A 57,671-nucleotide genomic window follows, 5' to 3' on the forward strand; every position below is an offset into this window, starting at 1 on the left:
TGCACAGTTGCAACGGCAAGATACAGTTTCAAAATGTCAGTTTCTCCTATCCACTCAGTGAGAAACCCAGCCTGCTCTACTGCTCTTTTACGGTAGAGCCCGGCAGCACTGTCGGTCTGATCGGATCTGTTGGTTCTGGAAAATCAACGGTTGGTCGCCTGATCAACGGTCTGCGATACCCAAGCGAGGGTGCCGTTCTTATCGATGGTATTGATACCCGCCAGTTCGACCCAACAGACTTACGCAGGTTCGCAGGCTACATGTCTCAGGACAATATGCTGTTCCAGGGGAGCTTGCGAGATAATCTGTGCCTTGGCCTTCCGCACCTTTCAGACAAAGATATCGAAGAGGTCTGTATCGTGACGGGTCTTGACCGTCTGATCAACCGACACCCGTCAGGCTATAACCTGATTGTGGGCGAGAATGGCAATGCCTTATCAGGAGGTCAGCGACAGTGCATTGCATTGGCTCGCATATTACTGCGCAAGCCAAAAATCCTGTTCCTTGACGAGCCCTCCAGTCATCTCGACCTGTCTTCTGAACGGCGGTTATTGGAGGGGTTGCAGCACTATAACAACGGGGCACTAACACTCATCATCAGCACGCACCGCCCTTCCCTCCTAAAACTAACAGATCGCCTTATCGCGCTGGACCAAGGACGCATCGTGGCGGACGGTCCACGAGATGACGTAAAAGAGCTGACGCAAAAAACGCGCCTGCGCCAAGTTCAAACCCCTAAGACAGTTCCCATCGAGGAGAGGCTGAGAGCATGAGCCGCGCAAAGCCTTCATCCACCCACTTGCATCTGCCCAGATTTCACAGCCCCAAACAAGCCCGCGGTCTGATTGCCACCTGTGCAGTGGTCTTCTCGCTGATGTTTATCTGGGCAGCCATTGCACAGGTCGATGAAGTTACACGCGGAGAAGGGCGCATCATCCCTTCCCGACAAATGCAAATTGTGCAGGCTCCTGAACGGGGGATCGTCTCCGCGCTGTATTATTATGAAGGCGAGATCGTGGAACAGGGCGCTGTTTTGGTAAAACTGGACAATACTGGCTTTAGCACTCAGCTGGGAGAGCTGAAGCAGAAGAAATACGCCTTGCAAGCACGTTTGGCGCGCTTAACAGCTGAATCCACACAGGCCCGCATACAGCTGGACCAAACAGGTGTTCCGCCTGACATCTCGGTCTTTTTTGAGCGTGAGCTTGAAGTGTACGAAGCGCAGAAAAACCAACTGAGCGCCGAGGTTGCGGTGCTTAACAGCCAGTACGCCCAGAAGGAGCAAGCGCACAAACAACTGGAGGCAGAAGCAATTATGCTGTCTTCCAACCTTTCCATTGTATCGCGGGAGCTGGAAATCAATCAGAAACTGTTTGAACGCGGGGTCCTGCCAGAAATCGAGTTATTGCGCCTCAAACGTCAGTACACGACTCTCAACGGAGAGCGCCAAATGCTCTCTGCGTCCCTTGCCAGTGCGATCTCTGCCAAGAACGAGGCCATACAGCGCATTATCTCTACACAAACAGCCTTTACCTCAAAAGCCCAGTCTGATCTGGCTGCAACCAAGGCTGAACTTGCCGTGATTGAAGAACGGCTGCGTGGTGCTGCTGATCGCGTTGACCGCAGTGCTCTGGTGGCACCGATGCGTGGTGTCATCAACAAACTCAGTGTCAGCACCATTGGGGCCGTCGTTCAAGCAGGCGAACCGCTCGTTGAAATTGTTCCTTTGGAGGACACATTACTGGTCTCAGCCCAAATCCAGCCTCAGCATGTTGCGTTTCTTCACCCTGGCCAAAATGTAAGTGTGAAAGTGACGGCCTATGACTATTCCATTTACGGAGGACTGGAGGGCGTGCTTGAGCGCATAAGCCCTGACACACGTGAGGATGAGCGTGGCAAAGTGTTTTTCAAGGTGATTGTGAGAACAAAGCGCAACTATCTGGGGCCCGTGCACAACCCGCTTCCAATTACGCCGGGCATGACCGCAAGCATAGACATTTTGACAGGCAAAAAAAGCGTTCTTAGTTACATTGCCAAACCGCTTATCAAGGTCAAAGCAGAGGCCTTCAGGGAGCGATAGTCTGCATTTTAGCTCAGCACTAATCCGCTGCGCTCATGATTACGCCGAAAGGAACGAGACTGATTTGTAGTCATTTGCAATCAGCAAAACATTTGACAGATCAGCGCCTTGCAGTCTGGCGACTGGCTGCTCGAGCCCCATTAGTTTTGCTGGGTTGGACAGCGTCATGCGCAGCGCTTCTTCAGTGGGGCGCTCCAGCACGTTCACCACGTGGGCGAGCGAGTCAAACATGGTTGTATGTGCACCAGCCAAGGACCCTTCGCTGTTGACCAACTTACCTGCATCTAAGCGGATATTCTGGCCGTAAAGATCAAAGGCGTCTGGTCCGCCGACAGTTGGCATTGCATCACTGATAATAATCATATGATCTTTCACCGGACGCGCGCGCATGGCCAGCAACAACATATCATCGGCCACATGATGCCCATCAACAATGAGTGAGCAATAAGCGGTGGAGTTGATACCCGTTCCGACGGCACCCGGTTCGCGGTTAGCCATCTGAGACATGCCATTGAACAAATGCGTGAAAAGGGTCGCCCCCTCTTCCAATGCCGGTTTGATCTGCGCTGCGCCCACATCTGTGTGACCGATGGACACAACAACACCCATCTCAACCAGTTTGGCAATATCTCCCTTGGCAACACCCTCTGGAGCTACGGTCATCAGCACGGGAATGTTTCGGTCACGCAGGTCGCGGACCAGCTTAAGGCTGTTTGGATTAAGCTGGCAGACCCAACTGGCTTCGTGGGTGCCTTTACGCGCAACGCTGATGTGGGGGCCTTCAATGTGAATGCCCTGAATGCCCTGCTTGCCAAAGGCGTCTTTCATCGCTTCAGCAGCCTCCTCCAGAACATGAGGAGCATCTGTGATCACGGTTGGCAACAAAGCTGTTGTGCCATACTGGCGGTGCGCAGCAGCAATGGTAAAGAGACCTTCTGGCGTCGGTGAGGTGTTGTATAAAACACCACCACCGCCATTGATCTGAATATCGAAGAAACCGGGAGTGAGAAGGCCGGGCACCTTATGGACCAATGCACCGTGCGGAACGGCATCCGTCGCAGACAAGGCGGTAACTTTTCCATTAACACAACAAACAGCAGTGCCGTGCATCAGGTTTTGGCCATCAAATACCTGATCTGGATACAGCCATGTATCACTGTTATCTGTCCGGTTGCCCAAAGCAGTGCTCATAGAGTCTCCTCAAGCTGAGGTGTCTCAACTCTTTCAAAGTAATAAGGGTCTAATGCCTGCTGAATTTGGGCAAGCACAAGCGCCTTCTCTATGCCAAAACCATGCCGCTGCAAAGCCCGTGCACGTTTTACAACACAAGATGCAAACAGTTGAAGTAACAGTGTTTCTGGAATGGTGTGGGTTGCAAGGGAGGCAAAGACTGCCTTCAAGGCAGACTGTACCCTCTCTTGTGGCCAGTAATAGCGCACCCGGTCTGAATAGCTGAAGTGCCTGAGCAGGCGCAATTCCTGATCCGTACCGTGATAATGCGAGCGCCAGTATGTAGGCTGCGCCAGCATTTCAGCTTCCAGCACAGCTGGAATTTTTGGAGCTGTTCGTCGGTCTTCTTCGAGCCAGTCCAGCAGCTGGTCCAATGCGTAGATTGCTTGTCTGTAGGCAAAGGTCAGGGCCGGGCCTACTTTTTGGATCGCAAAGCCCATGGAGGCCAAACGTGGATAAGCGCTGTCGTGCTGGTAGTCCGTGCTGTGTGCTTCAAAAACCACATTCTTGTAAGGGTCCAGTATCGCACGCAATGCTTTGCCCTCACCAGTGGGAAGGTGGTCGACGTGGAAGGGGGAGAACTCAACACCGGGCTGCACGACCAGCGCACAAATGCGCCCTTTTGCGGCTTCAAGGCCCAGCTCATCAAACTTTTGATAATGCATAAGTAAGGTCGCCCGCGCACGTGCGGGAGGTGTGGGTTCAATCGCGTGTGCGTCCTCCTTGCGAGCGCCTCCCGGGGGAGGCACTTCAGTGCCAATGATGTAACTGAGCTTGTCTGGATCGGGAGCATAGGCCTCGCAAACAGCGGCAAGCTCTGCTGCGCGGCTTGCGCTGGTCTCATCATCCACCTGTGCCTCTTCGCCAACACAGCCTTGCGAGCAGTCCAGATGGATTTTGGTAAACCCGGCTTCCACGTATGCCCTCATCAGATCTCTGGATTTTGCCATAGCCTTATCAGCAGGCATTGTCCGCCATGCTTGTGGACCTAGATGATCGCCTCCCAAAAGCAGAGAGGTATCGGGCAAGCCGGCCTCAGCACAAATGCCTTTGACATACCCCACAAAGTCATCGGGTTTCATTCCGGTGTAGCCACCATCCTGGTTGACCTGATTGCTGGTTGCTTCCAACAGCAGAACCTGCCCCTTTTCTGCAGCCAGAAGTGCAGAGGCAAGGATCACACCTGGTTGCGCAGAGCAAATGGACGGCATGGCGATGCCTGTTCCCGCCCGGTTCTCTGCAATCAGCTCCAGCAATGGATTGCTCATAGGCCCTCTCCCAGATGCTCGCAGTCCTGCAAGGCAGCCAGTGCTGCACCGCGTGTGCCGCTGCTGTCCCCAAACTGGGCAACGCAGATCATAGGCGGTTCTGTGTGATTGAGCAGTTTGCCCGGCAATGCCTGCGCAATGGTTCGCTCAATATTCGGTATTTTAGAAAGGCCTCCGCCAAGGACAATGCAATCGGGGTCCAAACTGCATTGCAGGGCAGCAACCAGCTCGGCGGCGAGCTGAGACCACAGGCGCATGACCTCCTGCATTGGCACGTCGCCAGCAGCGGCAGCTTTTGTAATTGTTTGAGCATCTACGGCCTTGCCGGTGACATGGTTGGCCAAGCGGCTGATGCCCGGACCGGCAAGGTAGGTTTCAAAACACCCTGTGCGTCCACACCCGCACTTCAGCGGCTCCAGCCCCAGCTTTGTCATCGCAGCGTATGGAATGCCAAGGTGACCGTATTCACCCGCCGCCCCGTTCAGGCCGGAAACAGTATGACCATTGGAACAACACCCGCCCCCAACCCCAGTACCAAGGATCAAGCCGAAGACGGTGTCGTAACTTCGCCCTGCACCCAGCACAGCTTCAGATAAAGCAAAGCAGTTGCAGTCGTTTTCAAAGGTAACCGCCCTGCCCAACTTGCTGATGATATCGTCATGCAGTGTGCGACCTGATGCTGGGAGGTTGGCAGTTAGAAATTTGCCTGTCCGCTTGGAGTAGAAACCGGGAATTCCAACACCAATGGGCAGGTCTTTGTTACCGGAGACCTCTTCCAGCCAATGGATCATTTCACAAAGAGCATCCACCAAACCCTCATAGGTCTCTTTTGGCGTGGCGATACGTTTGCTCTCAACCACGGCCCAGGCTTCATCAAAGGCCGTTGCTTCGATTTTGGTTCCGCCCAGATCAATTCCGCCCGCTGTTACCATGTCAGACCTCTTCCAGCGCATAGAGTTTGACACCGCTGACAACGCGCGTCAGTGTGCCCTGCCCTTCAAACGGATTGTCGACATTCAACCCAAGTTCCTCGGCCCAAAAAATACCCAGCCACTGAGCCACCAGAACGTTTAGAACCGAGGTCCAGCCATCATCAAGCAGGCATGGAATGCGTATATCCGCGTCATTGGTGTTGCCGATGGTCAGAAGGGTGTCCTTCCCAAACTGAGCTTTGATTTCAGCTGCCAGATCCAGATCGTACTTTCGAGAATGAGGGTTGTTGGAAATAAACAGGAAGACTTTGGTTCCCGCCGTCACAAAAGACTTGGGGCCGTGGCGAAAGCCCAGCGAGCTTTCCCAGATTGCAGGAATTTGCCCCGCTGCCAGCTCCATCACCTTCAACGCACTTTCACGCGCCACAAACATAAGTGGTCCTGAACCGACAAATACGGCGCGTTGCGGTGCTGTCAGTTGCTGCGCCAGATGGTCACTTGCTGCAATCACCATCTCTGCTGCCTGGCCCAGCTCCTCCATATTTTTCGCAATTTTTTCGGGGTTTTCCTGCCCAAACACGCAGAGCGCGGTCAGTACCATGGTTGTGAAACTGGAGGTCATGGCAAAGCCGCTATCGTGGCATTGCTCCGGTAAGATGATCGTCTTTTGAGCCGCTCCAGATGCTGGTTTCCGGGTCGCCAGAGCGCTATCTTTATTGCAGGTGATGTTCAGGCGCGGGGCATTTTGGAACACAGCATCGAGCAGGTCCAAGGTGCCGATACTTTCCGTTGAATTTCCACTACGCCCGAAGGAAACAACGAGAGGGACGACGCCTTTGCGCTGAAAGGCCTGCGGTGCACTGACAAGGTCTGTTGAGGGAACAGAGCGCAATGGCAGGACCGAAGTGGCGTCCAACGCGCGGCTGACCACATCGCCAATATAGGCTGAGGTTCCAGCTCCACAGAACCAAACTTGTGTTGCACCAGATGCCATAACCCACTCACGCAACTCCTCAATGGAGTTTGAGAGGTGATTGCCCCAGTTGGTCCAGATTTCCCGCTGCGCCTGAATTTCACGCGTAGTGGCCCATTTGGTCAGATCGACCATTAAGACATTCCCTTGTATATTTAGATAGTTACAGTCGTTTTAGAAAGAGTTTCAGGCTGGTCGGGGTCTAACCCCATTTGAAGCGCAATTTCTAAAATAACCGGATACATAATTCTTAGCAGCATAGCGGCACTTGCAGCTGGCGTTAGTCCCTGTGCCCCGATATCACCCGGAGTAAGGCGGAACACATTTGCCCCCACCGCTTTAAAACAGGTTTGTGCAACGCTCAGGCTTTCCAGACTCACATCTTCGCCCGTATCCAGAATGATTACGGTCAGCGGTTTGGTTGCCAGTTGCAATGGACCATGAAGCACCTCTGCGGCTGAATAGGCCTCTGCATGGATTACTGCGGTCTCTTTCAGCTTGAGCGCCACCTCATGAGCAGCCCCCAAACCACATCCGCGCCCGATGACATAAACATTCTGGGTTTCCTTCAAGGCTTCAACCAGAAGATCGCCTTGCGTGGATTTTGCATTGGCGCTTGCAAGCATTGCTTTTGCAGCCGTTTCGCATTCCTGCGCATACTCTGGTTTGAGAGCGGCTAGCAAAGCCATACTAGTTGCAACGGTGCACAGGACCGTTTTGGTCGCCGGAACCGCTTGTTCAATTCCGGCATTGATGTTGATGCAAGCATCCGTTTCGTCAGCCAATGGGGAGTTGGCTGTATTGGTGATGGCAATTGTTTTTCCGCCCCCTGCCCTGAACCCGATTGCGGCACGGATTAGATCCTTGCTTGCGCCAGATTGAGAGACAATAAGGGCTGCTACATTCCCCAGCTGCAACCCACTGCCCAAACTGAAAACGGAGGGCGGCAGCGTTGTGACTGGCTTATTTAACTGCGCCATAAACTCATAGGAAATCAGATTGGCGGCGGCATCAGAGCTGCCACGGGCGATGGTGTAAAACGCATCGACGGCAGACAGGTCTACAGCCTGTGCAACTTCTACAAGTGTTTGTCGCAAGCCCGCCGCAAAAGCAGGGATTGCCTGATCAATTTCTGCGCGCATCAACGCGCCCGGGTGTTTTGTTGTCATACCGCTTCCGCCGTGTTTGTTGCCGCTGTACCTCCACGCAGATTGAAACTGTCAAACTTCTCCCAGTATGACGTGAGGTCGACAACTTGTTTGCTCATGCGCGCCTGATCCAGCGCAAGCGCTGCGACGCCTGCTTCCAATGCATCGACAACAGAAACTGGCAGGCTTTTCAATTCACCACGCAAATAAGCACAAAGGTCCTGGCACATCATATCATCTGCGCCGTAGTGAGCGCCGGGACGGTCTATAGATTTGGTGTAGTCCTCATCTACCACTGTGTTGCGACTATGAGCCTGAGTTACTTTTAGGTAGCCGCGTACGTAGTCCCCTTCAGCCATGCCTTTGGTTCCCATCACGCAAAACCGGCGCTGCTCATCGGGCACATTCATGTTGGTATGGAACGCCATGGACGCGCCGCTCTCGTATTCCAAGATTGCCGTCTGGTGGTCGACAATGTCACCATCGGATAAGAACGGGTCCTGCGTTGCCTCCCAGATGGATTCTTTTTGGTGATACACCTGCGTATCGACATCTCTTGCTGGAGCATTGTCTGGTATAAAGGATTTTCGGCCTCCAAAGCTGGCGACGCGGATCGGGCGAGAGCCAGTTACCATGTTGTAGATATCTAGATCGTGACAACATTTTTCCAGCATAAAACCGCCCGAATACTTGGTGTACCGACGCCAGTCGCGCATGAAGAACGCCCCGTGATAGGGCGCGATATGCTCATTGGCCTCTATGGAAACAACCTCTCCGATCAGCCCAGCAGCTTGTGCAGCTCGTAAATCTCTTGCATGTTGTGCGTAGCGTAGCACCAAGCCGACTAATACCTGATCTGCGCCATGCTTGGAGAGCAGCTGCGCCAGTTCCATGGTTTCATCCATGGAGATAACGACAGGCTTTTCTGCAAAGATGCGAATGCCAGCATTCAAGCCAGTGCGGATGTGATCCAGATGCAAGTGGTTAGGAGAGCCGACAAACAGCAGATCAGCTTCCTCATTTGCCAGCATGTCCTCAAGAGTGTCATAGGCTTTGAGAGCCTCGTGATTTTTATGAGTGGTCTTCTGGTAGGGGGTTGGGTCTACATAGGCCACCACTTCCGCCTCCGGCATATGAGCCTGCAGACGTTCTAAAACACTGACAGCACGCAATCCTAAACCAACGGTGACGATCCGCATCGCATTCCTCCTAGGCCAGTTCCAGCACAGTCAAACGCTTTTGTGCTTCACCCTTGCTGTTAAAGACGTAGGCATCCTCCGGCTTTACACTCAGATTAATCGTGGAGTTTTCCTTTATATCTGCCAAGCCCGGCAAACTTGCGCAAAACGTGGTGTTGCTTTGCACTTTTCCGTAGGCAATGGAGGATGCACCAAGGCGCTCCAATACGTCCACTTCCATGCTTATTGGCCCGCTCTCATCCAGCTGCACATGCTCAGGACGGATGCCAACATCGACATTGTCGCCAGCCATAAGGCCCGTGGTCTCAATGGCGATGCTCATGGTGCCACCATCTTTGAGCTGCACATGAAGCATGTGTGCCTCAACGCGGCTGACGATGGCGGGGATGAAGTTCATTTTGGGATGGCCAATAAAACCGGCGACGAATTTGTTGCGTGGGTGCAAGTATAGGTCCATCGGGGTGCCGCACTGCTCAACAACACCGCCGTTCAGCACCACAATGCGATCAGCCATGGTCATGGCTTCTACCTGATCGTGTGTCACGTAGATCATAGTGGTGTCGAGGCTTCTGTGTAGTTTTGAAAGCTCAACGCGCATGTCACCGCGCAAGGCCGCGTCCAGATTAGACAGCGGCTCATCAAACAGGAACACCTTTGGGTTGCGCACAATGGAGCGACCAATGGCGACACGCTGGCGCTGCCCACCTGAAAGCTGGCCAGGTTTGAACTGCAGGCGCTCTTCCAGCTGCAAGATGGATGCGGCTTTGTTCACGCGTTCCTTAATTTCGGCTTCCGGGCGTTTTGCGACACGCAGCGGGAAGGCAATGTTTTCATAGACAGTAAGGTGCGGATAAAGTGCATAGCTCTGAAATACCATGGAAATTCCACGGTCGATTGGATGGGCATACGAGACATCTTCGTCATCAATCAGAATGGAGCCTTGTGTTGCCTCTTCCAGACCAGCCACGATCCGCAACAATGTTGTCTTTCCGCAGCCAGAGGGGCCAACAAATACAACAAATTCCTTATCCTCAATTGCCAGATTGACGTCTTTGAGGACAGTTGTTGGTCCAAATGATTTTACAATATTTTTGAGCTGAAGCGTGGCCATATCTATCTTCTTGTACTGATGAACAGGGAGAGGCTGTCACCAGCCTCTCCGGGTTTCTCTATTTGAACTCTTCAAGTTCTTCAGCAGCGATAGCCACCAGGTTTTCAGCCGTATCGTCATTCAGGAGGATGCCCTGAATCATCGTGTTCATGACAGACTGCATTGCTTTGTAATCAACAAAGAGCGGCTCAGGACCACCGTTTGGAATGGATTCGATAAAGACCGCCCAATATGGGTCATCCATGTAGTATGGCTTTTCAACACCGAGCTCTTCGTATTTCAGGATTGGTGTCAGGCCCCAACCTTCAGGCTTATCAAGAGAGTACTGGCTCTCACCAGTGGTCATCATGCGCGCAAACTCCATCGCCAGATCTTCATGACCGGAGCCTTTGAAGACTGCGAGGGAGTCGGTGATGAGGAGTGTACCACTTACGCCGCTTGGTCCAGCAGGAACTGGCGCAACTTTCGTATTGATGCCTTCCTTGTGCTGACCACGACCCCAAGGTCCGTCAATGTACATGGCAACCTTGTTGTCGTTGAACAGGTCGCGCACCTGTGTACGTTCAAACGCGGTTGGGCCATCCTGAGAAACATCTACCAGTTTGCCGTAGAATTTAAGCGTTTCCAGTGTATTTTTGGAATCCAGCGTAATCTCGTTGGTGGACGGATCAATCACCTGACCACCGTTGGAATACAGGTAGATCAGGAACTGGTGCATGGTGCTGTCGAAGTCTTTGCCAGTGAGGCCAACGCCAGCCTTACCGGTTTTGTCCTTGATGATCTTCGCAGCCGCGTACATGTCATCCCATGTTTTTGGTGCTTCACACGCAAGTCCCGCTTCTTCAAAAACATCGCAGTTCAAGAACAAAGCTTTGGTTGAAAACGCACGCGGGAAGCCCCAGAACTTTTCACGGTAGCTTACGGTGTTCAAAACACCCGGCTGATAGGCTTTTTGCTGTTCTTCAGAGATCTTAGCATCAACGATCAGGTTGTTGTCAGCCAACTGCTTGAGCGTACGTGAACCCATATAGGACACGGAAGGCGGGCTACCCGTAGATGCTAATTTCAGCGATTTGTCCTGACACGTGCCCCATGGAAGGCTTTCCATGTTTACCGTTGTACCGGGATTAGCGGCCTCGAATGCGGCAACAACTTTTCGATCTGCATCCAGACCGTCGTCCCCACAGCGGATGAAATGAAGTTCTGCTGATTGTGCAGAAGATGCGGTAATCAGTGCAGCTGCTCCAGCAGCCATTGCAAATAGCAGTTTAGTTCTCATGGTTTATCCTCCCAGTAACCAATGATATTTCAAAAATCACTCCTTGATTGCACCAGCTGTAAGGCCAGCGACCAGGTAGCGTTGCAAAAACAAGAAAATGACAAGTACGGGCAGTATTCCAACGATGCTTGCTGCCATCATCTCATTCCATTTGACTGACTGATAGCCAATAAACTCAAGGATGCCCGCTGGCAGAGGCATGTAGTCTTTGACGGAGTTGAATGTGATTGCAAACAGGAACTGTTGTGCGTAGGCAGACAGGAACACAGCCACCCCGACCACAATCAGGCCCGGCACGGCTAATGGCAGCACGACGCGGCGCAGGGTGTAAAGGCGGCTTGCGCCATCCATAAACGCTGCTTCTTCCAGTTCACGCGGGATCTTTTCCAGATACGATTTAAGCAGCCAGATCCCCATAGGGACCAGAAAAGCTGCCCCTGGAACAATCATTGCAAAATATGTATTCAGCAGGCCGTAATTTCTCAGCAGCTTGTAGAGCGGAATAAGCAGGACCGCACCGGAAAACATGTTTACAGCCAAAAAGATGCCGAGGCTGATGGACTTGCCTTTAAAATCAAACCGGGCATAGGCGTAGGCTGCGGGAATGATGAAAAGCAAGGCCAGTGCTGTGACCGACAGGGAGATAAACATGCTGTTGGCGATGTAGCGCGGCAGCATGGGAACAGTCTCCCACATCTGGGCATAGGCCCTGAACGAAAAGTCATCTGACCAGAACTGATAGGGCGAGCGGAACAGGTGCTCCAAAGGCCTCAAAGAGGTCATGAACATCTCAAAGAAAGGCAGCAGAATGAAACCAAGGAAGATTGCAACGCAGATGTAGAGAAACACCTTATGTGGCAGTGAGTAGCGATCCATCATCTTAAACTGCCCCAAAGCGTTTTTTGATCTGGTGGAGTGCAAACAGGTAGACCAGTGAGAATACCGAGAGCAGAGACACAACAATCACGGCACGGGCAGCACCCTGCCCGAACTTGAAGTTTGCAATTGCCATCTTGTAGGTGTCGATGATCAGCGTTGTGGTTGCGCTGCGCGGCCCACCCTCGGTCAGAATCCAGATAATCTCGAAGGAATTGAACGTCCAGATGATCGAAAGGATCGACATGGTGATGATCACTGGCAGGATTTGCGGAATAGTGATGCGGCGGAAACGATACCAGCGCGATGCGCCATCCACGTAAGCTGCCTCATACAAATCTCGCGGCACGCCCTGCATCGCGGCCAGCATGAAGATGGTGACCATTGGCAGGCCAACCCATACATCCGTTATAACAGCAGAGTAGAATGCGCTGTTTTTGTAGGCGAGGAACTCAAAGGGTCCATCCAGAATGCCTACATATTGCAGCATACCAGAAATTATGCCGAAGTGGCCGTTATAGAGCCAGAGCCAGCCAAAACAACCAATCGCAATGGGAACAATCCATGGCGGCATCACCAGCATGCGGAAGATTGCGCGCCCTGGGATCGCTGCATTGAGCAAGGTCGCGCCGATTAGACCAAAAATGATCTTGAAAGAGACGGACAGGAACATCCAGTAGAACGTTCTGGAAACTGTCTGGCTGAACTTGCGAGAGCTGAGCAGTTTCTCGTAGTTGGCTGTGCCGATGTAGCTTTCACCGCCGATGTTGGCGTTGGTAAAGGACAAGCGGATTGTTTCTACCAGCGGCCATGCAACGATCATCATCAGATATAAAGCTGCTGGAGCAATCAACATCCATGCGAAGAATGCTTGTGAGCGTAACAGCCCTTTGAGCATCCCTTGTTTTTGTTTTGTGGAACCACCGCTCGCGCCTTCATACGGCAGCAGCTCACCTGACGCAGTCGTCATGCGCTCTCCCCAATTCCTGCAAAGTACAGGTCCCCACCTCGCACTTACGCTTTCATGCACTCACCCCCCGGATTAATGCATGACGTAATTTAACGAGCTCCCAAAAATAATACCAAAACAATTCCATTTGTCCACATACTAACCACTGTCTGTGAAATATTTCTAATTTCAGCGCTCAAGCCGTGCAAATTTGGGTTTATTCCTAGTAAAACAGATGTGCGCTTTACATTGGTATTCAATAGGTATGTTTTTGCATTGGTATCAAAAAGGTATTATAGATATCTGGAATTCGGATAAAGATAAGCAGAATGAGCGCACAAGACGACAATCAGACAGACCTGTTCTCAGCAACATCTTGGCAACAGCGCAGTGGTGGACCTCGGTATTTACAGCTTTACCGCCACCTTGAAGCTGCCATTAAAGATGGCCGTCTGGCAGCTGCAACAACGCTGCCTGCCGAGCGGGAGCTGGCAACGCTTACCGGTTTGTCACGCGTGACTGTGCGAAAAGCGATCTCTCAGCTTGTCATGGATGGATTGGTGGTGCAGCGCCGCGGGTCGGGGTCCTTTGTCGCGCCGCAAATGAAGCGGCTGGAGCAGTCCCTTTCGGCTTTAACCAGCTTTACAGAGGACATGCACCGACGCGGGAAAGCATCTTCTTCTGAGACATTGTCCTGCGGCATTTATTTGCCCTCGCCTGAGGAGATTATTGCTCTTGGGCTCCCCTCTGGCGGGCAGATTTCCCGCATCACGCGATTAAGGCGGGCTGACGGTATTCCCTTGGCTATTGAGACCAGCTCATTGTCCACGGAGTTTATTCCAGACCCATCATGCATTGAGACATCCCTTTACGAAAAACTGTCTGTTGATGGCATCCGTCCCTCCCGCGCTATACAGCGTATTTCCGCCTGCAAACTAACACCGGAACAAGCCCAGTTGCTGGAAGTGAGCGAGGGCGATGCTGCGCTTTATATTGACCGCACTGCATACTTGCCGAGCGGGCGCGTGATTGAGCTGACAACGGGTGTCTATCGCGGCGATATTTATGATTTTGTTGCTGAATTACGCAATGCTTAGCACCCGTCTACAGGTGCAAACCTCAGACATGAACCGAGTCAGTCTCTGACATCCTGACGCCAGCCAATGGCGCCGAAGAGCTTGCTGTAACAAGCTGCTTTTTCCTCAATGCGGGCGGCATCTGGTTTGTTGGAGCGCGTAGCCCAAGTGACCTCCGCGGTACCATCATCGTTTCCATATTTGCATCTTGCAAGACGGCCTCGGACCACAAGCACCCTTGTGCGCCTATGATCGTGCCTTCCAATTCTGGTTCATTTTCCGGCACCGAATCCCAGATCACACTATCTGCCAGAGATTGGACAAGGGCCAATTGATCATTATCCCCCCTGGAGGCTTTTTCGCAGAAGGTGAAAAAGAACCTGAAGCCGGTGGTCAAGGCGCTTAGAGCTTTAGGCCGTACTTATCTCAATATCAGCAGGGTTTCTGTTTGAATCAGAGTTGTTCAAAATACCTCTGTAGCCTTATTATTTCACATCCGAAATTTTTATATATAGCTATTTCTGACTTCAACTTAGACTAAACGGCAAGTAACTAATCGTGCGCATTTGGTTTTTGGCAGATTGAAGCGCGCAATTGGCGAAATCAGGCAAGATCGACCTACTTCAAGTTACTAGAGTAAATCTTATCAGCTTCAGAGCGTAGGAAATATTGCTTCTCTGAGGCATTCCTGTTTATTTTACAAAGAGAAACAGCATGAAACTCATTAGTATTGAAGCCAAATTTCATTTGAATGATGTTGCGAGGGCTCAAAAGATATTTGAGACACAAGCTCTAGACGTGCGCCGATTGGATGGGTGTGAAAGCTATGATTTGTATAGTAGCAATAACGGTGCAATTGTAATTTTACAGCACTGGAAATCGCAGGAGGCGTTTGATGTTTATCGCGGAAGTGAATTTTTTACATTGCTGGGAAAACATCTGAAACCGATGATGATTGAACCTCCAAAAACCACAATTGCAGAGGTTGACCACTCTGAACACTAACGTACCAGCCTATTGTTTTTACCGTGAATTTACACCAACAGAGCCTAAGAGAGTTACGTTTGATCGTGATTATCTTCTCTATGCCATCCACGGTGCTGTTCGGCTGGGAGTAGAGGGGCGGTGCTGGACTCTGCCGCCGTCTTTTGCTGCTTGGATTCCTGCGGGAACGGAGTTGGAAATAGACATACCTTATCGGGTTACATCCTGCTCGGTGTTGCTGGAGCAGGAGTTCACCAAAGCGAGGGGCATATCATTTCCCGATGAGACTGTTGTTTTTACAATGACAGCATTAGCCCGTGAGATGATTGCATATACAGCCCGCGGGGGTCCTGAAGGTACAACTTGGGATCATAAGGCTGAAACTTTTTTCACCGCACTTTTGCAAATCTGCGCTGATCTGGCAGCTTTCCCCAGCGATGTGTGGCGTCCAAAGGTAAAAGATAAGTCTCTTCAAAAAGCGATAAGTTTTACAGAGACTACTTTGGATCAACCGATAACAATCAAAGAGGTGGCGGCTGCCGCCAATGTCTCAGAACGCACTTTGCTGCGGCGGTATGCAGAAGAGCTAGGGATGACATGGTCACAGTCTTTGCGGCGTCTACGCATAATCAAAGCAATCGAAATACTTAGTCAGGACGACAGCCAAGTGATCCAAGTCGCTGGTGCGGTAGGCTACTCTTCCCTTTCGGCGTTTAATAGGGCTTTTCGAGAAATTACGAGATATACGCCAACGGAATTTAGAAAGGCCCACAGCTGCAAACCTCAGACATGAACCGGGTCAGTCTCTGACATCCTGGTGCCAGCCAATGGCGCCGAAGAGCTTGCTGAAACAGGCTGCTTTTTCCTCAATGCGGGCGGCATCTGGTTTGTTGGAGCGTGTAGCCCAAGTAACCTCCGCGATACCAAGAATGCGCGGTACCATCATCGTTTCCATATTCGCATCTTGCAAGACGGCCTCGGACCACAAGCACCCTTGTGCGCCTATGATCGTGCCTTCCAGTTCTGGTTCATTTTCCGGCACCGGGTCCCAGTTCACACTATCTGCTAGAGAGGTGATGCCTGCCCAGTTGGCTCCAATCTCGTTGAGGTTGCCCGATGGCGCGATATCCCAATACGCGTGGGCGGCTGGTGTCATGACCACGCAGTACCCCAAGCGGGCTGCCTCCAAGCCCGGGCCTTGCTGTGTCCATGAAAACAAAATCGCGTCGTTATTTATGCCAGCATTCGCACCTTTAGCAGCCTCCTGCCATGCAGCAGGGCGAACGCCCAGCGAGCGGGTGTAGGCCCCCAGCTTTTCCATCATCCAGCCCTGTACATCATCTTGGGTTTCCAAGTTTTGATCGGCCTTCAGCCTCTCAACAGCTGGTGACTTCCTCCAGGCATCCGGTGGACGTTCATCACAGCCAAGGTGCAAATGCGCAAAGGGAAAAATGCCCGCAACTTCCTTGAGGAGGGTTTCCAGATAGGTCCAGGTTTGTGGAAGCGCCGGGTTGATGGTGTTGTTCTGGTAGCCATGAATTGAGGTTTCGTTGCTTTGGTCGTCGATATCGCGCAGGTCTGGATAGATCTGCAGCACGGCCCACGAGTGCGCAGGCACCTCAACTTCTGGCATGACTTCTATAAACATAGCCTTTGCATGCTCCACCAGGTGTTTTGCAAAGACGAGAGAATAGGTCCCTCCCTGAGGGCCATCGGCTGCGCCATAAATGCCGGGAACCAGACGCCCTTCCCCGCGCATACCGGAGTTTTGCCAAAGCTCAGGGTAGCTCTCAACTTCCAGGCGGAAGGCTTCGTCATCACAAAAATGCCAGTGAAAGCGGTTGAGCTTGAGCAAGGCCATCAGATCAAGCAGGTGCAGCAGTTTATCCGGGTCGTAATAGTGGCGCGCACAATCCAGATGCTGACCTCGCCATTCAAAGCGTGGTGAATCAGAGATATAGCCACACGGGATCACACCATCATACAACAGCTTGAGGTTTAACAGAGAGATGCACCCGTAAAACGTACCGGCGCTTCCGCCAGTGTGCAGTTTAACGCCTCTCTCAGAGATGAGGAGCTCGTAAGCATCGTGTGCCAGCGCCTCCTTGTGTGACAGCTGGAGGGGAACGCCTGCACGAGATACAAACGGACCAATGTTGTTTCTGCCTGCCAGTGCCTCCACTGCATCAGCGCAGTCGATATGATCTGCCTCCTCCCAGGATTTATCAAGCTGAAACCCAGCAGAGACATTGGTATGCCCGCCCACAGGTTTCCAGCTTTCAGGTTCTGGCACAAGCATTAGGCTCTGTGACGTCATGTCTGGATCGCGCTGAGGAAGCTTTGTGGTGTAGGTCTCATCCAGACCACGTGGCGCAATATGAACTGGCAAAATTGTGCCGGTATCTGTGCGCAGGTAAGCTCCTTTAGGTAACCAGCTGCGGTTGGATGGGGTCATATTGCCCCTATATTTGAGCGCAAACCCCAACGCCTGCCCTGTGCCTAACACATCGTTTTCAAAGCGTAGCTCGCTGTATCCCGCAACCGTCTTTACAACGCTAGTACCTGCAACCACCTCACACGGGGCAAGCATGCTGAAGCATAGCGTGTAGTTGGTTAGAGGCACGTCACACTTGGCTGAGAGAATGCAGTGTACGTGCCGATCGACACCTATCCATGTCTCCAGATTGATTTCGACATCGGTATAGTCGGCGGTCTCCACGGGCTCTACTCCTTACCAATTTCGAAGAACTTAAAACTGAATGGTTTGTGCGTCACTCGTACCTAGGAATGAGGTAACTTATTGAATTATCTTATTTCCTGACTTTACGTATGAGCTTCACGATTTGGCGGGCAAGCCCTAAGATAACGTCTGGTTGACTGGAGCTGTCAACACCTTGCCACGCAAATAAGTTTTGAAATGTAGATTGGTACTATCTTCAGGATTACCTCATTCTTGCTTTAAAGCACCCATTGAATGCTTCACATAATGGCTTTGTTGTTCGGTTTTGTCCTGCGCTTTTGATTTTGTAAGTGTCTGGCCGCCAATCTGTTTTTATGCAAACGGCAATGATCGTATCTTCACTCTTTCTCCCTTTGGACAGCAGCTTGCCTTTGCCTTGCTGGTCCACCTTAGACCCAGCAGAGTCTAGGACCACTTATTCATAGGTGTCCTTTAAAGTTGCATCCGTCCTGCTTTCGGGTTTGCGCCTAAGATCATTCGTTTGATTAGGTGTTTTGCATACCTTTTGCGAAAAGGAGCTTTACAAAGGATGGAACGCAAATGCGTGCAGACCCGCGACGGGGTTACCTTATCCTACCTTACAGGCGGACGCGGACCAGCTGTTCTCCTGATGGGTGGATGGTCACAGGCAGCAACACTTTTTGACAGGCAATTTCGTGATTTTGCTCAAACCCACACCGTCTATGCCCTTGATAACAGAGGCCATGGTGACTCTCAAAAACCTTCGGATGGGTACCGGATACAGCGCATGGCCAAGGACCTTCTCGACGTTGTGGAGGCGCTGGGTTTAACGGAGTTTGACATTGTCGCTCATTCGCTTTCCGTCGCGATCGTCTGGGCTTATCTGGACATGTTTGGCACGACCAATCCACCCCGCCGGTTGATCTTTATTGATCAGCCCGCCGCGCTCCTTGCCCGCCCCTCCTGGACACAAAAGCAGATATCACAGGCTGGCGCTGTCATTAGCTCTTTGGAAACACTTGACGACCTACTAACCCGCATTCGTGCCACCGATACCATTGAGGATCATCTTAGCATCATACGCAGCATGTTCACCGCCAAGGTGGGGAACGCCGATCTACAAAAGCTTGCAACTGAGAACCTAAAATTACCCCGAGAATACGCCGCTGCGCTGATCGAAAACAACATTGTGCAAGACTGGCGATCCTTCCTCCCCAATATCAGTCAGACCACACTGGTGTTTGCTGGTGCGGGCAGTATTCATCCACTGGCTTCACAAGAGTTTATCGCCAACTGCATTCCACAGGCTGCGCTTGAAGTGGTGAGCGAAGAAGACGGCGGAAGTCATTTCCTGATGTTTGAAAATCCCGCGTTGTTTAACGAAAAGGCACTTAGGTTTCTCAATCACTGACACAACGCGAGGTTTTGCCAGGTCTGCTGACTTGAAAAGCTCAGTTTGCTTTTAGAGTGCTTTTGGAAATCATATAGGCAGCACCTGCAAGGGCTGTTCCTGCAAATACGTCCATTGCTGCTCCGGAACGTGCAGAAACGGCAAATTTATGAGCTCTGGTCCCAAGGTAGGCGTAGAACAGCAGCGCTGGGTATTCCAAGGCGATGTTAAAGACCGCCAGCGCCATCATTCGCAATGCCACACCATCCCCCTCGCCTGCAAACACCGGCAGCATGGCACCAAACGACAAAACAGACTTTGGATTCGCCCCTTGCATTGCAAAGGACGTAAAAAACAATCTCATTGCCGATGCTTGCTTCTGTTTTTTTGCCTTTCCTAAGGACGAGGTGAACGCTGCTTTGAATGAACCATATGCAAGGTACAATAGATAAGCTACGCCAATCCATTTCACGGTTTCAAACAGAACCGGGAAAGAAAGCAGCAGCGCACTCATGCCTCCAGCAGCGAGAAGCGCATACATCAAGTTTGCTCCAAACACGCCCGCCATACTGGCATGGGTTTTTCCTATACCGTTTGACAGGCTATCTCCAACCACCTTGAGTACCGCAGGACCGGGTGTGAAGTTGAGCGCCATAAATGTGACGATAAACCCGAACACCAAAGTGCTATCAAAAGAGGACCAAAACTCCACGACTTCTCCAATTCAACGCAGGAAACACGCAGGTATCGCAAACCAACGCACACAGCCACGCAAACTGGAAAGGGCTATGAAGGGGAGACGGCTGATGATACCCATCTCCCCTTCCTGTGCGGATCAGAAATTCACTCGCCTTAAGCCAAAGCATAGGCCCCGCCTCTCCTACGTGGCTTTGTGAGTTCCTTTAGCTGCCCCTCTCCGCACATTGTTTGCGCAAAACTTGTCTAACCTAGGTTAGCAAGGGGCGTGCCAAAAATTACAGACAGGTGCAAATATATGTAAGCAAATGGCATTTATAGGTATTTCTATATAACTCAGATTTCAGAGCCTCCTAAAAAGCACCTAGGCACTGCCTATCATTTAGCCAGTTTGCTTTCATCATGATCACGCGGACATAAAAAAACCCGGCTCAAGCTGAAGCCGGGTTTCTTCATTCTTAATGCTCTGATTGATGCTTAGGCTGGTTCCAGCTGCTGCACAGGCTCTGCCATTCGGCAGGTTTCACCGATCAAATTACGCAGCTTTTGCCGTGTTTCATCACAGGTGAGCTGTCCTGCGTCATTCAATCTGGAACCCATATTGCCGACAGCAACGTATCTTGGATGTACCCAACACCCGTGATCGCCAGCAAACGAAGACAGTCGTGGAAGCATCCTGACGCCCCCGAATGGTCCTGGTGCAGCTCCGAGCAAACCAACGACTTTTCCCTCAAGGACTGAAGTGGTCTTTCCTGCTTCCTTTCTGGAGGCCCACGTAAACACATTGTGCAGGTGCGGGCTATGGAAGCCATTGTATTCTGGCGATGAGATAAGGATTACGTCCGCAGCATCAATATGTTGCCTCAACGAGGTGAGCTGCTTCTGGTTTGCCGCGTCCCCTTCGATTTCTGCATGGTACAACGGAAAGGAAGCCAGTTCATCGGGTAGGGTCGTAATTGAATATTTTAAGTTATGCGCCTCTTCGGCAGCAGCTTCCAGCAGGCTTTTATTCAATGAGCCTTTTCTGGTGCTTCCAGAGATAAGAAGGATGTTCATGGGAAACTCCATATGAAAATATTTATGTTTTTATATACAGTTTACTTTCTTTATAATGCAAGCAAAAAAATAACGGCACTGAAACTCAGCGCCGCTTGATTTTAAGAACGATAATCAGCGTTAAGCCTTTGTCCTGCCGCGTGTTCTCTTGCAAGAACACATCATTGCATTAGGAGAAAAAGCGCTCTGTAACCTGTTGCATCACCTGATGACCACCCCAGACACCGAGAATAGCTACGCAACCAGATAGAACTGGCGGAGCGGGAATTGGAAGTTTGATCGCGGTGAAAATTGCGCCAATAACGAATCCTGCAAATGTGGATAGAAGCAGCTCGGTCATATGGTCTCCTGGTGATTTTCTCATTGTTGTTCAGAAAACTCGGTGGTTCTTTAAACTACAGGCTTGCATTGCAGTGTTCGCTCATGACCAATTACTCTTCCCGGGGCATGAACGAATTGTATTATCTGTTCGCTAGCATAGATCCTGTAGAAATAATGAAGGCCGCTAAGTAGGACACCCCTACTGGCCTGTCAATTAACTTAGCGCAATTCAAAGAAAATTTGCAGTGACTTTGTACGAAATGTGCGCAGTTGCCGCACTGTAATTTATAATTTCTCTAATGAATACAGAAGTTTGTCTTATCCGCAGACATGTTACCGCAGGATAGTTTAATGTGTTGCGCTCTATAAGCCTGCGTACGGCCTATCAAGTTCCGTTAAGTTTCAGGGCTTTCATGGGCGAAGCTTAAGACACGATGTAACTTCCAGCTTTCGCCTTCCAGCCGCCAAAGGTGCGTAAATAACGCCTTTGATGTGATTTTGACCGTACCGTTTGTATGGTGAGCCAGGAACACATGGGCACCTCGTTGAATTGCACCGTAAATCTCCCCATCCTGATAGAGAGGATAAACTTCTATGGAGTCTTCAACAAGCTGCCGCTCTGCCCGATAATCCAACGAGCAGATGCCGGTTTTAACAGAGGCTATGAAGGCTTCTTTCGTGTACAAAACACCGCCCTGATCGTGAAAAAACTCAAAATCGTCACTCACCAAACGATCAAAAACGTCGATATCACAAGTATTAAAGCCGATAGAGAACAGCTGGTTATCCTGCTCTTTTAAGTGCTCAGAGAAATCCGTAACCTCGCCAGCTAAAACGGACGCTGCGCTTATAACCAATGCACCCATGCAAAATATCAGTGATCTTGCCACTGCAAACAAAAAAATATGCATTCTATCCCCCAACTCCGGTGGACCGCGGGTCACACCAGCTGCTCGTTTAAAAGTACTTTTTCTTTCTCAACCAAGCAGGTACAACGCGCAATCGCGTCGATGCCTCGTCCTACTGATTTGGAACTGTAACATAGCGCAGATGCCCGGATTTAATCCAGAGTTTGGCCCCTTCGTCACCTGCCCTCAGTTTGAGGTCATATCCATCTGGAACCCGAAGCCAGCCATTTCTTGGCAGCTCTTCTCCAGCTTCTATGATCGTTCCCTCCAACACAAAAATTTCGACGCCCCCTGTTGCCTCAACACTATGGCTCACCTTCGCGTTCCAGCGCTCAATGAACACGCACTCTCTTTCATCTTTAAACAAGGGTAAAACGAAAACACCTTTTCGTTCAGGGTCTTCTGAATGCTCCAGAGTGGTTGTGTCGAGGCGCACATGTGTTCGGTCCTGCAAATCAAACTGCCACAGTTTAACGAGAATGGTGCAGCCTTCTTCCGAGGCTGGGGTATGTTTGGATTGAGGTGGGTTGCGGATGTACGAGCCTGTCGGAAAATCCCCGTGCTCATCCTGAAACACACCTTCCAGAACAAAAAACTCTTCCCCTCCAGTGTGAATATGCTCTGAAAAATGGCTTCCTGGAGAAAACCTTACGACAGAAGTGGCACGTGCAACCTCTTCCCCCAATCGATCAAGTGGTCTGCGCTCTACACCTTTCATCGGAGATTCGACCCAGGGGATATCGTCGCTCAGCTCTACCACCCGTTTTGAAAAATCACCGTTGATCTTCACTGCTGTATCCATCCTACTTGTCTCAGGTTATGCCCTGTAATCAGTCATTTATATGTGTTGCAATGCTAACAGCGATCGCATCGATGTTAAGCGTTTTGTTGCATATCGTTCTTTGCGATCCCTTGTTAGGCTTCCAGCGCTACACAAATGCGCATTGCACCAAGCAACATCTGGATGTTTTATCATGAGCCTGCTGGCAGACTTGCTTTCTACACTATTTGATCGACGTTATGTGTTTATGGGCAAACAAGACGAACGGCCTCTCAGCGAACTTTGTACTGCGCTTATGAGCAGTCAAGGCGATATCTCCGGGGCTGCTATCGCTCACCAGATTTTAGATGGATATGCCACATCCGACCTTGCAGGCAAACGTGTGTTCTTTGAGTTCCTGAACAGTGAGATGGACATTGATCCGTCTGAACTGGAACGGGTTGTTGCAGCCTATAAGAGTGAGAAATCGGAAGAAAACTATAGGGAGCTGGTTATTGCTGCCGAGCCAAAAAGACAGGAGCTTGCCAGACGGCTCAATCAGGTTCCTGGGGCTACCCATCAGCTCGTACACATGCGCAAGGACTTGCTTGGTCTTTTAAAAGAGCAGCCTGATCTTGCCAGAACCGATTTGGACTTACTGCACCTGTTCAACTCCTGGTTCAATCGTGGCTTTTTGGTTTTACGGCCGATTAGCTGGGAAAGCCCTGCACAAATTTTAGAGAAAATCATTGCTTACGAAGCCGTGCATGCGATTGATAGCTGGGACGATTTACGCCGACGCTTGCAACCGGAGGATCGCCGGTGCTTTGCGTTCTTTCACCCCTCGTTACCTGATGAACCGCTGATTTTTGTGGAGGTCGCGCTCACGAAAGGTATTCCTGCCTCTATACAAGGCGTGCTTGGTAAAGAGCGAAGCATTGTGCCCGTTGAGGACGTGGATACCGCAGTTTTCTATTCAATCTCAAACTGTCAGGGCGGGTTAGCAGGCGTCTCTTTTGGTAACTCCCTCATCAAACAAGTGGTTCAGGACCTTTCTCGTGAACTAGAGCAACTGAATACCTTCGTGACACTTTCCCCGCTCCCAACGTTTTGCACATGGGCGACAAAAGAAGAGATCGATTTGCCGGAGAGTGATGAGGCGCTTGAAGAGTTGGCCGCCTCTTACCTTCTTGAGGCAAAGCGAAAAGACAACATACCCTTTGACCCTGTTGCGCGGTTCCACCTCTATAACGGCGCTTTGGTTCATGATGTGCACGCCAATGCAGACACCTCAGAGAATGGGAGGAAGCAGTCAGCCGGTGTGATGGTTAACTACTTGTACGACCTCAAGAAGATTTCGCAGAACCATGAAGTCTTTGCCAATCAGAAGGAAATCGTAGCGTCAAAGCGTGTGCAAGCACTTGCCAAAGCGGGAAGCGGACAAGTTTCATCACCACCCAAGACCGCCCCTTCCTAGCCTACTATTCTTCTGATTGCCTTGTTCAGCGGCGCGAGCCTCGCTGGCATTGGCAGGTACACGTATTTGAACAGCTTCCTATAAAGCTGTACTGTTTTAGGGTCTGGCTGAAACACTTCGTTTTGCCGGGTCATCGCCTGCATCGCGTGATCAAAGTCAGGGTGGATGCCCACACCAACACTCGCGGCTATTGCTGCGCCAAGACCTGCTGTCTCAAAGGTATGAGGACGTTCGGTTGGAAGAGCGAAGATATCGGCTGTGATTTGCATGATTGCGTCCGATTGCGATCCGCCGCCAGACACGCGCAGTATCTTAATTTTCTCTCCGCTTTTACGCTCAATCTTTTTAAGGCCACGGCGTAATTCCAGCGTAATTCCTTCAATAATCGCCCGATAAATATGTCCTCTGGTATGAACATCACCAAACCCGATGATCGCACCTTTAACCGGTGTGGACCGCCCGTTATCACGGCCCCATTTCGGCAATAGGGTCAAGCCATGTGATCCGGGAGGCGTACTGTTGAGCAGATCATCGAAGAAAACTTCGACAGGACTGCCAATTTTTTTTGCTTTTTCCTGTTCTGGGTGGCCAAACTCTTCCTTGAACCAGTTCACCATCCAATAGCCCAGAATAACTGAGGATTCTGGTGTAAACATACGAGGGAGACCACCTGCATAAGCCGGCAGGGGACGCTCGACCTCAAAGTATTTTGGGGAGTGAATGGTTGCGGTGGCTCGGGTGCCATAGCTCAAACACCCGACGGTTGCATCAGTCGCGCCGCATCCCACGACTTCGCAGGCTTTGTCAGCTGCTGCTGACACAACGGGCAATCCTTCTGGCAGGCCGGTATGTTGCGCAGCCTCCGCACTCAGTTTCCCGATAGGTTTGCCAGGCTCCACAAGCTCTGGAAGGTGGCTTGGCTTGAAAGAGAACAGTTTCCAGAGAAAGTGAGATGGCCCAGCCCACTGTTGCTTTTTGTAGTCATAGGGAACGTAGCCAACCTGCGCCCCAGATGAATCACGAAAAAGCTCTGTTAGTTTGTAATTGAGATACCCAGATACCTGCAAAAACTTGTAGGTTTTCTTCCAGATGTCAGGCTGGTTCACTGCAATCCAATTTACTTCGCACTCACTGCGCACGCTCATAATAGATCGGCTCAGGCCAGCTGCACCAAAGATCGTCCTCCAAAGCAGCGGGAGCGGTTTTTGACGGTCCTCAATACGCTCATCCATCCATGTGATGGCAGGACGCAAAGGTATCCCTCTTTCATCGACAGCAATCTGTGTGCCACGCTGCGTGGTGACACTCATCGCTTTGACCGCCGCCGGATCCTCTCCACATTCCCACAGTTCACGGCAACACCGTCCCAAGAGCTCCCATAGCACAAGTGGATCTATCTCTGACCAACCCGGGTTTTCGCTGCGGTACTCGGTTATTGGCTTTTGTACTTTTGACAGAAGTGTGCCATCAGGTGTGAAAAGAAGCGCACGAATGCTTTGACTGCCGCAGTCGATGGCGAGCAATGTCTCCGTCATTTTGCAACCAACTCTTGGTTGACTTGTGCACCCTCTTGAACGTTAGTGCTTCCGCTCACTGGCAAGCTGTAGTGGTCCTGCCATATCTTTTGGTATCTAGACCACTCATCCTGCCATTTTTCCATTGACCACCCCAACTTGTCTCGCAGGCCTGCTTCAAGCTCACCGGTAAGTGCTTTGCCGCCTTCATATAACACCAAGCCTATTCTCGTCCGACGCAAAAGAAGATCATCCAAATGCACGACGTCTTCATGCATTGCGGCCCATTCCAGCTCAGCCCAAAGGTAGCTGATCCCGCAAGTGCGTGATAAGGCCTGCTCAGAGGTTGTTGCAATTAAAGCCTCAAGATCAGTACCATAGTAACCTTTGAGGCGCTTCTTCTCTGCCTCTGACAACGCCGCAAATACTTTTGAATCTGGCATAGAGGTCTCAGGCGCAAACACATGTTCGCCCAGCTGCGACATGTCCAAGTGCGGCAGATACTCAGTGCTCTTTTCCAAAACCTGGCGCGCCATCACGCGAAATGTTGTTAGTTTACCGCCAGTGACTGTGATGGTCCCCTCATCATCCCATACAACATGATCTCGCTTGGCCTTGGAGGGGTGTAGATCTTTGGGATCAACCTTCTCGTCACCCACAATTGGTCTCACACCGGACCACGTAGACACCACATCGGCTTCAGTGAGTTGCGTTCCTGAAAAGTTGTGGTTGGCTCCCTCAAGAAGATACACCACTTCTTCCGGTGTAATTGAGGCTTCCAGATCAAGGTTTGCAGTGTGATCTAAGTCTGTCGTGCCAATGACTGTTCGCCCAAACCACGGGTAGACGAATACGCCACGTTTATCTCGTGGATGAAGGTAGGTCAGGCACTGGTGCACCGGCAACCGCCAGGACGGAACTACAATATGGCTACCACGTAAGGGGCGCACACGCTTCGCCTTGCCCAGCTGACTTCTGAGATCATCCGCCCACACACCAGTGGCATTCACGACCGTCCTGCTGGAAACACTAAAACTCTTGCCTGACTCTTGGTCGTGAACTTCAAGCAACTTCAGACCATCACCGTCAGATTTAATCGTCTTCACGCACGCATAGTTGAGTGTCGTCGCTCCATGTTGCTTGCCCTCCGCCAAGACCCGCAGGACCAACCGACAATCATCAGTCACCGCATCAGAGTATTGAGCAGAGCCCACCAAACCCTCTTCAAAAAGGCCAGGCAACGCAGCTATTGTTTGCTCCCGGTTTAAGAATTTGTGATCGCGTTTCTTCGCAAAATACCCGTAAATATTCAAAAGGATCTGGAAGGCACGGCGTGTTGGGAACTGTTTTTCTCGAAATGGGAAGATGTAATTCAGGGGTTCAATGAGCCCCGGCGCTTCTAACAGTAGCCGCTCACGTTCGCGCACAGACTCCCGCGTTAATCTGAAGTCTCCTTGAGAGAGGTAACGCAACCCCCCATGGACCATCTTGGAGGACCGGCTGGACGTCCCCCACGCGTAGTCACGCTTTTCTAAAAGCAAAACATCAAGACCAGCTCTTGCCGCCATAAGCGCAACACCAGCGCCAGTAATTCCGCCACCAACCACCACCATGTCCCATGGCGTTTCCCGCTTGGCCAGAGCTTCCAGCTTTTCATGCCTGTAGTTTTGTCCCAGCGTCCCCATGGTCGCCTCCTCTCAAGCAATATGCTTTATCCAAAACCTATTGAAATGCCTTGGTGAATGGAGCTAGGCTTGTTCCCTTGTGCTCGCTGTATCATCTGCAATCAAAACGCCGGGATTCATGCGACTATCTGGATCAAAGCTTTTGCTAAGCGCTTTCAACGCACTCATGCCCAGCTTTCCCTTCTCAGCAGGCAAGTAGGGGGCATGGTCGCGCCCGACACCATGCTGGTGGCTAATTGTACCGCCGTGCGCAACAACTGTATCTGAGGCAATTTTCTTGATGATCTTCCAGCGCTGCAGCGTTTCCTCATAGCTGCTTGCCAGCGGGAACAAGTAGGTTGTGTAAGCGCTGGAACCTTGCGGGTAGACATGAGAAAGATGTGTGAAGGCAAAGACAGGGATGCCCTGTGCCTTTAGCGCGTTGCTTACGTTTTGCTCAACCACGTTGATGTAGGGGCGCAAGGCGGACCAGTCCATTGCTGTCTCAAAGGTGTCAGCTCCCACCCCGTGCTCCCAAAGTGCGTCACGCAGATAAGGCCCTTTGAAGCGGCCCTCTTTCCATTTGTCACCAAGCATGGCGGAAAAGATGCGTTTGCCTCCGTGCTGCTTCAAAAACGTATTTGCCAACTTATAGTTTGCTGCAACTTGCTTTTTTGAGCCAGTCAGGCCGAATGTCAGCATACATTTTTGTTCAGACAGCCCCCTCAATTTAAAGAGCATGTTCAGCTTGGAAAGCTTGTTTTCTGGCACTGCCAGTTTCAAACTCACATCGGTTTCTGTGGCGTTGCTTAACCTCATCATTGAAAGCGGAATACGGCCTTGGGTAATCGCCTGGATAGCTGCGACACCACTTTCCCAATCTGGCATGAAAACGGTATAAAACTGCTCGGCTTCAGCCAGTGGTGTAACGCGCAGCTTTACCTCGGTCAAAATCCCTAGAGTGCCTTCCGATCCGAGCACTATTTCTCTCAGGTCAGGCCCAGCGGAGGATGCAGGGATGCTTGGAATTTCCAAGGTGCCATTTGGCGTTTCCAGCGTACCTCCAGCAAAGAGTTGCTCGATACGGCCATAGCGCAAAGACTGCTGCCCGGAGGAGCGTGTGACAACCCAACCGCCAGCGGTGGAAAGCTCAAAACTTTGCGGAAAGTGGCCCAAAGTGTAGCCAATAGCTGCCAGCTGAGCCTCGAGATCGGGTCCACGTACACCGGCACCAAAGGTTGCAATCTGGCTTTCCCGATCAAAGTCCAGCATACGGTTCATACGTGTCAGCGCAACGGTGATTTGTGGCTTATCATTGACCGGGCAAGCAAGGTGGCCAGCAACTGAGGTGCCGCCACCGTAAGGTACGAGGATAAGGTCTTTACGCGCCGCCCAATCCATGAGTTCACGGACCTGACGAGACGTTTCAGGAAAAGCAACTGCATCAGGGATGTTTGTAAACACGCCACTGCGCATTTGGATCCAGTCCGAAAAACTCTGACCAGCTGCATGTTTGATGCGAACTTCAGGTGACTTATCAATAAGAGGATGGTCGGGCGCACGTGTCTGAGGAACGCTCTGCACGACCTCCTGCAGGCTCGCATTTGGTAAAGGGCGGGTTTGACCTAACAGCTCTGCAATAAGCGCCTTGGCAAAATCTGCCAATTCCGTCTGGTGCGTGTCATCGCCCCAACCGTTCCATCTTCTCATTGTGCTTGCCCCCTAAAAGCATGATTTGTACTGCTTAACGGATGCTACACAGAGATTACCCTGGGGGAAACTATGCAATTGGACCATTTTGCTTGGAAGACCAACAAGCTGGCTTACACGATAATTTGCTGGCTTACCTGCTCACCTACTCCAAAAACCCTCTTATAACGCTCGATCTCGCTCGAAGGTCCCATAGCCTTATTCGGGTTGTCAGAAAGCTTAACAGTTGGCTTTCCATCTGCGGAGATGGCTTTGCAGACCAGTGAGAACGGAGCCAACGCATCGTCTGGAACAAGCCCACGGAAATCGTTGGTGAGCATCGTCCCCCAACCAAAGCTGCAGCGAACGCGGCCACGAAATTTGCTTTGCAAGTGCGCGATCATATCCTCATCCAGACCATCTGAGAAGATAACGCGTTTTTTTGAAGGGTCCTCTCCGCAGCTCTTCCACCATGAGATCGCTGCTTCCGCTCCTTTCACAGGATCACCGCTATCAATGCGAATGCCGGTCCATGAGGACAGCCAGTTTGGCGCACGTTCTAAAAAGCCTTGCGTGCCATAGGTGTCAGGCAGGATAATCCGAAGGTTGCCATCGTGTTCATCTTGCCAATCCTTCAGCACCTGATAAGGCGCTTCAGCCAGCTCCTTGTCACTTTTGGCAAGAGCAGAATACACCATGGGCAGCTCGTGGGCATTGGTGCCGATGGCTTCAACCTCCCGACGCATGGCAATCAGGCAGTTGGAGGTACCTACAAACTTCTTGCCGAGCCCTTCCATCATGGCCTGAACACACCAGTCCTGCCAAAGATACGAGTGGCGGCGGCGGGTTCCAAAGTCTGCCAATAACAAATCATCGACTTTGCGAAGGCGCTCCACCTTCTCCCAAAGCTTTGTCATCGCGCGGGCATAAAGCACCTGAAGCTCAAACCGGCCCATGTTTTTTAACACAGCACGGGAGCGCAGTTCCATCAAAACAGCCAGTGCTGGAACTTCCCAAAGCATGACCGCAGGCCAATCCCCCTCAAAGGTCAGTTCATACTGATCATCTTTGACTTCAAGGTGATAAGGAGGCAAACGCAGGTTTTCAAACCATTCCAAAAACTCGGCACGGAACATGGACCGCTTGCCGTAAAACATGTTGCCACGTAGCCATGTACTCTCCCCTCGCGAGAGGGAAAGCGTGCGGATGTGATCTAGCTGATCACGCAGCTCGCGCTCATCAATCAGCTTTGCAAGTGGGATATGCCGCGCCCTGTTGATCAGGCTAAATGTTACCTGCGTCTTTGGCTTGTTCAAAAACACCGATTGCGCCATCAGCAACTTATAAAAGTCAGTATCGATCAGCGAGCGGACAATTGGATCGATCTTCCAATTATGGTTATACACGCGGGAAGCTATATCAATCATAGTGTTGTCATCTCAGCAAAAAACTTTACGCCGCACTGTGCCATCTCATCCAGAGCTTCCTGCAAGGAGCCGTTTAAGTCGATCGCTCTGCACGCATCTAAGTGAACAACCACCTCAAAGCCCTGTTGCACAGCATCAATGGCAGAGAACTTCACGCAAAAATCAGTCGCCAAACCAGCCATATGTAGCTGCTTGACACCGCGCTCTCTCAGGTAACCAGCAAGGCCAGTGGGCGTGGTGTGATCGTTTTCAAAGAAGGCTGAATAGCTGTCTATATGTGGACGAAATCCCTTGCGGATTATCAGGTCGGCCGCATCGGTTTTCAGGTCTTCATGGAACGCAGCACCGCTGGTTCCCTGTACACAGTGTGTCGGCCACAAAACCTGCTGCCCATACTCCATACCAACCAGATCGTAGGACTCTTTGCCTTGATGAGATTGTGCAAAGGACAGGTGCCTGCTTGGATGCCAGTCTTGCGTCAACACTTTGACAGCAAAATCATTTTGCAGCTCGTTGACGAGCGGTACAATCTCCTCGCCCCGCTCCACTGCCAGAGCCCCTCCTGAACAGAAATCGTTCTGAATATCAATCATAATCAGAGCAGCGTTTGACGGTCGTGTCATTATGGTTTCCTGTTCGCATTGAGAGGCCACGCCAGAGCTTCGCGCCGCAAAGCACGATAGCATCTAGATACACCAAAGCGGGCCGCGCAAAATATTGCGATTATCTCGGCCAAACTCAAGCAAAATATACGGGATTAAGGGAGGAAGAACGGTAAAACTGTTATTGCACACGCAAAGCAACGAAGAGCGTGCCGGTGCAGAGCCTCCCTTTGCAGGACACCCAGCGCCAGCTTTATGTGCCCAGACTCAAGCTGTTTGTACGTTCTTCAAAAATGTTTCAATTTGTTGTTTGAGCATGTTTGCTTCGTTGGAAACATCACGCGATGCATACAGCACTTTTTGTGCAGACTCCGAGGTTGAAGAAACAGAATCCGTCACTTCCACTATTCCGCTGTTCACAATGCCGGTGCCTTGAGCTGCTTGTTGAACGCTTGAGCTAATCTCGACCGTTGCGGTGTCCTGTTGCTCCACTGCGGAGGCTATGGATGCGGTGTATTCGTCAACTTGCAGCATTGTTGAGGCGATTTCTTCAATTACTGAAACAGCCTCTTTTGATGATGTCTGAATATCAACAATCTGACTGGAAATGTCTTCAGTCGCTCTGGAGGTTTGAGTTGCCAGATCCTTTACTTCTGCCGCGACGACTGCAAACCCCTTGCCCTGATCGCCTGCCCGCGCGGCTTCAATGGTTGCATTAAGTGCCAACAGGTTTGTTTGCTCGGCGATGTCTCTGATTAATGTAACCACCTGACCAATTTTCTGTGCGGCAGTATCCAAGTTGGTCACACTTTCACTGCTGCGCTGCGCCGAGTTCGCGGTTTGAGACACGATCGTTTTCGTCTGGTTTATTTGTATATTGATTTGCGCAATGGATGCAGACAGCTCTTCAGCTGCGGCCGCAGCCGTACCAACACTTTGCGCCGCTTCCTGAGAGGATTTAGAAATACTGTGAGATTGTTTTAGGGTTTCATCCGCAACACTTGTAAGCGACTGGGCTGTTTTTTCCATCGCAATACTGTTGCCAGAGACACCACCTAAAGACACTTTAACGGTTTGATGGAAATTCTCGATGAGTTCATCAACCCTGTTGCTTCTGCTTTGCTCATTTGCCTGGGCAAGTTTTTGCTCTTCCAGCAAGTGTGTCGCTTGTGCCCGCGCTTCATTTGCCTGATCGACCGAAACCGTGGATTCATGAATGTAGTTTTCAAGCCGGGTTGTGAGCCATACCAAAACGCAGGATTGTAGAACAAGTATCACGGCGTGCAGTACAACACGTGTCATGTCAGCACCGGCTGGAAATACTGCCATCGGGTAGAGGAAGTTGAGCATGAGGTGATGCACTGCGATAACGACAGTCCCAATCACAACAGCTCTTGCAGAGCACCAACCCGCAAGGACAGACAGGGAGGCAAAGAAGTACATATGCCAGTCGATCTGGTAAGGGTGCTCAGAAAATATAAATACAATAATAGCGACTTGAGAAACAAAGCTTATTGCACTGATGTCACGGGTAAGGCTGCTTGTTGATGCGTGCAGGAATGAGAGCGTCGTCAACAAAGCAGCTGCTACTGCTACCCCAATTGCAAACCAACCATTTTTTGCATCCAGATTGATGGACATCACCACTGCCAAAAGCACGTTGATCCATAATAGCCCAACTATGATTTTTGAAAAATGAAGTCTAATTACTTGCAATTGGTTCATTGTTTCCGTCCAGAAATATTTGCTATGAAATTGCGGGGCTGCCTGACTATTATTCAGGCCTTGGGAAGCAGGCAGAAAACACTTCTCCGCTTCCAACAAACCAAGCTCCGCTCGTATATAGTTTCTCTATAAAGTCAGAGTTCTGCGAGTTGGCGAGTACTATCCAAGACCAGAAGCCAGTATTCATGAGTTGACCGCCCGCTTCAGCTACCACTTGAACAGCCCTTGTTCTTTCTGAGAATGGGGAAACAAAGACGACAACTTGTTCCAACTCCTTACCAGGTAAAGACTGCGCTAAAAAAACTGCCGCAGTGAGCGCGAAAAAAACAAGTAAGCTAATAATATTGTGTTTGACTGGACGAGCATCATCTACGTAACAATTGCTCTTCACTTTACTCGCATTCATTTTGACAGCAGCACCTCTCAAATGAATTTCAATCGCTGAAACAAAACATCAAATTCGGATGTATTTTATGATTGCCTTTATGTAACTAGTCAAATTTGCAACGCCATTATAACCTAGTTATTATTAATAATAGGTTTTATATATTAATAGAAAACATAAAACTCACTAAGTTTACTTTATGAAACATACCATGACAGCGCATTTCACGTAATAAAACCGCATTTAAAGTACGAACAAATGCACTTTGTGAATTATGCAATCAAGGATAGTGTTTTCTGGATTGTTCAGGTTAATTGATTCAGCATCAGCTGGGTAACACTCGTTTTGAACGTGCATTTATTCATCAATTTCAAGAAGTTATATTGGATTTTGTATTTGCTGCTCCCTTTTTGTTTCGTCACCATTTAATGCCCATCGAGAGGTCGTTCCTGGCTGCTTCACCTGGACGATACACCTCCCACATTGTTGTGTGCTCTACTTTTGATTTAGGCACTGGTCCGTGGTTACCATGAGAGCGTCTATCCATAAGTATTCGAAGGGGCTTCGTATCAAGGTCGTTTTGGGCAGAGTCCATTTTGCTTTAATTGAGCATTTTTAAATACTTGTTTCTATGTTCACTAAATCGAGGTGATTTGAATGTTGCGATCAATCTATATTTTTGCAGCCCTTGCGGTTTCTGGGGCCGCAACAACGACTTCTGTCTGGGCCGAAGCTCCGCAATTAAAAACACCCAGTCCCGCTATCTATCTAAGTGACAACCTTGGGGAGCCACAGGACCTTGGTTGGTGCATTGATACACTTGGCCGCGGCTATGCTGAGAACCTTCAGGCTCATTCGTGTAAACCTCAAGGCGGAGACGTTCAGTTTGCTTATTCGCCTGAGACCAATCTGATCTCATCGGTTCCGTATGCAGGAAAATGTATGTCGCTGAGAGCTGCCCCTACTCCAACTGCATTCAGCCTAGAGGACTGCGATCTGACGCAGGATGCTCAAAAGTTCGTTTACACCTCTACCAATGGGCAGATTTCGCCAGCAGCCGATGTAAACAAATGCGTTGCCGTTGGTGAGGAAATTCGTCAGGCCGGGCCGTTCTCATCCAGAGATTTGGATTTGGTTGACTGCAATGACGTTGCACAGGAACGTTCTGCATGGACCATACGCGACGAGTAAAGTTGCGAAAGTGGCGCAGCTGGTCGGCCAGTGTGTTTCGCAGTTCGTGCAAAAATCGCGCATCTTATGAGAAAAGCAGCGCCAGTAAGTAGATCGACGTAGATTTGAGGCCCGTACTTTGTCGCAGTGATAGCCTGCGGGTATGGCCTCATTTTAAATTGCTAGGATCCAGACCTCACCCGCTTTTCGGTATTGCAAATGTCAATGCAAATCTGAGGGAGGATTTATAGCGACTATGATACCAGGCGATTTTGAATTCAAGCAACCTGCATCGAAAGATGAAGCTTTGAGCATGTTGCGCGATGGAGGAGATGACGCTCGCCCGCTTTTAGGCGGACAGAGTCTTATCCCGATGATGAAACTGCGAATGGCGAGCCCCGATATACTGGTCGATTTGCGCGGACTTGATGATCTGCGGCATATTTCGATCGGCAAGAGCATCCATATCGGCGCAGCTGTAACGCAACATGAATTAATCGGTTCAGAAGAGCTATTCAACGTTTGCCCGATCATTCGGGAAACAGCTCTTGTTATTGCTGATCCCCAGATCCGCTATAGCGGTACCATTGGCGGTAATGTTGCCAACGGAGACCCCGGCAATGACATGCCAGCGCTCATGCAATGTCTTGATGCAACGTATATTCTGGAAAGTTCTGAGGGAATACGTGAAGTTAAGGCGCGTGACTTTTATGAGGCTGCTTATTTTACAGCCTTACAAACTGGAGAAATTGTGACCGGTATTCGCTTTCCCAAGCCAGAAAGCGGTCACGGCTATTCCTATCAAAAGCTAAAACGTAAAGTTGGAGACTACGCAACCGCTGCCGCTGCTGTCGTACTTTCTCTTTCCGGAGACAACGTTAAGAGCGCTTCCGTTGCTTTGACCAACCTCGCCGACACACCTTTGTTTGTTGAAAAAGCTGAAGATATTCTAGTCGGCTCACAACTCACTTTGAACACGATAAGGGCAACAATGGACGCTGCTGAAGCGATCATGGAGCCTGTTTCTGATGGGCGAGGAAGCCGTGAATACAGAACGAAGATGGGTGGCATCATGGTCAAACGTGCAATTGAGCAAGCCGCAATGCGCGCAGATGGGACTGCGAAAGGGGGGCTCTTCGGATGGCTAAAACGTTAATCCAACTGACCGTCAACGGCGAACCGCACGAGGTTGCAGTAAACCCACGTGATTTGCTGATCCATACATTGCGGGAGACCCTGGGTCTGACTGGCGCGCACATTGGCTGCGACACCTCTCATTGTGGCGCATGCACGATCGATATTGATGGCCAGTCCTCCAAGAGCTGCACCATGTTTGCGGTTCAGGCAAATGGGTCGAACATTACGACCATTGAAGGCATGGCTGGCGCAGATGGCACACTCCATGTGCTGCAAGAAGCCTTCAGGGAGATGCATGGTTTGCAGTGTGGATTTTGTACCCCGGGTATGATTATGCGTGCGCACCGACTGTTGGAAGAAAACCCAACACCGACAGAAGAAGAAATCCGCATCGGGATCTCTGGCAACCTGTGTCGGTGCACGGGCTACCAAAACATTGTCAAAGCGATCCAACACGCGAGTGAAACGCTAACCAGCAATGTGGAGGCTTAAACATGGCAGATACTATTAGTGAACCAAGCCAGAGCGAAACCTCCGCAGAACGGTCCCAAAAACTGGAGGGCATTGGCTGCAAAAGAAAACGCGTTGAAGACATCCGGTTCACTCAAGGTCACGGAAATTACGTTGACGATGTGAAGCTGCCGGGCATGCTCTTTGGCGATTTTGCTAGAAGCCCATACGCACATGCCAGAATTAAGCACATCAACAAGGAAAGTGCACTCAAAGTGCCAGGTGTTCTTGCGGTGCTTACAGCCGAAGATCTAATTCCTCTTAATCTGCATTATATGCCCACTTTGGCGGGCGATGTGCAGGCTGTTCTGGCGCACGAGAAAGTCCTTTTTCAAAATCAGGAAGTCGCGTTCATCGTTGCGCGAGATCGATACGCAGCCGCTGATGGCGTTGAAGCCCTTGAGGTTGAGTACGAAGAGCTTGAACCTCTTTTAAACGCGCTCAAAGCATTAGATGATGATGCTCCTGTTTTACGTGATGACCTTGCCGGTAAAACCGAGGGCGCTCACGGACCACGAGAGCACCATAACCATATTTTCACATGGTCCGCAGGAGATGAGGCTGCAACACAAGAGGCTTTTGATAAAGCTGATGTGGTGATTGAAGAGTACCTTGCGCATCCAAGGGTTCATCCGTGCCCACTAGAAACATGTGGCTCCGTTGCGGATATGAATCCGATCACTGGTCAGCTCACCCTATGGGGAACTTTTCAGGCCCCTCATGTGGTTCGCACCGTTGCCGCACTCATCACCAATATACCAGAACACAAAATACGGGTGATCTCACCGGATATCGGCGGAGGCTTTGGCAACAAGGTTGGCGTCTATCCCGGATATGTCATGTCCGTCGTTGCCAGTATTGTACTGAAAAAGCCGGTTAAGTGGATTGAAGACCGGATGGAAAACCTTTCCACCACGGCCTTTGCTCGCGATTACCACATAACGGCAGAGCTTGCGGCGACGAAAGAAGGCAAGGTCATTGGCATGCGCAGCCATGTATTTGCTGACCATGGTGCATTTGATGCCTGCGCGGATCCAAGCAAATACCCTGCTGGAATGTACCATATCTGTACTGGGTCCTACGACATCCCGACCGCATTTTGTTCGGTCAAAGGCGTGTACACGAACAAAGCACCCGGTGGCGTGTCTTACAGGTGCTCTTTCCGCGTAACAGAAGCCGTTTACACAATTGAACGGGCAATGGATCTTCTGGCTCAAAAGCTGGACATGGACCCAGCCGAATTACGCCAGAAAAACCTGATCCAGCCAGAGCAGTTTCCCTACACTTCCGCCTTCGGCTGGGAATACGATAGCGGCGACTATCCAACTGCCATGGCAAAAACACTGGAAGCGGTTGACTACAAGAAGTTACGACAACAACAAGCGCAGATGGTCGAAGATTTCAAGGCAGGGACATCCCGCGAGATCATGGGTGTCGGCCTTTCCTTCTTTACGGAGGTTGTGGGAGCTGGCCCCTCCAAGAATTGCGATATCCTCGGCATTAACATGTTCGACAGTTGCGAAATCAGGGTCCACCCAACGGGAGCAGCAATTGCACGCCTTGGTGTTAAAAGCCAGGGTCAGGGGCATGAGACCACATTTGCGCAAATTCTTGCCAGTGAAACTGGGTTGCCAGCTGACATGATCACCATTGAGGAAGGTGATACAGACACCGCGCCTTATGGCCTCGGGACCTACGGCTCACGCTCTACGCCTGTTGCAGGGGCTGCCGCAGCAAGGGCTGGTCGCAAAATCAAACACAAGGCACAGCTCATTGCCTCTCACTTACTGGAGGTCCATCACGATGACCTTGAGTGGGATGTTGACGGGTTTGCCATCAAAGGGATGCCGGACAAGCGCAGATCCATGAAGGAGATCGCCTGGGCTGCCTACAACAATCTTCCTAAGGGTATGGAACCTGGACTTGAAGCGGTTGATTATTACGATCCGCCAAACTTCACATTCCCCTATGGGGCCTATCTTTGTGTTCTTCGCATTGATGTTGATACGGGTGTTTATAGTGTTGATCGGTTCTACGCGCTGGATGATTGCGGCACCCGGATTAATCCGATGATCATTGAGGGCCAAATCCACGGCGGACTCACAGAAGCCTTCGCGGTTGCAATGGGCCAGTTGATCGACTTTGATGAAACCGGGAACATACTTGGCGCAAGCTTGATGGACTTTTTTCTGCCAACTGCGGTGGAAACACCCAAGTGGGAAACCGATCATACAGAAGTCCCGAGCCCTCATCATCCGATTGGAGCCAAAGGTGTTGGCGAAAGCCCGCATGTAGGAGGCGTTCCAGCATTCTCTAATGCAGTGAATGATGCATTCAGAGCCTTTGGAGGTGTGCATACACATATGCCCCACACACACTCCAACATCTGGAACTATGCTCGCTCTCTGGGAATGATTGATAGCTAGTATGAAGATTGCAGAGGCCAGTGATCTGGCCTCTCTTTTTCGCAGCTATCCCATTTGGAACACTCTGATGTCTATTTCCTTGAACTATCAGAAATTGCTCGCAGAGGCCGGTTACATTGCCGGTAAGCGCTTGTCCCTTGCCATCTCGATGGCAGAAACACTGGAGCGGCCACTTCTTTTGGAAGGAGAGGCAGGAGCTGGTAAAACATTTGTTGCCCAATCTCTGGCGAAAGCTCTGGGCCGTGACCTTATCAGGTTGCAGTGCTACGAAGGCTTGGATGCCCAGCAGTCGATATATGAATGGAACTATCAACGCCAAATGCTAGCGATTGCGTTGGCAGGCAAACAAAACAATTCGCTTGAAGACGCGGATCTGTTTTCCTCTGACAACCTCATCCGGCGGCCCCTTCTTGACTCAATAAGCCGCCAGCAGGCCCCTGTCCTGCTCATTGATGAAGTTGATCGGGCTGACGAGGAATTTGAAGCATTCCTTTTGGAGATTCTGTCAGAGTATCAGGTTACTATTCCTGAACTCGGCGCTATTCAGGCTGTCTCAAAGCCGCTTGTAATCATCACATCAAACGGGGTGAGAGACATTTCAGATGCGCTTCGGCGTCGCTGTCTGTTTCAGTATGTGGAGTATCCAGACTACGCTACAGAACTACGCATTATTCAAGTGCATTTGCCGCAATGCAGTCTCAAACTGGCCAGTTCTGTTGCAGCCTTTGTTGCCCAGCTCCGCAAGGAGGACCTGAACAAGAATCCGGGAGTTGCAGAAACGCTGGACTGGGCAGCCGCGCTTATGGGGTTACAAATCACAGATGTCGCAGAAAGCCTCGAACAAGCCTATGACGCTTTGTTTTGCCTCTTGAAAACCAAAGAGGACCAAGACCAAATCCCGTTTTCTGTGTTTGAGAGATTAGTGGCTAGGTCGATATGACAGAGCACAGCACACCGCAAAGCCCACCATCAGTATCAACAGCAGAGCGGATTATCCAGTTCTCACGCCTTCTTCGCGACAATGCGTTCCACGTCACGATTGCAGATACAGAGCAGGCCTTACGCATTTTTGCAAATGATCCAGCAACTTTGAAGAAGCACAATTTCTTTCAGATTTTGCAGATCCTGTTTTGTAAAAAGCACGCTGATCTGGAGCAGTTTCGTTATATCTTTGATGCGTTTTGGCAGGGGAAGGCCAAACATACCAAAACGATTTACAAGGAGTACAGCCTTGCCGCTCAAGCAGTTGTAAATCGCAACCAGTCCTCGCAAGAGGTTGCTGGGCCACAGAGCGGTATGGCAAGCTATTTCGACTGGCGTAAGGCTCAAGACAGCGCAGATACTGCATCTGATGAGGGGGAAGACTCCTCGCTTAAAATGTGCGGAGCAAGCGACGTGCCCAATGCTGCCAAAACTGATTTCGGCACCATTCAGGACCCTGAACAAGCGGAGGCCCTCTTACAGCTCGCGGCCAAGTTAGGAAAGCAACTGCATTACCTGCATAGTCGCAGAAACAAGGCCTCTCTTCGAGGGAGGAGAATTGATCTGCGGCGCACAATGAGAAAGTCGCTTGCCACTCAAGGCTTGCCAACAAACATTGCACGGCGGCAGCGTAAGAAACCACCTTTACAGCTTCTCTTGTTTGTTGATGTGTCAGGATCAATGGAAGCGTACTCGATTTTTTTTGCGCATTTCATGATGGCGCTAGTGCACGAGAACCGGCACGCAGAGGCATTCTTTTTCAATACGCGTCTTTTGCATATCTCACCGAGCATTCGCCAAATGAAGACTGACGAAATGGTCGATAAATTCAGTCTGCTGGGACAAGATTGGTCAGGGGGCACTCGCATTGGAGATGTGCTGTCTAGTTTCAATAATGGGCACCGCGCAACTGCAAAGAGACGGCAAACACTTTGTCTCTTGATGAGTGATGGATATGACGCGGGAGATCAGGACCAGCTGGCAGGCCAGCTGAAGGTGCTGAAGAGAAGCTGCCGAAAGCTCATCTGGCTTAATCCTTTGCTGGGCCGCGCGGCCTTTGTGCCAACAGCTGCTGGCGCTCGTTTGCTTCAACAGCATGCCGACATGGCTTTGCCAGTACATAACTTGAAGTCTTTGCAAGACGTGGAAAAGGTGTTGATCCATGAACCCTAGCTCGGCCACTATTGCACTTTCACGGCCCCACCAAGTTGAGACGGACGAAAGTGAATTCGCTCATACACAACAGGTCTATGCCCGCGTAACAGTTATTCGAAGAATAGGAACAACCAGCTCACGAGTCGGGGACCGGTTTTTGGTAACTGCTGCGGGCGAGCTTAGGGGTTTTTCTGGCGGGGGCTGCGTGCGCTCAGCGATCAAGCGCGTTGCAGCAAAAGCCATTGAGACAGGTCAGTCCCAAATTCTGCATGTTGTTCCCAAAACCAAGGCTGATTTACCTGCGGAAGAGCGTGCCGAGCGAGCGATCAGCAATTGCCCGAGTCAGGGAGAAATGGAGCTTTTTGTTGAGCCGATTTTTCCAAAACCCTGCCTAGCGATATTCGGTGATACATATGTCGCCGGATCAATCAAACCGCTTGCTGAATTTGCTGGCTGGCAGATTGTAGAGCTGCAAAATGAACCGGCGCATGAAGACCTGCCAGACACTGATTTTGCTGTTGTGGCAACAATGGGAAATGGAGATAAGGCGGCTCTTAAATCTTGTTTTGCAAAGGGCTACAAGCACGTCTTATTTGTGGCCAGCACCAAGAAGGTCATAAGCCTAAAACAAAGTCTGCAAAGCGAAGTCCCGGTTGAGGCTTATGATAGCTTGATCTCCCCGGCTGGTTTGAACATTGGCGCAAAGACGCCCGAAGAAATAGCAATCTCAATAGTGGCTGAACTTATCTCGTTGCGCCAAGACAGCGAAGGACAGAGCTGCTGATGAATACGCTTGCAGATTTTGAGGTCGTGCTCGCCGCTGCGGGTCTTTCCCGGCGAATGGGGGCAGTAAACAAGCTTTTGCTGCGTATAGACGATGAACCTCTCATCCGCAAAGCAGCGCGCCTTTACAGCAGCTTGGGTATGCGCGTGATCGTTGTGACCGGCCATGAAGCAGACAAGACGGAGAGCGCCTTAGATGGGGTTCCTGTCACAACAGTCTTCAACCCCCACTATATGGAGGGGCAGCGGACTTCCATTCAAGTTGGCTTGCAACATGCATCATTAGATCGAAAAGGACTGGTGATTGCCCTTGCAGACCAGCCAGAACTCACAAGCCAAGACATTTCGGCCCTTTGCAATGCCCATCAGACCAGCCGAGCTGATAAAATTCTGGTTCCGTATTTCAAAGGGCAGCGTGGCAACCCCATCGTCTTTCCATGCTCAATTGCACGCAGGCTCATGCATAGTGGTCAAATACCCGGATGCCGGCGATTTATTGACGAAAATCCAGCCTTGGTTCGTCGCTTTAAAGCGCCAAACCATCACTTCACCTCAGACATAGACTGCCCTGCTGATCTTGGGCGCTTGCAGTCTACAAATCTCATAATTAAGGAATAAGCCAATGGAAATTTCCGGTCAAAGCCTGATTGAAGCCGATATCAATACTGTATGGGCTGGCCTGAACGACCCTGAGGTTTTACAGGCATCTATTCCTGGATGCGAGAGTCTTGAGGCAACAGGTGAAAACCAGTTTAAGGCTACTGTTTCTATCAAAATTGGCCCGGTCAAAGCTCGTTTCCAAGGAGAGGTGACACTCAAGGACCTCAACCCACCCAACGGATATGTAATTGTTGGCTCCGGCTCAGCAGGGCCGATGGGAGCTGCAAAAGGAAACGCTGAGGTTACGCTCTCCAGAGAAAGCCAAGGCACGCGCCTAGATTATACCGTGAATGCAGATTTAAGCGGAAAAATTGCTCAATTAGGCGGGCGCTTGATCCAAAGCACAGCAGGCGTTCTTGCAAAGCAATTTTTTAAAAACTTCTCAACTCAGATTGAAAAGCCCGCGCTTACAACGCCCGCATCTAACCTCTCTCAATCAACCAACACTGTGACGGGCACTTCCAATATCTGGATATATATCGGCATCGGGGCTGTGCTACTGGGCATCATTGCATATGTCGTCACTGCGTGATGTGAACATGCATCCTATGCAGTTTCTCAGCTTCAATCGAAATGCCCTCCGTCTCTTGAGGGGGCCTTTCAAGAAACCAGTGATCTGGATTCTTGTTCTGGCAATCCCGCTCATCTCCCCAGCCCACTCTATCGGCTGGGGACCGAGCGGCGACCAGTGGATGCTTATCTGTTCTCCCTCTGGGAATTATTGGGTCCACCTGGAAACGGGCGCGCGAAAAAAATCTGATGAGCCTACAGACAAAAAACATAACACCCCATGCCACAGCTTGGTTAACCGGCGACCTACCACGCCGGAGAGAAAATTACCGTAAAGAGAAGAATAAACCTGCCAGATCTTCCAAAGGTGAAATTGTTTAAAGCCTAGTTTTTCAAACGGGGGCAGATGACATTTATGGTAGTGGACGCACTTTCTCGAGTTATCTGACCAACTGGATCAAAGTACACTGGAACTAACTTTAGCTAGCAAAGAAAAATAAACGGGAAATACGTTTCATGACACCAGTTGCAGTCCAGCCTTACCTCGTATCAACTAAAACATAAACAACCTATACTTTTACAGAGGTTTGTCTTAGCCTCAAGATCATAAAATTGGCCATTGGATTTCGAATTAGTTTTTCAGAAAGACACTATGTATAATGCTAACCTATACTTATAATTTACCTCTGGTGGCTGCGTCTGTCTTGGTTGCGATCCTGGCTGCATTTTCAGGCATGGCACTTACCAACGGCCTTTCACGACTACCCTCTACGAAGCGAAAACTGCTCATTGCAATGGCGGCCTGCATCATCGGTGGCGGTATCTGGTCCATGCACTTCGTCGCTCTGCTTGCGCTCAATCTTCCAGTATCAGTCTCCTATGATCTCATCTGGACTATCGGGTCTGTACTGGTCGAAATTCTTATGAGCGGGACTGCGTTGCTCATCTTACATTTTGGCAAAAGAAACTGGGTCAACATGGGCTTGGCAGGTGCAATCTTGGGCTACGGGGTTGTTACAATGCACTTTGTTGGCATGTTTAGCATAAGAGGCTGTCTTCCTGTTTACGGAGCTGGCGCTAAAATCCTGCCAATTCTGGTGGGGCCTGCCACAGGTATTCTTGCTGTATGGGCCGCTTACAGCAACCGCACCAAAATGAATATTCTTCTTGGCTCAATTCTCTTTGGTCTATCAGTCTCCGTCATACACTACGTAACTATGTATTGGACCGGGTTCGCAATTTTACCTGCACAGATGAGCATCGACTACTCACTGGATGATAGTACTCTTGCTTTGTGGGTTTTGTTTTCAGCTTTCGGTATTTGCGCCTTGTTCTTATTTACCTCCGCGACATTTCTTGAACCCAAAGCCATGCCCGAAACAAAAGAGATTGACGAACAGCCAGATCGAGAGAGCCAAATCGAGGCTCATGAGCCAGCCCCTAGCTCACATCATGCTGAGGAGGCTCCTTCCAGCATTCCCAGCGAAATTCGTATCCCCTATGAAAAAGACAACTCTCTGCGCTTTTTGCATAGCAATGACGTCGCTGTCATTCAGGCTGAAGGGCACTACAGCATCCTTTATACGACAAACGAAACGCTCTTTTGCCCATGGTCTATCTCAAATGCGGCAGAGCAAATGCCAGATAACTTCATTCGCACGCACAGATCGTATATCGTCAACCTTGACCATGTATCTGGCTTTGCCAGAAACAAAGACAACGGAAAATGCACTTTCGATGCACTAGCAAACCTCTCAAATGTCCCCATCAGCCGATCTCGCATCGATACGGTTAAAAATGCATTGGGGTTATAGGCTGCTTGAGCACCCAGAAAATCTTATCTTTTTGATATGCCTTTAATTTCACATGGTGCTTGCATGTCCACACGCTGTCTCTCTTGATAGTCACCTGACCCGAAAGCGCTAACACATCCGGCCAATATCGTCTTGCACATGCATTGTGACCCGATAATTGATGGAGCTGAGTGGCTCAGTCGATCTAAAAGGAAGATGTATAATGCCGACGACGCATAAGAGTGTTTGAAACAACCAGTAAATGCATGCGCATAACACTGGCAGCTGCTTCACTGTTTCTGGCAGCAACATTGTTCATTAAATCTCTATGTTGGAGCCCAAGTTGTTCAATCGTACTCCTTGAGTAAGTAATCTTGCGTTGCTGCATCCAAGAGGCCTGCTTTCGCACTTCTCTAATTTCGTTATAGATATTGAGAAAGAGCCGATTATGGGCCATTTCAGCAAGTCTGTAATGGAATATCTCATCGGCACTTTCGTAGACATCGGTGTCGCTGGCGTCCAAAGTTGCCTGCATGAGCTGACGCAACCGGTTGAGTTCTTCAAAGGTCGCACGTTCTGCTGCAAGCGCTGCAAGTGCTGGTTCAACTTCCAAGCGTACTTCCATTAACTCCCTTGGGGTAATACGACTAGCCAGCACACGAATTCGGCCTGCATCAGCTGCAGGTGGGGGCGCTACAAATGTTCCTTGCCCACGCCGACGAAAAACAAGACCAGCCTGCTCTAACTCTTTGAGAATGTGCCGTACGCGAACTCGGCTAATACCGAGTTTAGAAGCTAATGCCCTCTCTGGAAGTAACCTGCCGTTAGAGATAAACGCACAGTCATTTTCTCTGTCTTTAATTGCATCTAGCAACGCTTGTTCCGGAGGCTTACCACTCAACACCATCTTGCTGCTATGTTCCCAGTAAGTCTGCAAGCATCCGCACAGAGGTTACAGCCAAGAAGATCCCAAAAACATTACGCAGGCGGTTTCTAGGAATACTATGTGCAATCTTCACGCCCACACGTGCAAACGAAGTGCTCATTGGGATTATGATGCCTGCCGCAAGCAAATTTACATAGCCAAGGGAGAACGGCGGAAGTCCCTCCTGCCCCAATCCGCTTAGCGCATAGATAATTGCGCTTGGAAAGCCGATAATGAACCCAATTGCAGCAGAGGAACCGACAGCCCTGCGAATATCATAGCCAAGGAAGTTCAAAATCGGCACGCAAACTGTGCCTCCGCCAATACCCATCATCGCGGAGACCGTGCCAGCAAAGACTCCTAGCGCCGCCCACACCGGCTTTGCGAAATTGCGGGGTTCATTCGTTTCTTTTGCTTTGCGCGCGATCATCTCAATCGAAACAACCGCTGCAACAATTGCGAAAATGGCTATCAGAACATAACCGGACACGTAGCTGCCAAGCAGTGAACCCAAAATCACACCGATTAAGATCGCCGGGGCCCACAGTTTAAGAAGTTCGATATCAATGACGCCGCGTTTGTAATGCCCCCAACTGGAGGAAAGAGATGTAAAAACTATTGTTAGCAAAGACGTTGCAACAGCTATCTGCATCGCTAAACCAGCACCAATACCTGCAACTTGAGTGAGCGCTATGTACAAGGCAGGTACGATAACTATACCCCCACCCACACCAAGCAGCCCAGCTAAGATACCCCCCAACACTCCCGCAGCAACAGATATTGATGCCATCGTGAGTACGCCGGTTAGATCGAAGTATTCCATTCAATTCCCTTCTCTATTGCAAAGCCTGAAGAGTTTGTAGGTTGATTACATCACCGCTCTACCTGCCGACAGCATAGGCTTGCATAAGGCGAGGCGTTGCAGCGGCTTGTAATGCGCCAGAGGGGGTCCGCATCGCGGCAGTTAACCTGCCAACCGACCAGGATTCAGCAACGACCACCTTATGTCCTCTCGCTCTTAACCCTTCGATGACCGCCTCCCCAACCTCAGGTTCGACGACAATCTCGCCCACTCTTGTTTCTCGCGGATAAAAGGAACTTTGAAAATGAGTGGTATGGAACAAGGGAGAATCCATTCCCTCTTGTAGATTCAAACCATGATGCACAAAACGCAAAAACCAGATCAATTGCCATTGATCCTGCTGGTCTCCGCCCGGAGTACCAAAAACGAGCCTGGTGCCATCTTTTTCTGCAAAGCTTGGTGTTAGCGTTGTTCGCGGACGTTTGCCCGGAGCAAGTGAGTTGGGCATGTTTTCTTCCAACCAGAACATTTGCGCACGCGAGTTCAATGGGAAGCCTAAGCCAGGGATAACAGGCGAGCTTTGCAACCACCCTCCTGAGGGAGTTGCCGAAACCATGTTGCCCCATTTATCGATGACGTCCAGATGGACCGTATCTCCACGCTTTTCGGTCAAATGGGCCATTGTGGGTTCACCAGCACTCACGCCTCTGGCTGCGCCGAAGTCTCTTTCAGCTCGGTCGATGTATGCATCCGCTAAGTGCTCAAACCCAATGATCCGGCCCGGTCTTTGCTCCAGGGATGCGTTTTCGCCGATCAATTGGCACCTTTGCGCGGCATATGCATCCGATAGTAACTGTTCGAGAGGCACCTCACAGAAAGCGGGGTCTCCATAGTAGGTCTCGCGGTCCGCAAAGGCGAGCTTCATCGCCTCAATCACCGTATGGATGAACTCCTCACCGTTAGGGTCCATTTTACTAAGGTCGATTTTTTTCAGGATCGACAAAGCCTGAAGCATGACAGGCCCTTGGCCCCAAGGCTGTGTTTTATGAACTGTCCAGCCATGATACTCAAAACTGACTGTATCTTCGATCGTTGCGCTCCAGTCAGCTAGATCAGAGCGAGACAGGAGTGCTTTATGTTTCTTCTCTGAGACATCCATGACCGAGGCGTCACAAAGATAGTCACAGATGCTGTCTGCTACAAAACCTGATTTCCATATTTCACGCGCGGCAGAGATCTGTCCTTTGCGGTCTTCGCTCTTGTTTTCCGCTTCCTGCACGATACGCTCGTAGGTGCTGGCAAGGCCTGGGTTCTTGAAGCTTGAATTTGGTTCTGGAACACTACCCTGTGGCATCCACACAGCTGCAGAACTCGGCCATTCGTCCTTAAAGAAGTTTGCTAGGTCGCCTATTGTGTGGGAGACACGCGGCAAAACAGGGTGCCCCTCTCTTGCATAAAAGATAGCCGGCTCAAATACATCTCGAAGAGACATTGTCCCGTAATCTTCTAGCATTAACATCCAGCCGTCGAACGCACCCGGAACCACTGTCGCAAGGAGCCCTGACCCAGGAATCAGGCTTAAGCCTTGTTCTTGTAAATTTTCGATAGTTGCTGCAGCAGGTGCAACACCTTGAGCGCACAAAACCTCCGGCCTTCCCTTAGAGGCTTCGTAGAGAATTGCGGGCACTTCGCCAGCTGGCCCGTTTAGATGTGGCTCAACGACTTGAAGGACAAGGCCAGCTGCAACCGATGCGTCGAACGCATTGCCGCCTTTTTCTAAAATTCCAAACCCAACAGCAGAAGCAATCCAGTGTGTGGATGTCACGACACCGAAAGTGCCACGGATCTCAGGACGCGTTGTAAATTCCATTTTTATTCACTTCATTTTTCACGAGGGTCGAGCGCATCGCGCAAACCATCACCCAATAAATTAAATCCAAGAACGACAAGAAAGATTGCTATCCCCGGCCACATCGCCATCCACGGTGCCTGGTGCAGGTAGTTCTTTGCAATGTTGAGCATTTGCCCCCAGCTAGGGTCCGGTGCCTGTTGCCCAAGTCCCAAAAAACTAAGTGATGCTTCAGCTATGATCGCAGTTGCAACCGAAAGTGTTCCCTGGACCAGAACTGGGGGGAGTACATTGGGAAAGATGTACCTACGCAGGATTTTGAATGTGGGAAGCCCGACAGCTCTGGCACTCTCAACGTAGTCTTCTGCTTTGACAGATAACACTTGTCCGCGGGTCAAACGGATGAAGATTGGCGTTGTCGATATCCCGATTGCGATCATAGCATTCGTTAGGCTAGGCCCCAAAAACGCTGCCAAAGCAATGGCAAGCACAAGAAACGGGGCTGCAAGCAAAGCTTCTGTACATCTGGATATTACGGCATCAACCCAACCCGAAAAATACCCGGCCAGTATTCCCAGAGGAACGCCCAAACCAATCGCAATTGCAACAGATACAACACCCGCTAACAATGAGGCTTGAGCACCCCAGATCATCCGGGACAATACATCCCGGCCAATTTCATCAGTCCCAAAGGGGTGAGCAAGTGACGGCGCTTTTCGTACCGCCATCCAGTCGGTTGCCGCAGGATCGTCGATTGGCAGAATTGGTGCGAACAACGCAACCACAACAAAGAAGAGCGCAAGCCCGCCACCGACCATGGCGCTACGATGCGTTCGAAATTTTTTCCATACTCGGTTCTCGCGCTTGGCTACGAGTATGGGATCGGGTACAGACACATTTTCTGAAGCATGTGTCATGCGAGATTCCTGAGCTTGGGGTTTAAGAGGACATATGCCACATCCGCAATCAAGTTCATCAAAATGAAGCCAACAGCTGTTACGAGAACAACGCCTTGCACAACAGCGTAGTCACGGTTGAACACGGCATCTACAATCAGTTTTCCAAATCCTGGAATTGTAAAAATTTGCTCAGTTAAAACAGCTCCCGCTATGAGTTCGCCAAACAGCAACGCAGTTAAAGTTACTATTGGCGTCGCAGCATTTCGAAATGCATGTTTGAGAATAACTGTTCGCTCTTGGAGCCCTTTTGCTCGCGCTGTTCGAACATAGTCTGACTTTAGTACATCCAGCATAGCTGAGCGCGTGTGGCGCATTAAAGTCGCTGCCAATGCCGTTCCAAGAACAAAAGCAGGCATAATCATCACACTCATGGAGCGCAGAGGATCCTCGAAAATAGACACAAACCCTGAGGCTGGCAAAAGCTGCCACTTTACCGAAATTAGCAGGATCAACATGATGCCGAGCCAGAAGTTTGGTATGGACAAACCTGAAAGCGCAATAGCATTTGCGCAATAATCAATGAAGGTTCCCTTTTTAACAGCAGATAGAATACCAGCTGGAATTCCAATAAGGAGTGCAATAATCATTGCCATGACTGCAAGCTGAAACGTAACTGGAAGCTTCTCTAATATAAGATCAAGTACCGGCTGGTTTGTTCTCAAAGATATTCCAAGATCTCCACGCAAAGCGTTGCCTATCCAGTTTAGATATTGAATAGGAATAGGATCGTTCAGGCGGTATTTTTCGCGCAAGTATTCCAGAACCTGAGGATCTCGCTCTTCGCCCGCCATTGCTAAAACAGGGTCGCCCGGAAGTAATTTCTGCAACGTAAATACGAAAATTGAGATCAAAATAATTGTCGGGATCGCAATCACCAGACGACGCAGAACGAAATTAAGCATCTCTTAGACTTTCAAGATGTTGGAAAGCACCTGCGCGGCAGATAACCACCGCGCAGAGCTATCTCATCTATTGCGCGTAACTAACGTCCTCCAAACGGATCATTCCGTCTGGGTAGGATTTAAAGCCCTTTAGTTTTGGGCTAAGACCCCAAATCCAGCTCTGGTGGTATAAGAAAATTATCGGAAGCTCATCCAAGATAATCTTGGTCGCAGCATCATAATTAATCTTACGCTCTTCCTGGTCTGCTGAGCGCCTTGCTGCATTCAAAAGCTCATCAACTTTTGCATTGCTATAAACAGAGTCGTTAATACCTCCGCCTGTCGTGACAAACTGGTGAATATTGCCATCTGGATCTACTCGACCTGACCACCCGAGTTGACTTGCTTGATAATTCCCAACGGAATCGTCAGCCAAAAGCGTCGCGAACTCCTTGGTCACAAGCTTGATGTTGATCCCTACTTCTTTGGCCATGGATTGAATGACCTGCGTAACCTGTGTCGGCACGTTGGTGTTTGGGACTGAAATCTCCAACTCCAGACCATCAGGATAGCCAGCTTCGGTCAACAAAGCTTTTGCTTTAGCAATATCCCGCTCAGGTATTGGGCTCTCCTTATCATACCAGGGAGAGTTTGGCGGAAATGGCTGGTTACCAGCTGCAAATGCACCATTAAAGACAACATTGTTCAATACGTTGCGATCTATCGAATAGCTTAGTGCCTGACGCACACGCTTGTCGTTACCCCATGGCGTATTAGAGCGCTCACCATTGCCTATATTCATGGTCATTCCGCGCCAGCCAAGCGACACAGCACGAACAACCTCAACAGCATCACTTGCTTCTGCCTGATTTAAGTCAGTTGCAGCAAGGCGATCCAGAATATCGATATCGCCAGACAAGAGGTTCGCTAAGCGCACTGTATTATCTGGGATAGGCAAGAACGTTACACTGTCAAAGTGGATGGCATCCTTATTCCAGTAATTGTCAAACTTTTTCAGCACAATACGGTCTTGCGCAATACGTTCTACAAACTCAAATGCGCCAGAACATACCGGTTTTAGACCAAAGTCTTTGCCTGCTGCGTCCGCTGCATCGGGAGAAATCATCATTCCCGAGCGGTCAGCGAACTGGGCTAATAACGTGGAATCTGGTTGCTTCAAATTGAGGCGTATCTCGTACTCACCAAGAACCGTTGTGTCTTCAATGGACGAAACTTCAGACTTACGCCGTGATTCCGGTAGCATTTGGCTACGCGCTAGATTGCGGGCAACAGCTTCTGCGTTGAATGGGGTCCCATCATGGAAAACAACGTCTTCACGCAGCTTGAAAGTCAGTGCTTTTCCGTCTGCCGACCAAGACCAGCTGCTCGCCAATTGAGGTGTGATATCCAAGTCCGGCGTGATATCAACCAGCTTATCGCAAAGCGATGCATAGACAATGCGGCCAACAAAACTGCGGGACTGATCGGGGTCGAGAACATCAGCATCGGACTGCAGGCCTATGCGCAAATCCTGTGCGTTGGCCGACATAGCTGTCATCGTCAAAAGAGATATGAATAAGGCATTCCGGGTAAATTTCACGTCAGTTCCTCCTGCTCAATTGCATTAGGGTGCTTAGGAACCGCTTTTTTTCCATGTAGAGCGGCTTGATATAATTGGAAGCGTGTTTCGACTTGCGGACTGCGTGTATTTGCACCGCTAAGGCTGTTGTGTTTTGTTTGGTTTGAAGCCCCCTGCTCAAAATGGCAGGCAACTTTGTGCTGGCCCTGCTCCCCAAACACTGAGTGCTTTGGGGGACTTTGCCGACAGATGTCTCTTGCAAACCGGCAACGGTTATTAAATTGACAACCTGGAATAGACGCAGAGGGGCCAGGCGTTTCACCCATAAGTGGGACTAATGGCTTTTGCTGACCCACTTTGGGCTCAGGAACCGCAGAGAGCAACGCAATGGTGTATGGATGACGAGGATTGGAAAACACCTCTTCAGCAGGCCCCATCTCAACGATTTGTCCAAGGTACATGACCGCTACCCGGTCACTCATGTGCCGGATAATTGAAAGGTCATGGGCTATCACAATAAATGTCAAACTGAGTTCATCCCGAAGATCACTCAATAGGTTAACTATCTGAGCCTGCACCGAAACATCGAGAGCAGATACAGGCTCATCTCCAATAATTAACTTGGGTCCGCTTGCGAGTGCACGGGCAATTCCGATGCGTTGCCTCTGCCCGCCCGAGAATTCGTGCGGGTACCGGTTCGCGTGGTCGCCCTGCAATCCAACCTGCTCAAGAAGCTGCTTAACTTTCTCGCCGCGCTCTGCTGCGCTCAAATCCTGTCTATGAACCTCCAGCGGTTCACCGACCAGTTTTCCAACTGTCATGCGGGGATTGAGCGATGAAAACGGGTCCTGAAATACGAATTGTACATCTTTGCGAAGAGAGGTTAGATCCTCGCCGGAGCGCTGAACCACATCTACACCTTCAAAAAAAACTTTACCTTCAGTGGGTGACAAAAGATGCATTAGAAGGCGTGCAAGTGTGGACTTTCCACATCCAGATTCACCAACGATTGCAAAGGTTTCTCCGCGATGCACCTCCAAAGAAACACCGTCAACAGCCTTCACTAAAGAGGGAGGAGATAAGAAACTACTTTTGACTTTGAAGTGCTTTTTCAATCCACGAGCTTCTAAAATAACCTCGTTCATGCACTCAACTCCAATGTCTGATCCAGAGGCGCGAAATGACATGCAACAGAATGGGCATCATCAACTACCCGCACTTCAGGTTGCGTTTTGCATACTGAGGAGCAGAACGGGCATCGGCTTGAAAAACGACAGCCTTTGGGCATGGACTGCACGTTGGGTACAGTTCCAGGAATCGTAAAAAGTCTTTCTTTATAACCCGATAGGTTCGGCATGGAAGAAAGCAAACCTATTGTGTAAGGGTGTTGAGGGGCGTTGAAGATAGAAGCAACAGGCCCACTCTCAACAATTTGACCGCCGTACATAACTGCAACATCGGTCGCCAATTTGGCAACAACACCCAAGTCATGCGTAATCATGATTGTTCCCATTTGAGTGTTTTTTTGCAGCTCACAAATGAGTTCAATGATTTGCGCTTGGATTGTCACATCCAGGGCAGTTGTTGGTTCATCGGCGATGAGAACGGCTGGGTTATTGATAAGCGCCATCGCAATCATTACCCGCTGGCGCATTCCTCCAGATAATTGATGCGGGTATTCATCATAGCGCAGCTCTGGCCCAGGAATTCCTACTTTGGCAAGCATCGCCAATGCCTGTTTTTTAGCATCCACATAGGAACCTGAGTGGTGACAGGTAACAGCCTCAGCGATCTGAACGCCGATTTTGTAGGACGGGTTCAAGGATGTCATTGGTTCTTGAAAAATCATTGCGAGCCGGTCACCACGAAGATGCCTGGCTTGGTGTGCTTCCGCCGCGAGGTATTCCTTCCCCTCAAACCGAATAGTACCGCTGCGCACAGCAACTTCTTGTGGTGGAAGTAACCCCATCAACCCCAAAGCTGTAATGCTTTTGCCGCAGCCGGATTCACCTACAATGCATAAGGTTTTACCTGGAAATACATCGAACGATAGTCTCTCAACTATATCAGATGCGTCTCCCGCTATTCTCATCGTAAGATCTGATACGGAAAAAATAGGAATATCTTTATTGCAATGGGTTGCAGCAGACATCAACAATACCTTTATCGCAACCAAATAGGAATTGGTTCGAATTTAACGTAAAGACACCATCAATATTGTCAAGATGATCTAATTATTAACGCCTATAAATATCAAACTAGGCAAACGCAACATCTATAAAAAACTATATATTTCAAATTCATACAACAAAATGGAGCAATCTAAAAAAAATAACTTTATGATATATGTCCAATACACATACACGACTCATAATTTGTATGGGATCGAATCGATTTACATTAATTACTCTAAGGGATGAGACGTGAGCACCGCCGTATTCAATACCCCTTTATATAGCTATTTTCGTTATGCCAGCGTTTGAAGTGGTATGGTCCTGTCACTCAGCTCTCACACAACTCCAATCACCTTGTCCGCTCAATTTGCGCCCCTCTTTCTGATCACGCGGCAGAAGTTGCTTCTAAGTCTAATGCCCGGCAAATAGATCAGCCGGTACAAGCGGTTATTCTAATTGGCCCTGCCAAGATTACGTGATGGCCTGTTCGGTCGTGGGATCGAACAGACAGGCGCGGTGTGTGTCGAGGGTGAAGCGCATGCTCTCGCCTGGAGGGCACGCGAAAAGTGGTGATACGCGGGCTTTGGCGGGGTGGCCGTTTAGGCGGATAATGCAAAGGGTGTCGGCGCCGGTAGGCTCAAGGAATTCAACGTCGCATTCTATTTCTGGGGCAGAAGAGTGCGTGGATGTGCTGTCAGTGATGATTTCAGGGCGCAGGCCGAGGATGACCTTTGTGTTTTCGCGAGCTTCCAGGTGCTTGGAATTAGGCAATGGCAGGAAGTGGTCCACTGGCTCACCCTTCAGGACAGCTGGCAGAATGGCGCCGAGCTGTTCCTCTCGTTTCACCAGATCCACTTCCACGAAGTTCATTGGTGGTGCGCCGACGAAACCGGCGACGTACATGTTGGCTGGTTTGCTGTAAATCTCTTGCGGGGTGCCGATTTGCTGGATCTCGCCGTCTTTCATTATGGCGATGCGGTCTGCCAGCGTCATGGCCTCGATCTGGTCGTGAGTGACATAGACCATCGTGGCTTTTAGGGTTTGGTGGAGCTTCTTGATCTCTGTGCGCATTTCGCCGCGCAGTTTGGCGTCCAGATTGGAGAGTGGCTCGTCAAACAGGAAGATTTTTGGGCGGCGCACAAGGGCGCGTCCCATAGCCACGCGCTGGCGCTGTCCGCCTGATAATTGCGATGGCTTTCGGGAAAGCAGATGTTCGATCTGCAGCGTACTGGCAACTTCTCGCACGGTGGCTTTGCGTTCTGCCTTGCTGATTTTACGCATTTCCAGCCCGAACGCGATGTTGCGCTCCACTGTCATGTTTGGGTAGAGCGCGTAGCTTTGGAACACCATGGCGATGTCGCGATTTTTGGGGTGAACGTCATTGACCACCTCGCCATCCAACCGAATGGTTCCATCTGCCATGGGCTCCAGACCAGCAATGATGTTGAGCAACGTGGACTTTCCGCAGCCGGAGGCTCCCAGCAGGACGAGAAACTCGCCGTCTTTCACATCAAGGGAGATGTCTTTCAAAACCTTAGTTGAGCCAAAGGACTTTGACGCATGTTCGATGGATATGGTCGCCATAAATGAGCCTTTAGCCTTTGACCGCGCCGGCGGTGAGCCCGCGCACGAAGAAACGTCCAGCGATGATGTAGACAACAAGGGTGGGCGCTGCGGCTATGAGGGCTGCGGCCATGTCCACATTGTACTGCTTTACGCTGGTCGTTGAGTTGATGAGATTGTTGAGTGCGACCGTGACCGGCTGTGAGCCGCCCGAAGTGAAGCTCGCGCCAAAGAGGAACTCGTTCCACACCTGCGTGAACTGCCAGATGACCGAGACCACGATGATGGGAACTGAGAGCGGCAGCATGATGTGCCAGAAGATGCGGAAGAACCCTGCCCCATCCATTGTGGCTGCGCGTACCAGCTCTTGCGGAACTGACACATAATAATTGCGGAAGAACAGCGTGGTGAAGCTGATGCCGTAGATGGTGTGTACCACAATCAGACCGGTGATGGAGTTGGCAACGCCCAGAAAACCAAGCGTTTGGGCCATGGGCAGGATGACGATCTGGAACGGGATGAAGCAGCCAAACAGCATCAGGGCGAAGATGATGTTAGCGCCTCGGAACCGAAAGAGCGACAGCGCATAGCCGCTTAAAGCGCCGATCAGGGTGGAGATCGCAACCGATGGTACGGACATAATTACCGAGTTGAGGAAGTACGGGCGCAGGCCCTCACAGCGCACTCCGATGCAGGCGCTGGACCATGCCTCGCGCCAGGCGGTGAAGTTCAGCTCGTGCGGCAAGTCCAGCAAAGCTCCGGCGCGAATTTCCGCGAGATCCTTCAGGGAGGTGGAGAGCACTACGTAGATTGGGCCCAGATAGAGCACGGCGGCGGCGAGCAGCAAGGTCCAGATGAACAGGCGGCCAAGCAGATGGCGTTTGCCGTTGGCGCCGGGGAGTGTTTTGGGCTCAGCCATGGCGCTTTGCCCTCAACTCGGAATACAAATAAGGCACGATGATTGCGGCAACGGTGGCCAGCATCATCATGGCGGAGGCAGCTCCAAGGCCGATCTGGTTACGGCGGAAGGCCATTTCATACATGAAGTTGGCGGGCAGCGTGGAAGAATAGCCCGGGCCACCGTTTGTCAGCGCGACTACAAGGTCGAAGCTCTTGATGGACAGGTGCGCGAGAATAACGAAGGCAGATAGGAACACGGGCCGCAGTGATGGAAGGATGATGCCGAAATAGATGCGGGTGGTGCTGGCACCATCCAGATGTGCGGCACGGATGATGTCCTCATCAACGGTACGCAGAGCAGACAGAAACAGAGCCATCACAAAGCCTGATGCCTGCCAGACAGCAGCGATGACCACCACATAAATCGCCATGTCGCGGTTGACGATCCAGTCGAACTGGAAACTCTCCCACCCCAGCTTTTGCATGTAGCTTTCAATGCCAAGGGACGGGTTCAGGATCCATTTCCACGCTGTGCCCGTCACAATGAAGCTGATCGCCATGGGGTACAGATAGATCGTGCGCAGTGCGCCTTCAGCGCGGATACGCTGGTCCAGCAAAACGGCCAGCACGCAGCCGATGGTGATTGAGAACAGGATGTAGAGACTGCCGAAAATCAGCAGGTTATCGAAAGCCACATTCCAGCGATCCATAGCCAGCAAGCGCACATATTGCTGGATGCCCTGAACATCGAAAGTGGGCAGCATGCGAGAATTGGTGAGCGAGATGATGCCCGTCCACGCGATGAAGCCGTACACAAAGAACACGAGGAGCAGGAACGGCGGAGCGACCACCAGCTGCGGCAAATATCGCTGCAATCTGTCTAAAACAGACATCTGCTGCTTGCGCTGCTGGGGGTGGGACATCGGCTCTCTTTACTCACTGGGTGTTGCGGTCTTTTCAAGACCTATGCTTTACTCTGACTGCCTAAAGGAAATCAATCGGCCAGGATGACGGTTTCGGCAAGTTGATTGACCGCCTCTTGCGAAGACATATCCGTATTGAAATGCTCTGTGACCACATCCAGAAATGCACCACGCACGGCGCCGGACTGTACAAGCTCGTGCGCGATGGAGCCAACCACGGTGCCGCGCGCCTCATTGAGAATAAGGTCTTCGCTCGATTTCTTGGCGCACTCATCAAAACCATCAAGGCTTACGCCTAGTCTGGCCGGAATAGAGCCTTTCAGCAGATTGAAGTCCTTCTGCACCTGTTCATCAAGCAACATGGAGGCCATTAGTTGCTGTCCGGCTTTTTGCTCAGGCTCTGAGATTTTGAACATGGCAAAGCTGTCGGAGTTGATGATGTACCCTCCCTTGGAGGGAGACGAGACGCAGATGAAGTCTTCACCGTACTTAAGACCTGCCGTCAAAAACTCTGCCTTGGCCCAGTCGCCCATGATCTGCATGGCAGCCTCACCGCGCATCACCATGGCGG

53 protein-coding genes and 1 pseudogene (2 of these 54 running past the window's edge) are annotated in these 57,671 nt (G+C 50.5%); 17 read left to right on the top strand and 37 right to left on the bottom strand.

Features of this window, described 5'->3' with window-relative positions; genetic code table 11:
• Both BMZ51_RS04435 and BMZ51_RS04440 read left to right on the top strand, forming a co-directional pair.
• Positions 1-773 carry the final stretch of a type I secretion system permease/ATPase gene (locus BMZ51_RS04435; RefSeq protein ID WP_208979255.1) on the top strand. It extends 1,447 nt beyond the left edge of the window, so the window shows 773 of its 2,220 coding nt (coding positions 1,448-2,220); its start codon lies beyond the left edge, outside the window; it ends in the stop codon at positions 771-773.
• The gene (locus tag BMZ51_RS04440) at positions 770-2,080 is read left to right on the top strand and encodes an HlyD family type I secretion periplasmic adaptor subunit (RefSeq protein ID WP_068010620.1); all 1,311 of its coding nucleotides are present in this window, start codon (positions 770-772) and stop codon (positions 2,078-2,080) included. The genes BMZ51_RS04435 and BMZ51_RS04440 overlap by 4 nt, the downstream gene beginning before the upstream one ends.
• A gap of 39 nt (positions 2,081-2,119) precedes the next feature.
• On the opposite strand, the gene BMZ51_RS04445 is transcribed toward BMZ51_RS04440, so the two are convergent.
• Genes BMZ51_RS04445 through BMZ51_RS04490 form a run of 10 tightly spaced genes read right to left on the bottom strand, consistent with a single transcriptional unit; the run spans position 2,120 to position 12,994 of the window.
• The gene (locus BMZ51_RS04445; protein WP_068010619.1) at positions 2,120-3,271 is read right to left on the bottom strand and encodes an N-acetylglucosamine-6-phosphate deacetylase; all 1,152 of its coding nucleotides are present in this window, start codon (positions 3,269-3,271) and stop codon (positions 2,120-2,122) included.
• Positions 3,268-4,578: a class II D-tagatose-bisphosphate aldolase non-catalytic subunit gene (locus BMZ51_RS04450; protein WP_068010617.1), complete on the bottom strand. Its 1,311-nt coding sequence runs from the start codon at positions 4,576-4,578 to the stop codon at positions 3,268-3,270. Before BMZ51_RS04450 ends, BMZ51_RS04445 begins: the two co-directional genes overlap by 4 nt.
• Positions 4,575-5,510: an ROK family protein gene (locus BMZ51_RS04455; protein WP_068010615.1), complete on the bottom strand. Its 936-nt coding sequence runs from the start codon at positions 5,508-5,510 to the stop codon at positions 4,575-4,577. The genes BMZ51_RS04450 and BMZ51_RS04455 overlap by 4 nt, the downstream gene beginning before the upstream one ends.
• Before the next feature lies 1 nt (position 5,511).
• A complete protein-coding gene (locus BMZ51_RS04460; protein ID WP_068010613.1) occupies positions 5,512-6,618 on the bottom strand; it encodes an SIS domain-containing protein in 1,107 nt (368 codons plus the stop codon).
• A 20-nt stretch (positions 6,619-6,638) separates the two neighbouring features.
• Entirely contained in the window at positions 6,639-7,652 is a 1,014-nt protein-coding gene (locus BMZ51_RS04465) for an SIS domain-containing protein (RefSeq protein WP_068010611.1), read from the bottom strand.
• Entirely contained in the window at positions 7,649-8,830 is a 1,182-nt protein-coding gene (locus tag BMZ51_RS04470; protein ID WP_068010609.1) for a Gfo/Idh/MocA family protein, read from the bottom strand. Before BMZ51_RS04470 ends, BMZ51_RS04465 begins: the two co-directional genes overlap by 4 nt.
• Before the next feature lie 10 nt (positions 8,831-8,840).
• On the bottom strand, positions 8,841-9,941 hold the full coding sequence (locus BMZ51_RS04475) for an ABC transporter ATP-binding protein (RefSeq protein ID WP_068010607.1): 1,101 nt from the start codon (positions 9,939-9,941) through the stop codon (positions 8,841-8,843).
• A 58-nt stretch (positions 9,942-9,999) separates the two neighbouring features.
• Positions 10,000-11,220: an ABC transporter substrate-binding protein gene (locus BMZ51_RS04480; RefSeq protein WP_068010605.1), complete on the bottom strand. Its 1,221-nt coding sequence runs from the start codon at positions 11,218-11,220 to the stop codon at positions 10,000-10,002.
• A 36-nt stretch (positions 11,221-11,256) separates the two neighbouring features.
• The gene (locus BMZ51_RS04485; protein ID WP_420848510.1) at positions 11,257-12,114 is read right to left on the bottom strand and encodes a carbohydrate ABC transporter permease; all 858 of its coding nucleotides are present in this window, start codon (positions 12,112-12,114) and stop codon (positions 11,257-11,259) included.
• Positions 12,101-12,994: a carbohydrate ABC transporter permease gene (locus BMZ51_RS04490; RefSeq protein WP_175484998.1), complete on the bottom strand. Its 894-nt coding sequence runs from the start codon at positions 12,992-12,994 to the stop codon at positions 12,101-12,103. Before BMZ51_RS04490 ends, BMZ51_RS04485 begins: the two co-directional genes overlap by 14 nt.
• Before the next feature lie 380 nt (positions 12,995-13,374).
• Here BMZ51_RS04490 and BMZ51_RS04495 point away from each other — a divergent pair, with 380 nt between their 5' ends.
• On the top strand, positions 13,375-14,142 hold the full coding sequence (locus tag BMZ51_RS04495) for a GntR family transcriptional regulator (protein WP_068010598.1): 768 nt from the start codon (positions 13,375-13,377) through the stop codon (positions 14,140-14,142).
• Positions 14,143-14,180: 38 nt separating this feature from the next.
• On the opposite strand, the gene BMZ51_RS24465 is transcribed toward BMZ51_RS04495, so the two are convergent.
• Complete coding sequence (locus tag BMZ51_RS24465; RefSeq protein ID WP_244271429.1) at positions 14,181-14,357, bottom strand: hypothetical protein; 177 nt, start codon at positions 14,355-14,357, stop codon at positions 14,181-14,183.
• Positions 14,354-14,518: pseudogene (locus BMZ51_RS24670) on the bottom strand (hypothetical protein); the annotation flags it as partial. The pseudogene BMZ51_RS24670 and the gene BMZ51_RS24465, both read right to left, overlap by 4 nt.
• 317 nt (positions 14,519-14,835) lie before the next feature.
• Here BMZ51_RS24670 and BMZ51_RS04505 point away from each other — a divergent pair.
• Both BMZ51_RS04505 and BMZ51_RS04510 read left to right on the top strand, forming a co-directional pair.
• On the top strand, positions 14,836-15,126 hold the full coding sequence (locus tag BMZ51_RS04505) for a putative quinol monooxygenase (RefSeq protein WP_068010597.1): 291 nt from the start codon (positions 14,836-14,838) through the stop codon (positions 15,124-15,126).
• A gap of 172 nt (positions 15,127-15,298) precedes the next feature.
• On the top strand, positions 15,299-15,898 hold the full coding sequence (locus BMZ51_RS04510; protein ID WP_139201337.1) for a helix-turn-helix domain-containing protein: 600 nt from the start codon (positions 15,299-15,301) through the stop codon (positions 15,896-15,898).
• A gap of 6 nt (positions 15,899-15,904) precedes the next feature.
• Here BMZ51_RS04510 and BMZ51_RS04515 read toward each other — a convergent pair whose 3' ends face one another.
• A complete protein-coding gene (locus tag BMZ51_RS04515) occupies positions 15,905-17,824 on the bottom strand; it encodes a beta-N-acetylhexosaminidase (protein WP_068010592.1) in 1,920 nt (639 codons plus the stop codon).
• Positions 17,825-18,374: 550 nt separating this feature from the next.
• Between BMZ51_RS04515 and BMZ51_RS04525 the strand changes: the two genes are divergently transcribed.
• Complete coding sequence (locus tag BMZ51_RS04525) at positions 18,375-19,217, top strand: alpha/beta fold hydrolase (protein ID WP_068010589.1); 843 nt, start codon at positions 18,375-18,377, stop codon at positions 19,215-19,217.
• Positions 19,218-19,257: 40 nt separating this feature from the next.
• Here the strand turns inward: BMZ51_RS04525 and BMZ51_RS04530 are convergent, their stop codons facing one another.
• From BMZ51_RS04530 to BMZ51_RS04550, 5 genes are all read right to left on the bottom strand, one after another.
• Positions 19,258-19,908 carry a LysE family translocator gene (locus BMZ51_RS04530; protein ID WP_208979256.1) on the bottom strand — a complete coding sequence of 217 codons (651 nt, stop codon included), beginning with the start codon at positions 19,906-19,908 and terminating at the stop codon, positions 19,258-19,260.
• Positions 19,909-20,369: 461 nt separating this feature from the next.
• Complete coding sequence (locus tag BMZ51_RS04535; protein WP_082825750.1) at positions 20,370-20,948, bottom strand: NADPH-dependent FMN reductase; 579 nt, start codon at positions 20,946-20,948, stop codon at positions 20,370-20,372.
• Between the two features lie 169 nt (positions 20,949-21,117).
• Entirely contained in the window at positions 21,118-21,288 is a 171-nt protein-coding gene (locus tag BMZ51_RS04540) for a XapX domain-containing protein (RefSeq protein WP_068010584.1), read from the bottom strand.
• Between the two features lie 376 nt (positions 21,289-21,664).
• Positions 21,665-22,180, bottom strand: a complete 516-nt coding sequence (locus tag BMZ51_RS04545) for a nuclear transport factor 2 family protein (RefSeq protein WP_068010582.1) — start codon at positions 22,178-22,180, stop codon at positions 21,665-21,667.
• A 109-nt stretch (positions 22,181-22,289) separates the two neighbouring features.
• Positions 22,290-22,979: a cupin domain-containing protein gene (locus BMZ51_RS04550; protein WP_208979257.1), complete on the bottom strand. Its 690-nt coding sequence runs from the start codon at positions 22,977-22,979 to the stop codon at positions 22,290-22,292.
• A 172-nt stretch (positions 22,980-23,151) separates the two neighbouring features.
• Between BMZ51_RS04550 and BMZ51_RS04555 the strand changes: the two genes are divergently transcribed.
• Complete coding sequence (locus BMZ51_RS04555; protein ID WP_068010728.1) at positions 23,152-24,414, top strand: malonyl-CoA decarboxylase; 1,263 nt, start codon at positions 23,152-23,154, stop codon at positions 24,412-24,414.
• On the opposite strand, the gene BMZ51_RS04560 is transcribed toward BMZ51_RS04555, so the two are convergent.
• From BMZ51_RS04560 to BMZ51_RS04590, 7 genes are all read right to left on the bottom strand, one after another.
• Entirely contained in the window at positions 24,411-25,949 is a 1,539-nt protein-coding gene (locus tag BMZ51_RS04560; protein WP_068010580.1) for an FGGY-family carbohydrate kinase, read from the bottom strand. The two genes, BMZ51_RS04555 and BMZ51_RS04560, sit on opposite strands and share 4 nt — an antisense overlap.
• Positions 25,946-27,613, bottom strand: coding sequence for a glycerol-3-phosphate dehydrogenase/oxidase (locus BMZ51_RS04565; RefSeq protein WP_068010578.1), 1,668 nt, complete (start codon positions 27,611-27,613; stop codon positions 25,946-25,948). The genes BMZ51_RS04560 and BMZ51_RS04565 overlap by 4 nt, the downstream gene beginning before the upstream one ends.
• Positions 27,614-27,676: 63 nt before the next feature.
• Positions 27,677-29,302 carry an FAD-binding oxidoreductase gene (locus BMZ51_RS04570; protein ID WP_068010577.1) on the bottom strand — a complete coding sequence of 542 codons (1,626 nt, stop codon included), beginning with the start codon at positions 29,300-29,302 and terminating at the stop codon, positions 27,677-27,679.
• A 113-nt stretch (positions 29,303-29,415) separates the two neighbouring features.
• Positions 29,416-30,708: a nicotinate phosphoribosyltransferase gene (gene pncB / locus BMZ51_RS04575; RefSeq protein ID WP_068010575.1), complete on the bottom strand. Its 1,293-nt coding sequence runs from the start codon at positions 30,706-30,708 to the stop codon at positions 29,416-29,418.
• Positions 30,705-31,331 (bottom strand): bifunctional nicotinamidase/pyrazinamidase, encoded by a 627-nt coding sequence (pncA, locus tag BMZ51_RS04580; protein WP_068010572.1) that lies wholly within the window; start codon positions 31,329-31,331, stop codon positions 30,705-30,707. The genes pncB and pncA overlap by 4 nt, the downstream gene beginning before the upstream one ends.
• Before the next feature lie 246 nt (positions 31,332-31,577).
• The gene (locus tag BMZ51_RS04585; protein WP_175484988.1) at positions 31,578-32,951 is read right to left on the bottom strand and encodes a methyl-accepting chemotaxis protein; all 1,374 of its coding nucleotides are present in this window, start codon (positions 32,949-32,951) and stop codon (positions 31,578-31,580) included.
• Between the two features lie 133 nt (positions 32,952-33,084).
• Positions 33,085-33,441 (bottom strand): hypothetical protein, encoded by a 357-nt coding sequence (locus BMZ51_RS04590; RefSeq protein ID WP_068010568.1) that lies wholly within the window; start codon positions 33,439-33,441, stop codon positions 33,085-33,087.
• Positions 33,442-34,077: 636 nt separating this feature from the next.
• Here BMZ51_RS04590 and BMZ51_RS04595 point away from each other — a divergent pair.
• From BMZ51_RS04595 to BMZ51_RS04645, 10 genes are all read left to right on the top strand, one after another.
• Entirely contained in the window at positions 34,078-34,611 is a 534-nt protein-coding gene (locus BMZ51_RS04595) for an RICIN domain-containing protein (RefSeq protein ID WP_068010567.1), read from the top strand.
• A gap of 235 nt (positions 34,612-34,846) precedes the next feature.
• Positions 34,847-35,746: an FAD binding domain-containing protein gene (locus BMZ51_RS04600; RefSeq protein WP_068010566.1), complete on the top strand. Its 900-nt coding sequence runs from the start codon at positions 34,847-34,849 to the stop codon at positions 35,744-35,746.
• Positions 35,731-36,219 carry a (2Fe-2S)-binding protein gene (locus tag BMZ51_RS04605; RefSeq protein WP_068010565.1) on the top strand — a complete coding sequence of 163 codons (489 nt, stop codon included), beginning with the start codon at positions 35,731-35,733 and terminating at the stop codon, positions 36,217-36,219. The genes BMZ51_RS04600 and BMZ51_RS04605 overlap by 16 nt, the downstream gene beginning before the upstream one ends.
• A 2-nt stretch (positions 36,220-36,221) precedes the next feature.
• The gene (locus BMZ51_RS04610; protein WP_068010563.1) at positions 36,222-38,663 is read left to right on the top strand and encodes an aerobic carbon-monoxide dehydrogenase large subunit; all 2,442 of its coding nucleotides are present in this window, start codon (positions 36,222-36,224) and stop codon (positions 38,661-38,663) included.
• 67 nt (positions 38,664-38,730) lie between these two features.
• Positions 38,731-39,603: an AAA family ATPase gene (locus tag BMZ51_RS04615; protein WP_068010726.1), complete on the top strand. Its 873-nt coding sequence runs from the start codon at positions 38,731-38,733 to the stop codon at positions 39,601-39,603.
• Positions 39,600-40,817, top strand: a complete 1,218-nt coding sequence (locus BMZ51_RS04620) for a vWA domain-containing protein (protein ID WP_068010561.1) — start codon at positions 39,600-39,602, stop codon at positions 40,815-40,817. Before BMZ51_RS04615 ends, BMZ51_RS04620 begins: the two co-directional genes overlap by 4 nt.
• Positions 40,807-41,583 carry an XdhC family protein gene (locus BMZ51_RS04625; protein ID WP_082825745.1) on the top strand — a complete coding sequence of 259 codons (777 nt, stop codon included), beginning with the start codon at positions 40,807-40,809 and terminating at the stop codon, positions 41,581-41,583. Before BMZ51_RS04620 ends, BMZ51_RS04625 begins: the two co-directional genes overlap by 11 nt.
• Positions 41,583-42,200 (top strand): nucleotidyltransferase family protein, encoded by a 618-nt coding sequence (locus tag BMZ51_RS04630; protein ID WP_068010558.1) that lies wholly within the window; start codon positions 41,583-41,585, stop codon positions 42,198-42,200. Before BMZ51_RS04625 ends, BMZ51_RS04630 begins: the two co-directional genes overlap by 1 nt.
• Before the next feature lie 4 nt (positions 42,201-42,204).
• On the top strand, positions 42,205-42,774 hold the full coding sequence (locus BMZ51_RS04635; RefSeq protein ID WP_074881769.1) for an SRPBCC family protein: 570 nt from the start codon (positions 42,205-42,207) through the stop codon (positions 42,772-42,774).
• Positions 42,775-43,411: 637 nt separating this feature from the next.
• Positions 43,412-44,566, top strand: coding sequence for an MHYT domain-containing protein (locus tag BMZ51_RS04645; protein ID WP_068010554.1), 1,155 nt, complete (start codon positions 43,412-43,414; stop codon positions 44,564-44,566).
• Between the two features lie 184 nt (positions 44,567-44,750).
• Here BMZ51_RS04645 and BMZ51_RS04650 read toward each other — a convergent pair whose 3' ends face one another.
• From BMZ51_RS04650 to BMZ51_RS04705, 12 genes are all read right to left on the bottom strand, one after another.
• Positions 44,751-45,446 (bottom strand): FadR/GntR family transcriptional regulator, encoded by a 696-nt coding sequence (locus BMZ51_RS04650; protein ID WP_208979258.1) that lies wholly within the window; start codon positions 45,444-45,446, stop codon positions 44,751-44,753.
• A gap of 13 nt (positions 45,447-45,459) precedes the next feature.
• Positions 45,460-46,293 (bottom strand): sulfite exporter TauE/SafE family protein, encoded by an 834-nt coding sequence (locus BMZ51_RS04655; protein WP_068010550.1) that lies wholly within the window; start codon positions 46,291-46,293, stop codon positions 45,460-45,462.
• 58 nt (positions 46,294-46,351) lie between these two features.
• The gene (locus BMZ51_RS04660; RefSeq protein ID WP_068010548.1) at positions 46,352-48,142 is read right to left on the bottom strand and encodes a gamma-glutamyltransferase family protein; all 1,791 of its coding nucleotides are present in this window, start codon (positions 48,140-48,142) and stop codon (positions 46,352-46,354) included.
• Between the two features lie 11 nt (positions 48,143-48,153).
• Positions 48,154-49,038: an ABC transporter permease gene (locus BMZ51_RS04665; protein ID WP_068010546.1), complete on the bottom strand. Its 885-nt coding sequence runs from the start codon at positions 49,036-49,038 to the stop codon at positions 48,154-48,156.
• The gene (locus tag BMZ51_RS04670; RefSeq protein WP_068010544.1) at positions 49,035-49,982 is read right to left on the bottom strand and encodes an ABC transporter permease; all 948 of its coding nucleotides are present in this window, start codon (positions 49,980-49,982) and stop codon (positions 49,035-49,037) included. The genes BMZ51_RS04665 and BMZ51_RS04670 overlap by 4 nt, the downstream gene beginning before the upstream one ends.
• A gap of 67 nt (positions 49,983-50,049) precedes the next feature.
• Positions 50,050-51,519 carry an ABC transporter substrate-binding protein gene (locus BMZ51_RS04675; protein WP_068010725.1) on the bottom strand — a complete coding sequence of 490 codons (1,470 nt, stop codon included), beginning with the start codon at positions 51,517-51,519 and terminating at the stop codon, positions 50,050-50,052.
• A 38-nt stretch (positions 51,520-51,557) separates the two neighbouring features.
• Positions 51,558-52,685, bottom strand: coding sequence for an ABC transporter ATP-binding protein (locus BMZ51_RS04680; protein WP_074881772.1), 1,128 nt, complete (start codon positions 52,683-52,685; stop codon positions 51,558-51,560).
• Positions 52,682-53,692 carry an ABC transporter ATP-binding protein gene (locus BMZ51_RS04685; RefSeq protein WP_068010542.1) on the bottom strand — a complete coding sequence of 337 codons (1,011 nt, stop codon included), beginning with the start codon at positions 53,690-53,692 and terminating at the stop codon, positions 52,682-52,684. The genes BMZ51_RS04680 and BMZ51_RS04685 overlap by 4 nt, the downstream gene beginning before the upstream one ends.
• 493 nt (positions 53,693-54,185) lie before the next feature.
• Positions 54,186-55,298 (bottom strand): ABC transporter ATP-binding protein, encoded by a 1,113-nt coding sequence (locus BMZ51_RS04690; protein WP_068010540.1) that lies wholly within the window; start codon positions 55,296-55,298, stop codon positions 54,186-54,188.
• A gap of 10 nt (positions 55,299-55,308) precedes the next feature.
• Positions 55,309-56,196, bottom strand: a complete 888-nt coding sequence (locus BMZ51_RS04695; protein WP_068010538.1) for a carbohydrate ABC transporter permease — start codon at positions 56,194-56,196, stop codon at positions 55,309-55,311.
• Complete coding sequence (locus BMZ51_RS04700; RefSeq protein ID WP_068010537.1) at positions 56,189-57,100, bottom strand: carbohydrate ABC transporter permease; 912 nt, start codon at positions 57,098-57,100, stop codon at positions 56,189-56,191. Before BMZ51_RS04700 ends, BMZ51_RS04695 begins: the two co-directional genes overlap by 8 nt.
• A gap of 71 nt (positions 57,101-57,171) precedes the next feature.
• Positions 57,172-57,671, bottom strand: partial view of an ABC transporter substrate-binding protein gene (locus BMZ51_RS04705; RefSeq protein WP_068010535.1) — the 3' end only. The gene runs 748 nt beyond the window's last position; the window shows 500 of its 1,248 coding nt (coding positions 749-1,248); its start codon lies off the right edge, out of view — the gene reads right to left on this strand; its stop codon occupies positions 57,172-57,174.

The sequence above is a fragment of the Pseudovibrio axinellae genome, assembly GCF_900110875.1.
In the GTDB taxonomy this organism is placed as follows: Bacteria; Pseudomonadota; Alphaproteobacteria; order Rhizobiales; family Stappiaceae; genus Pseudovibrio; species Pseudovibrio axinellae.

Excerpts from the sequence above, each read along its gene's own strand:
- BMZ51_RS04440 (WP_068010620.1), top strand. The coding sequence starts at position 770 with ATGAGCCGCGCAAAGCCTTCATCCACCCACTTGCATCTGCCCAGATTT.
- BMZ51_RS04445 (WP_068010619.1), bottom strand. The coding sequence starts at position 3,271 with ATGAGCACTGCTTTGGGCAACCGGACAGATAACAGTGATACATGGCTG.
- BMZ51_RS04450 (WP_068010617.1), bottom strand. The coding sequence starts at position 4,578 with ATGAGCAATCCATTGCTGGAGCTGATTGCAGAGAACCGGGCGGGAACA.
- BMZ51_RS04455 (WP_068010615.1), bottom strand. The coding sequence starts at position 5,510 with ATGGTAACAGCGGGCGGAATTGATCTGGGCGGAACCAAAATCGAAGCA.
- BMZ51_RS04460 (WP_068010613.1), bottom strand. The coding sequence starts at position 6,618 with ATGGTCGATCTGACCAAATGGGCCACTACGCGTGAAATTCAGGCGCAG.
- BMZ51_RS04465 (WP_068010611.1), bottom strand. The coding sequence starts at position 7,652 with ATGACAACAAAACACCCGGGCGCGTTGATGCGCGCAGAAATTGATCAG.
- BMZ51_RS04470 (WP_068010609.1), bottom strand. The coding sequence starts at position 8,830 with ATGCGGATCGTCACCGTTGGTTTAGGATTGCGTGCTGTCAGTGTTTTA.
- BMZ51_RS04475 (WP_068010607.1), bottom strand. The coding sequence starts at position 9,941 with ATGGCCACGCTTCAGCTCAAAAATATTGTAAAATCATTTGGACCAACA.
- BMZ51_RS04480 (WP_068010605.1), bottom strand. The coding sequence starts at position 11,220 with ATGAGAACTAAACTGCTATTTGCAATGGCTGCTGGAGCAGCTGCACTG.
- BMZ51_RS04490 (WP_175484998.1), bottom strand. The coding sequence starts at position 12,994 with ATGCTCAAAGGGCTGTTACGCTCACAAGCATTCTTCGCATGGATGTTG.
- BMZ51_RS04495 (WP_068010598.1), top strand. The coding sequence starts at position 13,375 with ATGAGCGCACAAGACGACAATCAGACAGACCTGTTCTCAGCAACATCT.
- BMZ51_RS04505 (WP_068010597.1), top strand. The coding sequence starts at position 14,836 with ATGAAACTCATTAGTATTGAAGCCAAATTTCATTTGAATGATGTTGCG.
- BMZ51_RS04525 (WP_068010589.1), top strand. The coding sequence starts at position 18,375 with ATGGAACGCAAATGCGTGCAGACCCGCGACGGGGTTACCTTATCCTAC.
- BMZ51_RS04535 (WP_082825750.1), bottom strand. The coding sequence starts at position 20,948 with ATGAACATCCTTCTTATCTCTGGAAGCACCAGAAAAGGCTCATTGAAT.
- BMZ51_RS04540 (WP_068010584.1), bottom strand. The coding sequence starts at position 21,288 with ATGACCGAGCTGCTTCTATCCACATTTGCAGGATTCGTTATTGGCGCA.
- BMZ51_RS04545 (WP_068010582.1), bottom strand. The coding sequence starts at position 22,180 with ATGCATATTTTTTTGTTTGCAGTGGCAAGATCACTGATATTTTGCATG.
- BMZ51_RS04550 (WP_208979257.1), bottom strand. The coding sequence starts at position 22,979 with ATGGATACAGCAGTGAAGATCAACGGTGATTTTTCAAAACGGGTGGTA.
- BMZ51_RS04555 (WP_068010728.1), top strand. The coding sequence starts at position 23,152 with ATGAGCCTGCTGGCAGACTTGCTTTCTACACTATTTGATCGACGTTAT.
- BMZ51_RS04560 (WP_068010580.1), bottom strand. The coding sequence starts at position 25,949 with ATGACGGAGACATTGCTCGCCATCGACTGCGGCAGTCAAAGCATTCGT.
- BMZ51_RS04565 (WP_068010578.1), bottom strand. The coding sequence starts at position 27,613 with ATGGGGACGCTGGGACAAAACTACAGGCATGAAAAGCTGGAAGCTCTG.
- BMZ51_RS04570 (WP_068010577.1), bottom strand. The coding sequence starts at position 29,302 with ATGAGAAGATGGAACGGTTGGGGCGATGACACGCACCAGACGGAATTG.
- pncB (WP_068010575.1), bottom strand. The coding sequence starts at position 30,708 with ATGATTGATATAGCTTCCCGCGTGTATAACCATAATTGGAAGATCGAT.
- pncA (WP_068010572.1), bottom strand. The coding sequence starts at position 31,331 with ATGACACGACCGTCAAACGCTGCTCTGATTATGATTGATATTCAGAAC.
- BMZ51_RS04585 (WP_175484988.1), bottom strand. The coding sequence starts at position 32,951 with ATGTCCATCAATCTGGATGCAAAAAATGGTTGGTTTGCAATTGGGGTA.
- BMZ51_RS04590 (WP_068010568.1), bottom strand. The coding sequence starts at position 33,441 with ATGAATGCGAGTAAAGTGAAGAGCAATTGTTACGTAGATGATGCTCGT.
- BMZ51_RS04595 (WP_068010567.1), top strand. The coding sequence starts at position 34,078 with ATGTTGCGATCAATCTATATTTTTGCAGCCCTTGCGGTTTCTGGGGCC.
- BMZ51_RS04600 (WP_068010566.1), top strand. The coding sequence starts at position 34,847 with ATGATACCAGGCGATTTTGAATTCAAGCAACCTGCATCGAAAGATGAA.
- BMZ51_RS04605 (WP_068010565.1), top strand. The coding sequence starts at position 35,731 with ATGGCTAAAACGTTAATCCAACTGACCGTCAACGGCGAACCGCACGAG.
- BMZ51_RS04610 (WP_068010563.1), top strand. The coding sequence starts at position 36,222 with ATGGCAGATACTATTAGTGAACCAAGCCAGAGCGAAACCTCCGCAGAA.
- BMZ51_RS04615 (WP_068010726.1), top strand. The coding sequence starts at position 38,731 with ATGTCTATTTCCTTGAACTATCAGAAATTGCTCGCAGAGGCCGGTTAC.
- BMZ51_RS04620 (WP_068010561.1), top strand. The coding sequence starts at position 39,600 with ATGACAGAGCACAGCACACCGCAAAGCCCACCATCAGTATCAACAGCA.
- BMZ51_RS04625 (WP_082825745.1), top strand. The coding sequence starts at position 40,807 with ATGAACCCTAGCTCGGCCACTATTGCACTTTCACGGCCCCACCAAGTT.
- BMZ51_RS04630 (WP_068010558.1), top strand. The coding sequence starts at position 41,583 with ATGAATACGCTTGCAGATTTTGAGGTCGTGCTCGCCGCTGCGGGTCTT.
- BMZ51_RS04635 (WP_074881769.1), top strand. The coding sequence starts at position 42,205 with ATGGAAATTTCCGGTCAAAGCCTGATTGAAGCCGATATCAATACTGTA.
- BMZ51_RS04645 (WP_068010554.1), top strand. The coding sequence starts at position 43,412 with ATGCTAACCTATACTTATAATTTACCTCTGGTGGCTGCGTCTGTCTTG.
- BMZ51_RS04655 (WP_068010550.1), bottom strand. The coding sequence starts at position 46,293 with ATGGAATACTTCGATCTAACCGGCGTACTCACGATGGCATCAATATCT.
- BMZ51_RS04660 (WP_068010548.1), bottom strand. The coding sequence starts at position 48,142 with ATGGAATTTACAACGCGTCCTGAGATCCGTGGCACTTTCGGTGTCGTG.
- BMZ51_RS04665 (WP_068010546.1), bottom strand. The coding sequence starts at position 49,038 with ATGACACATGCTTCAGAAAATGTGTCTGTACCCGATCCCATACTCGTA.
- BMZ51_RS04670 (WP_068010544.1), bottom strand. The coding sequence starts at position 49,982 with ATGCTTAATTTCGTTCTGCGTCGTCTGGTGATTGCGATCCCGACAATT.
- BMZ51_RS04675 (WP_068010725.1), bottom strand. The coding sequence starts at position 51,519 with ATGACAGCTATGTCGGCCAACGCACAGGATTTGCGCATAGGCCTGCAG.
- BMZ51_RS04680 (WP_074881772.1), bottom strand. The coding sequence starts at position 52,685 with ATGAACGAGGTTATTTTAGAAGCTCGTGGATTGAAAAAGCACTTCAAA.
- BMZ51_RS04685 (WP_068010542.1), bottom strand. The coding sequence starts at position 53,692 with ATGTCTGCTGCAACCCATTGCAATAAAGATATTCCTATTTTTTCCGTA.
- BMZ51_RS04690 (WP_068010540.1), bottom strand. The coding sequence starts at position 55,298 with ATGGCGACCATATCCATCGAACATGCGTCAAAGTCCTTTGGCTCAACT.
- BMZ51_RS04695 (WP_068010538.1), bottom strand. The coding sequence starts at position 56,196 with ATGGCTGAGCCCAAAACACTCCCCGGCGCCAACGGCAAACGCCATCTG.
- BMZ51_RS04700 (WP_068010537.1), bottom strand. The coding sequence starts at position 57,100 with ATGTCCCACCCCCAGCAGCGCAAGCAGCAGATGTCTGTTTTAGACAGA.